General features: G+C 57.3%; 56 protein-coding genes and 2 other RNA genes (1 of these 58 running past the window's edge). 44 read left to right on the top strand and 14 right to left on the bottom strand.

The annotated features are described in order from the left end of the window. Positions 1-442: 442 nt before the first annotated feature. From BR83_RS15465 to uvrB, 3 genes are all read left to right on the top strand, one after another. Positions 443-1855 (top strand): sugar ABC transporter substrate-binding protein, encoded by a 1413-nt coding sequence (locus BR83_RS15465; RefSeq protein ID WP_051618059.1) that lies wholly within the window; start codon positions 443-445, stop codon positions 1853-1855. 158 nt (positions 1856-2013) lie between these two features. Beyond that, positions 2014-2721 carry a YkgJ family cysteine cluster protein gene (locus tag BR83_RS15470; RefSeq protein WP_084327130.1) on the top strand — a complete coding sequence of 236 codons (708 nt, stop codon included), beginning with the start codon at positions 2014-2016 and terminating at the stop codon, positions 2719-2721. A 30-nt stretch (positions 2722-2751) separates the two neighbouring features. Next, complete coding sequence (gene uvrB / locus BR83_RS0108570; RefSeq protein WP_027356737.1) at positions 2752-4794, top strand: excinuclease ABC subunit UvrB; 2043 nt, start codon at positions 2752-2754, stop codon at positions 4792-4794. A gap of 1 nt (position 4795) precedes the next feature. Here uvrB and BR83_RS0108575 read toward each other — a convergent pair whose 3' ends face one another. Next, entirely contained in the window at positions 4796-5359 is a 564-nt protein-coding gene (locus BR83_RS0108575) for a Uma2 family endonuclease (protein ID WP_027356738.1), read from the bottom strand. A 137-nt stretch (positions 5360-5496) separates the two neighbouring features. Between BR83_RS0108575 and uvrA the strand changes: the two genes are divergently transcribed. The 18 genes from uvrA (at position 5497) to BR83_RS0108675 (ending at position 29893) form a co-directional block, all read left to right on the top strand. Continuing rightward, on the top strand, positions 5497-8367 hold the full coding sequence (gene uvrA, locus BR83_RS0108580) for an excinuclease ABC subunit UvrA (protein ID WP_027356739.1): 2871 nt from the start codon (positions 5497-5499) through the stop codon (positions 8365-8367). A gap of 4 nt (positions 8368-8371) precedes the next feature. Continuing rightward, on the top strand, positions 8372-10222 hold the full coding sequence (gene uvrC, locus BR83_RS0108585) for an excinuclease ABC subunit UvrC (RefSeq protein ID WP_034634847.1): 1851 nt from the start codon (positions 8372-8374) through the stop codon (positions 10220-10222). 108 nt (positions 10223-10330) lie between these two features. After that, positions 10331-11161, top strand: coding sequence for a Cof-type HAD-IIB family hydrolase (locus BR83_RS0108595; protein WP_027356741.1), 831 nt, complete (start codon positions 10331-10333; stop codon positions 11159-11161). Beyond that, complete coding sequence (locus tag BR83_RS0108600; RefSeq protein ID WP_027356742.1) at positions 11154-12137, top strand: ROK family protein; 984 nt, start codon at positions 11154-11156, stop codon at positions 12135-12137. Before BR83_RS0108595 ends, BR83_RS0108600 begins: the two co-directional genes overlap by 8 nt. 91 nt (positions 12138-12228) lie before the next feature. Then, complete coding sequence (locus BR83_RS0108605; RefSeq protein ID WP_027356743.1) at positions 12229-14199, top strand: amylo-alpha-1,6-glucosidase; 1971 nt, start codon at positions 12229-12231, stop codon at positions 14197-14199. Positions 14200-14232: 33 nt separating this feature from the next. Next, positions 14233-15294: a bifunctional phosphoglucose/phosphomannose isomerase gene (locus BR83_RS0108610; protein ID WP_027356744.1), complete on the top strand. Its 1062-nt coding sequence runs from the start codon at positions 14233-14235 to the stop codon at positions 15292-15294. 32 nt (positions 15295-15326) lie between these two features. Beyond that, positions 15327-16178, top strand: coding sequence for an RNase adapter RapZ (gene rapZ / locus BR83_RS0108615; protein ID WP_034634944.1), 852 nt, complete (start codon positions 15327-15329; stop codon positions 16176-16178). 14 nt (positions 16179-16192) lie between these two features. Beyond that, on the top strand, positions 16193-17524 hold the full coding sequence (locus BR83_RS15475) for a gluconeogenesis factor YvcK family protein (protein ID WP_034634850.1): 1332 nt from the start codon (positions 16193-16195) through the stop codon (positions 17522-17524). 160 nt (positions 17525-17684) lie between these two features. Then, positions 17685-18569 (top strand): polysaccharide deacetylase family protein, encoded by an 885-nt coding sequence (locus tag BR83_RS15480; RefSeq protein ID WP_051618063.1) that lies wholly within the window; start codon positions 17685-17687, stop codon positions 18567-18569. Between the two features lie 56 nt (positions 18570-18625). Beyond that, the gene (gene whiA, locus BR83_RS0108630) at positions 18626-19570 is read left to right on the top strand and encodes a DNA-binding protein WhiA (RefSeq protein WP_027356746.1); all 945 of its coding nucleotides are present in this window, start codon (positions 18626-18628) and stop codon (positions 19568-19570) included. 140 nt (positions 19571-19710) lie between these two features. Then, on the top strand, positions 19711-21120 hold the full coding sequence (rpoN, locus tag BR83_RS0108635; protein ID WP_027356747.1) for an RNA polymerase factor sigma-54: 1410 nt from the start codon (positions 19711-19713) through the stop codon (positions 21118-21120). Positions 21121-21292: 172 nt separating this feature from the next. Further along, on the top strand, positions 21293-22324 hold the full coding sequence (gene gap, locus BR83_RS0108640) for a type I glyceraldehyde-3-phosphate dehydrogenase (protein ID WP_027356748.1): 1032 nt from the start codon (positions 21293-21295) through the stop codon (positions 22322-22324). Positions 22325-22501: 177 nt separating this feature from the next. Continuing rightward, a complete protein-coding gene (locus BR83_RS0108645; RefSeq protein WP_034634852.1) occupies positions 22502-23686 on the top strand; it encodes a phosphoglycerate kinase in 1185 nt (394 codons plus the stop codon). 13 nt (positions 23687-23699) lie between these two features. Further along, on the top strand, positions 23700-24458 hold the full coding sequence (gene tpiA / locus BR83_RS0108650) for a triose-phosphate isomerase (RefSeq protein ID WP_027356750.1): 759 nt from the start codon (positions 23700-23702) through the stop codon (positions 24456-24458). Between the two features lie 36 nt (positions 24459-24494). Next, positions 24495-26045, top strand: a complete 1551-nt coding sequence (gene gpmI / locus BR83_RS0108655) for a 2,3-bisphosphoglycerate-independent phosphoglycerate mutase (RefSeq protein WP_027356751.1) — start codon at positions 24495-24497, stop codon at positions 26043-26045. A 79-nt stretch (positions 26046-26124) separates the two neighbouring features. Continuing rightward, positions 26125-27426: a phosphopyruvate hydratase gene (gene eno, locus BR83_RS0108660; RefSeq protein ID WP_027356752.1), complete on the top strand. Its 1302-nt coding sequence runs from the start codon at positions 26125-26127 to the stop codon at positions 27424-27426. A 60-nt stretch (positions 27427-27486) separates the two neighbouring features. After that, on the top strand, positions 27487-27714 hold the full coding sequence (gene secG, locus BR83_RS0108665) for a preprotein translocase subunit SecG (protein WP_027356753.1): 228 nt from the start codon (positions 27487-27489) through the stop codon (positions 27712-27714). A 160-nt stretch (positions 27715-27874) separates the two neighbouring features. Then, complete coding sequence (locus BR83_RS0108675) at positions 27875-29893, top strand: sodium-translocating pyrophosphatase (protein WP_027356754.1); 2019 nt, start codon at positions 27875-27877, stop codon at positions 29891-29893. Between the two features lie 55 nt (positions 29894-29948). Here BR83_RS0108675 and BR83_RS0108680 read toward each other — a convergent pair whose 3' ends face one another. Together BR83_RS0108680 and BR83_RS0108690 are read right to left on the bottom strand one after the other, a co-directional pair. Continuing rightward, positions 29949-30233: a CC/Se motif family (seleno)protein gene (locus BR83_RS0108680; protein WP_264175322.1), complete on the bottom strand. Its 285-nt coding sequence runs from the start codon at positions 30231-30233 to the stop codon at positions 29949-29951. 56 nt (positions 30234-30289) lie between these two features. Then, complete coding sequence (locus BR83_RS0108690) at positions 30290-30574, bottom strand: metal-sensitive transcriptional regulator (protein ID WP_027356756.1); 285 nt, start codon at positions 30572-30574, stop codon at positions 30290-30292. 234 nt (positions 30575-30808) lie between these two features. On the opposite strand from BR83_RS0108690, the gene BR83_RS0108695 reads away from it, so the two are divergent. Next, on the top strand, positions 30809-31492 hold the full coding sequence (locus BR83_RS0108695) for a 4Fe-4S binding protein (protein ID WP_027356757.1): 684 nt from the start codon (positions 30809-30811) through the stop codon (positions 31490-31492). Between the two features lie 345 nt (positions 31493-31837). On the opposite strand, the gene BR83_RS0108700 is transcribed toward BR83_RS0108695, so the two are convergent. Both BR83_RS0108700 and BR83_RS0108705 read right to left on the bottom strand, forming a co-directional pair. Beyond that, the gene (locus BR83_RS0108700; RefSeq protein ID WP_027356758.1) at positions 31838-33220 is read right to left on the bottom strand and encodes a radical SAM protein; all 1383 of its coding nucleotides are present in this window, start codon (positions 33218-33220) and stop codon (positions 31838-31840) included. 224 nt (positions 33221-33444) lie between these two features. Continuing rightward, positions 33445-34137, bottom strand: coding sequence for a LexA family protein (locus BR83_RS0108705; RefSeq protein WP_027356759.1), 693 nt, complete (start codon positions 34135-34137; stop codon positions 33445-33447). A 274-nt stretch (positions 34138-34411) separates the two neighbouring features. On the opposite strand from BR83_RS0108705, the gene BR83_RS0108710 reads away from it, so the two are divergent. From BR83_RS0108710 to BR83_RS0108815, 21 genes are all read left to right on the top strand, one after another. Next, positions 34412-34828 carry a PaaI family thioesterase gene (locus tag BR83_RS0108710; protein WP_034634854.1) on the top strand — a complete coding sequence of 139 codons (417 nt, stop codon included), beginning with the start codon at positions 34412-34414 and terminating at the stop codon, positions 34826-34828. 3 nt (positions 34829-34831) lie between these two features. Then, on the top strand, positions 34832-35383 hold the full coding sequence (locus tag BR83_RS17190; RefSeq protein ID WP_027356761.1) for an HDIG domain-containing metalloprotein: 552 nt from the start codon (positions 34832-34834) through the stop codon (positions 35381-35383). After that, positions 35366-35642, top strand: a transfer-messenger RNA (tmRNA) gene (gene ssrA, locus BR83_RS16715). The genes BR83_RS17190 and ssrA (BR83_RS16715) overlap by 18 nt, the downstream gene beginning before the upstream one ends. A 128-nt stretch (positions 35643-35770) precedes the next feature. After that, on the top strand, positions 35771-36799 hold the full coding sequence (locus tag BR83_RS0108720; RefSeq protein WP_027356762.1) for a radical SAM/SPASM domain-containing protein: 1029 nt from the start codon (positions 35771-35773) through the stop codon (positions 36797-36799). Between the two features lie 449 nt (positions 36800-37248). Continuing rightward, complete coding sequence (locus tag BR83_RS15485) at positions 37249-37860, top strand: dCTP deaminase domain-containing protein (protein ID WP_051618064.1); 612 nt, start codon at positions 37249-37251, stop codon at positions 37858-37860. Beyond that, positions 37860-38624 carry a DUF2284 domain-containing protein gene (locus BR83_RS16720; RefSeq protein ID WP_084327136.1) on the top strand — a complete coding sequence of 255 codons (765 nt, stop codon included), beginning with the start codon at positions 37860-37862 and terminating at the stop codon, positions 38622-38624. The genes BR83_RS15485 and BR83_RS16720 overlap by 1 nt, the downstream gene beginning before the upstream one ends. 93 nt (positions 38625-38717) lie before the next feature. Next, positions 38718-39122, top strand: coding sequence for an HD domain-containing protein (locus BR83_RS0108735; RefSeq protein ID WP_034634858.1), 405 nt, complete (start codon positions 38718-38720; stop codon positions 39120-39122). A gap of 10 nt (positions 39123-39132) precedes the next feature. Next, positions 39133-39588: an SsrA-binding protein SmpB gene (smpB, locus tag BR83_RS0108740; protein ID WP_013824272.1), complete on the top strand. Its 456-nt coding sequence runs from the start codon at positions 39133-39135 to the stop codon at positions 39586-39588. Between the two features lie 14 nt (positions 39589-39602). Then, positions 39603-39956: a transfer-messenger RNA gene (gene ssrA / locus BR83_RS16725) on the top strand. Between the two features lie 197 nt (positions 39957-40153). Next, a complete protein-coding gene (paaI, locus tag BR83_RS0108750) occupies positions 40154-40579 on the top strand; it encodes a hydroxyphenylacetyl-CoA thioesterase PaaI (protein WP_027356766.1) in 426 nt (141 codons plus the stop codon). Between the two features lie 398 nt (positions 40580-40977). Further along, positions 40978-41544, top strand: a complete 567-nt coding sequence (locus BR83_RS0108755) for a DUF1638 domain-containing protein (protein WP_027356767.1) — start codon at positions 40978-40980, stop codon at positions 41542-41544. Next, entirely contained in the window at positions 41541-42224 is a 684-nt protein-coding gene (locus tag BR83_RS0108760; protein ID WP_027356768.1) for a Crp/Fnr family transcriptional regulator, read from the top strand. Before BR83_RS0108755 ends, BR83_RS0108760 begins: the two co-directional genes overlap by 4 nt. Before the next feature lie 16 nt (positions 42225-42240). After that, a complete protein-coding gene (locus tag BR83_RS0108765; protein ID WP_027356769.1) occupies positions 42241-42573 on the top strand; it encodes a hypothetical protein in 333 nt (110 codons plus the stop codon). Positions 42574-42682: 109 nt separating this feature from the next. Further along, positions 42683-42922 (top strand): MTH865 family protein, encoded by a 240-nt coding sequence (locus BR83_RS0108770; RefSeq protein WP_027356770.1) that lies wholly within the window; start codon positions 42683-42685, stop codon positions 42920-42922. 465 nt (positions 42923-43387) lie between these two features. Beyond that, a complete protein-coding gene (locus BR83_RS17390; RefSeq protein ID WP_207640184.1) occupies positions 43388-43648 on the top strand; it encodes a ribbon-helix-helix domain-containing protein in 261 nt (86 codons plus the stop codon). After that, on the top strand, positions 43648-43980 hold the full coding sequence (locus BR83_RS0108790; RefSeq protein WP_013821392.1) for a type II toxin-antitoxin system PemK/MazF family toxin: 333 nt from the start codon (positions 43648-43650) through the stop codon (positions 43978-43980). The genes BR83_RS17390 and BR83_RS0108790 overlap by 1 nt, the downstream gene beginning before the upstream one ends. A gap of 152 nt (positions 43981-44132) precedes the next feature. Further along, entirely contained in the window at positions 44133-44366 is a 234-nt protein-coding gene (locus tag BR83_RS0108795; protein ID WP_027356772.1) for a hypothetical protein, read from the top strand. 13 nt (positions 44367-44379) lie between these two features. Continuing rightward, positions 44380-44871, top strand: coding sequence for a 2-thiouracil desulfurase family protein (locus tag BR83_RS0108800; protein WP_034634954.1), 492 nt, complete (start codon positions 44380-44382; stop codon positions 44869-44871). Between the two features lie 24 nt (positions 44872-44895). Beyond that, complete coding sequence (rlmD, locus tag BR83_RS0108805) at positions 44896-46269, top strand: 23S rRNA (uracil(1939)-C(5))-methyltransferase RlmD (RefSeq protein WP_027356774.1); 1374 nt, start codon at positions 44896-44898, stop codon at positions 46267-46269. A gap of 165 nt (positions 46270-46434) precedes the next feature. Then, on the top strand, positions 46435-47214 hold the full coding sequence (locus tag BR83_RS16410; RefSeq protein ID WP_084327138.1) for a thermonuclease family protein: 780 nt from the start codon (positions 46435-46437) through the stop codon (positions 47212-47214). A 93-nt stretch (positions 47215-47307) separates the two neighbouring features. Continuing rightward, positions 47308-47934: a flavodoxin family protein gene (locus BR83_RS0108815; protein WP_027356775.1), complete on the top strand. Its 627-nt coding sequence runs from the start codon at positions 47308-47310 to the stop codon at positions 47932-47934. A 180-nt stretch (positions 47935-48114) separates the two neighbouring features. On the opposite strand, the gene BR83_RS0108825 is transcribed toward BR83_RS0108815, so the two are convergent. From BR83_RS0108825 to BR83_RS0108865, 9 genes are all read right to left on the bottom strand, one after another. Then, positions 48115-48492, bottom strand: coding sequence for a hypothetical protein (locus tag BR83_RS0108825; RefSeq protein WP_027356777.1), 378 nt, complete (start codon positions 48490-48492; stop codon positions 48115-48117). Positions 48493-48607: 115 nt separating this feature from the next. Then, positions 48608-48871 (bottom strand): hypothetical protein, encoded by a 264-nt coding sequence (locus BR83_RS15500; protein ID WP_027356778.1) that lies wholly within the window; start codon positions 48869-48871, stop codon positions 48608-48610. 156 nt (positions 48872-49027) lie between these two features. After that, positions 49028-49699, bottom strand: a complete 672-nt coding sequence (locus tag BR83_RS0108835; protein ID WP_051618068.1) for an SdpI family protein — start codon at positions 49697-49699, stop codon at positions 49028-49030. Next, positions 49689-50003: an autorepressor SdpR family transcription factor gene (locus BR83_RS15505; protein ID WP_114679211.1), complete on the bottom strand. Its 315-nt coding sequence runs from the start codon at positions 50001-50003 to the stop codon at positions 49689-49691. The genes BR83_RS0108835 and BR83_RS15505 overlap by 11 nt, the downstream gene beginning before the upstream one ends. Positions 50004-50250: 247 nt before the next feature. Further along, positions 50251-50628, bottom strand: coding sequence for a MaoC family dehydratase (locus BR83_RS0108845; protein WP_027356780.1), 378 nt, complete (start codon positions 50626-50628; stop codon positions 50251-50253). A gap of 84 nt (positions 50629-50712) precedes the next feature. After that, positions 50713-51315: a TetR/AcrR family transcriptional regulator gene (locus BR83_RS0108850; RefSeq protein ID WP_027356781.1), complete on the bottom strand. Its 603-nt coding sequence runs from the start codon at positions 51313-51315 to the stop codon at positions 50713-50715. A 30-nt stretch (positions 51316-51345) separates the two neighbouring features. Beyond that, the gene (locus tag BR83_RS0108855) at positions 51346-53100 is read right to left on the bottom strand and encodes an acyl-CoA dehydrogenase family protein (RefSeq protein WP_027356782.1); all 1755 of its coding nucleotides are present in this window, start codon (positions 53098-53100) and stop codon (positions 51346-51348) included. A 29-nt stretch (positions 53101-53129) separates the two neighbouring features. Next, positions 53130-54305, bottom strand: a complete 1176-nt coding sequence (locus tag BR83_RS0108860) for an acetyl-CoA C-acyltransferase (RefSeq protein ID WP_027356783.1) — start codon at positions 54303-54305, stop codon at positions 53130-53132. Between the two features lie 56 nt (positions 54306-54361). Further along, the gene (locus BR83_RS0108865; RefSeq protein WP_027356784.1) at positions 54362-56785 is read right to left on the bottom strand and encodes a 3-hydroxyacyl-CoA dehydrogenase/enoyl-CoA hydratase family protein; all 2424 of its coding nucleotides are present in this window, start codon (positions 56783-56785) and stop codon (positions 54362-54364) included. 164 nt (positions 56786-56949) lie between these two features. Here BR83_RS0108865 and BR83_RS0108875 point away from each other — a divergent pair, with 164 nt between their 5' ends. Next, a protein-coding gene (locus BR83_RS0108875) for a LysE family transporter (RefSeq protein WP_084327140.1) crosses the window boundary here: on the top strand, positions 56950-57671 show its 5' portion. Its footprint extends 109 nt past the window's final position; the window shows 722 of its 831 coding nt (coding positions 1-722); its start codon is at positions 56950-56952; its stop codon lies beyond the right edge, outside the window.

The following is a 57671-nucleotide window of genomic DNA, read 5'->3' on the forward strand; positions in this document are numbered from 1 at the left end:
CCGTGTTTTTGAGGGGGTGCCTTGACCAGACAACCGGGGTTGGGGCATGAGAGTGGTTGGGGAAAGGGAAAATCTTTGCCCAGGCGGGCGTATTCTTCCGGCGGTACAGGCGTGTAAAATATCTGCTGCATGGCGGTCACTTCCAGCAAATATTCTACCTGTTCCACAGCCGGAAGAAAAGGGGTCAGTCACTGGTTGTCATATTCTGGTGAATAGACGGACTGACTGACCTGAAATACCAGCACAATTTGCGAAGCAGTTGCAGATTATTCTGGTATCGGAAATAGTTGCAGATTGTTCAATCTGCGAAAATGGGCAGGGGTTGGGCTAAATCAAAGTGAGAATTGACACATTAAGGTATCTTTTTTAGAAGCGCCGGGGATCAGGTTGGTCCTTTTACAGGTACCGTATCTATCGGATTTTCACTGCAGGGGGCTTGAGAATGATGAACCGGTACGCCGGGTGGAAAAGGGCCGGTCTATTTGTTTTCCTGGCTGCTGTGCTGACGTTAACCGGGTGTCCCGGGAAAAGTGAAGAGCAAAAGATTACCCCCCCGCTGAAGATTGCCGTCAGTCTGGCTGATATGGAGCGGGACGGCAACCGGATGATCAAAGAAGTGATGAACCGGCGTAAACGCGAGGAAAAAGTGGATATTACCTGGCTGGATGCGAAAGGTGATCCCGCACAGCAGGAAAAGCAGCTGCAGCAGCTGGCCAGGCAGCGGGTTAAGGCCGTGGTCTTCCAGGCGGTGGATCCGTCAAGCGCCCCCCGCCTTGTGCAGCAGCTGGTGCAGAAAAATATTAAGGTGGTGGCCCTGGAAACGCTGCCTGCTGATACGCCGGTGGATGCTTATGTGGCTTCGGATCATACCAGGGCGGGAGAGTTGCTGGCCCGTTTTGTTGACAGGGCTCTTAAAGAAGCCGCCGGCCAGCCTGCCGGGGAGGGAGGGTCATCCGGGGGTCAGGGGCAGGGCGCTGCTCAAATGGTTACACCCGGCAGTCAGCTTCCTTCCAGGCGGCCCCTGAATGTGATGATCCTGGCCGGTGACCCCCGGGATAACGCTGCCCGGGAAATTGTGGCTGCAGCCCGGAATGCTCTGCAGGCCAACCCCCAGGTGCGGGTGGTGGAGGAGGCCCGGCAGGTGGAAAACCAGCCGGCCATGGCCGCCCAGGCCGTGCAGCAGGCCCTGGCCAGGTGGAATAACAATATTGATGTTATTCTGGCCGTTGACAGCCGGCTGGCTGCAGCCGCGGTGAAGGTACTGAAAGCGGCAGGACTGGATAAGCGCGTGCTCACGGCGGGAGTGGGGGCCGATAAGGAAGCTTCCCGTGCCCTGCTGGCCGGGGAACACGATGCAGAAGTGGATAACAGGCCGGATTTGCTGGGACAGTACGCCCTGGATGCAGCGGCGGGCCTGGCCAGAACCGGACACTGGCAGTACGATACCCGGGTGGCCAGCGGGGATTACAGCGTTCCGGCCCGTATTGTACCCGTGCGCTTGATCCAATCCGCCAACGCCTACCTGCTGCAGGAGCGCTGGAGAAAGGAACTGGCCGGACAAAAGGGCGGCGGCCAGGAACAGGGAAGCAGCCAGAGCAGCGGCTCCCAGATGCAGGGCAGCCAGGGCGGCCAGGCCGGCGAGGGCGGGCAGAAGCCCCGCACCACCCTGCGCATTACCACCCGGGAAGGGAAAACGGTGGAAGTGCAAATCCAGGGTGAAGTGGAACGCATTGAAAGTGTGGAAGGCGGCGGGGCCGGCCTGCCGCAGGCCCGGCCCATGGGCGGCGGAGGCGGGGCCGGTGGCGGTGCTGCTCCTGGCAGCCCCGGCGGCGGGGGTGGAGGCGGCGGGACATAAGCAGGACGGGGCAGGTGAAAAGGCCATTTCCCGGTCATCCGGGAATGGCCTTTTTCTTACGGGCAGCAAGACAAATAATACTTTACAGGAATGGATTTTCCCGTTATAAAGTATAAGATAATTTACTATCCGGTTACCTGACGGGAGGGGAATGCCCTTTGAAGATACAAATCAAAGACTGTTTTTTAAACGGAGAACCGGCCTGCGATGTGCGGATCACCCACCCCGGCGCCACGGTACAGGATTACCTGGATGCCCTGAACAATTTTATCAGGGGAAATTGCCCTCCCTGCAACGGCTGCACCGCCTGCTGCTGGGAAAGGGTGCCCCTCACTTATCCCGACGTGGCCGTCTTCCTAAAGGACAGGCGGTTCGGGCGGCAGTTTAAAGGGGTGCCTTCAGCCCTGCTGTCCTTCCTGCAGCAGTACGGCTACGTTTACGTCGATGGTCCGGTGGTGGATATCGGCCTGGGATTTAAAGCCGATGGCTCCTGTATATTCCTGGATACCCGGCAGAACCGGTGCTCCGTTTATCCCCTGCGTCCCCTGGTCTGCCAGACTTATATCTGCCGCCGGTTCACCCGCCGGGCCCGGGAGCTTAGAAGCCTGGTGGTAAATGCGGGCATGGACGAGCTGGTCCGGCGCTGGCTCCTGGAGAGCAGCCGGTGCGGCCGGCCGCCGTTGATCCACGAGGGACGGCATCCCCGCCCCCGCCTGCAGGATTACCCTCCCGGTGCTTTCAACGGCCGGGAACGTTTTGCGGAGGTCCGGCTGAAGGAAATCTGCCCGCCCCGCCTGTGGCGGGAAATGTATGCGGTGCCTGTAAATGGTAGGGACCGCATTGACAGCCAGTTAAAAGGGGAATAGAATCAATTAAGAAGCGGGGGTGGTTTTGAGTTGCCTTACCAGGAGCGACCCTTTAAACTCAAATCGGATTTCGAGCCCCGCGGTGACCAGCCCGTGGCCATTGCCCGGCTGGTGGAGGGGCTGCAGAAAGGTTATCCCATGCAAACCCTTCTGGGCGTCACCGGTTCCGGGAAGACCTATACCATGGCCCGGGTAATCCAGGCGGTGCAGCGCCCCACCCTGGTGCTGGCTCCCAACAAGACCCTGGCCGCCCAGCTCTGCAGCGAGTTCCGGGAGTTTTTCCCCGAGAACGCTGTAGAATATTTTATCAGTTATTACGACTACTACCAGCCCGAAGCCTATATACCGCAGACGGATACCTATATAGAAAAGGACTCTTCCATCAACGACGAGATAGATAAATTGCGCCACTCGGCTACCTGCGCTCTTTTTGAGCGGCGGGACGTGATCATTGTGGCCAGCGTATCCTGTATCTACGGCCTTGGCGATCCCGAGGAGTACCGCACCCTGGTGCTCTCCCTGCGCAAGGGGGGCACCTATGACCGGGATGCGGTGCTGCGCAAGCTGGTGGAGATCCAGTACGAGCGTAATGATGTGAACTTCACCCGGGGTAAATTCCGGGTGCTGGGGGATGTGGTGGAGGTCTTCCCCGCCTCCTATACCGAAAGGGCCATCCGCATCGATTTCTTCGGGGACGAAATTGAACGGTTGCTGGAGTTTGATGTGCTTACCGGGGAGATCATCGGGGAACGCCAGCATGTCTCCATTTTCCCGGCCAGCCACTACACCGTTTCCCGGCCCCGTCTGGAAAGGGCCATCGAGGCCATTGAAGAGGAGCTGGAGGAAAGGCTGGCCGAACTCAGGAAGCAGGGCAAATTGCTGGAGGCCCAGCGGCTGGAACAGAGGACCCGTTACGATATCGAGATGATGCGGGAGATGGGCTACTGCAAGGGCATTGAAAACTATTCCCGCCATCTTACGGGAAGGGCTCCCGGGGAGCCGCCCTATACCCTGCTGGATTACTTCCCCCGCGATTTCCTGCTCTTTATCGACGAATCTCATGTGGCTGTACCCCAGCTGCGGGGGATGTACGAGGGCGACCGCTCCCGCAAGGCAACCCTGGTGGAATACGGCTTCCGTCTGCCCTCGGCCTTTGACAACCGGCCCCTGAAGTTTGAGGAGTTCGAGCGCAAGATCAACCAGGTCATCTTTGTTTCCGCCACCCCCGGCCCCTACGAACTGGAGCACAGCAGCCAGGTGGTGGAGCAGATCATCAGGCCCACGGGGCTGGTGGATCCCGAGCTTTCAGTAAGGCCCACCCGGGGCCAGATCGATGATCTGGTGGCGGAAATCCGGCAGCGGGTGGTCAAAAACCAGCGGGTGCTGGTAACCACCCTGACCAAAAAAATGGCCGAGGATCTCACCGACTACCTGCGGGAGCTGGGCATCAGGGTGCGCTACATGCACTCGGAGATCAACGCCATCGAGCGCATGGAAATTATCCGGGACCTGCGCCTGGGGGTTTTTGACGTGCTGGTGGGGATTAACCTCCTGCGGGAGGGTCTGGACCTGCCCGAGGTGAGCCTGGTGGCCATCCTGGATGCCGATAAGGAAGGTTACCTGCGCTCGGAACGCTCCCTGATCCAGACCATCGGCCGGGCCGCCCGTAATGCGGAGGGCAAGGTGATCCTTTATGCCGACCGCATTACCGAGTCCATGGACCGGGCAATTAAAGAGACGGAGCGGCGGCGCCGCATCCAGATGGAATACAACCAAAAGCACGGCATTATCCCCCGCACGGTGGTCAAGGGAGTGCGGGATGTGATTGAGGCTACGCGGGCGGCAGAACCAAAGGCTGCGTACCGGGCCGGGGAAAAGCCGCGGCCGAAGAAGCGGACCAGGAAAGAGCTCAAGCAGTTAATCGCCCGTCTGGAAAAGGAAATGCGGGAAGCCGCCCGCCACCTGGAGTTCGAAAAAGCGGCGGAACTGCGGGACGCTATCATCGAGCTGCGGCTGGAGCTGCAGGGCCTCGACAGGCGCCTGGTGCCCGTAGGGGAAGTGGTGGGGGAGTAATTCAGGCCCACACTTTCGAAAGGTCTACGATCAGTCCCGGAAAAATTTCCGGTTTAAAGGATTCGTTGCCGGTTACCCGGCTGATCAGGTTGTAGGCCCCTTCTTCCAGGCGGTACTCTTCCACCGTGGTAGCGTCCGGGTCAACCAGCCAGTAGTATTCAACCCCGTAAAGGGCGTATACGTGGGCTTTGGTGATCCTGTCCCTGCGGGAAGTATTGGGGGAAAGGATTTCCACCACCAGGTCGGGGGCACCGGCAATGTTTTTCTCGGTTATAATTTCCGACCTGGCGTGGGAAACAAAAATGAGGTCCGGCTGGGCTATGCTGATATTGGAAAAGATCACGTCCAGGGGAGCATCGAAAACCTCCCCCAGGTTGTGTTCGAGGACGTAAGCATCGATAATCCGCTGCAGGTTGCGGGAAACCCGCTGGTGGCGGGTGGTGGGGGAGGGCGTCACGTGCAGCACCCCTTCCAGGATTTCATAACGGTTACCGTCATCGGGCAGGTCAAGATAATCCTCATAGGTGAGGACGATCTTCCCTGCCGGGGGAGTGGGGGTACCCATGGGCAGGCCTCCTTATGCGCTCAAAATGCCTGAGCGGCTTTTGCTTTGTTACCATCAATTGTATAATATATCCCCGGGACAGTCAAAGGGGCGCTTCCTTTGTTTTTCCCGTGGGGCTTCAGTCCGGAGGAGACATTATGCTGGATAAGATTGTTATCAGGGGTGCGCGGGTGCACAACCTTAAAAATATTGATGTGGAAATTCCCCGGGGAAAGCTGGTGGTGCTGACCGGCCTTTCCGGCTCCGGGAAGTCTTCCCTGGCCTTCGACACCATATACGCCGAGGGCCAGCGCCGCTATGTGGAATCCCTGTCGGCCTATGCCCGGCAGTTCCTGGGGCAGATGGACAAGCCGGACGTGGACTATATCGAAGGTCTTTCCCCGGCCATTTCCATCGATCAGAAAACCACCAGCCATAACCCCCGTTCCACCGTCGGAACGGTGACCGAAATTTACGATTACCTGCGCCTACTTTTTGCCCGGGTGGGCCGGGCCCACTGCCCGTCCTGCGGCAGGCCCATTTCCCGGCAGGCGGTGGAGCAGATGGTGGACCAGCTCATGGACCTGCCGGAGGGCACCCGCCTGCAGATCCTGGCTCCGGTAGTCCGGGGCAAGAAGGGTGAGCACCAGAAGGTGCTGGAGGAAATCCGCAGGAACGGCTTTCCCCGGGTGCGGGTGGACGGCGAGGTCAGGGACCTGGCCGAAGGGGTCCAGCTGGACAAAAATAAAAAGCATACCATAGAAGTGGTGGTGGACCGGGTGATCGTCCGCCCCGGTGTTGCCCGGCGTCTGGCCGACTCCCTGGAGACGGCCCTGGGCATGGCCGGCGGCGTGGCCCTGGCGGCCGTGGTGGACGGCCCCGAAATGCTGTTTAACGAGAACTTTGCCTGCCCGGTGTGCGGCATCAGCCTGCCGGAGATAGCTCCCCGGCTTTTCTCCTTTAACAACCCCTACGGGGCCTGCCCGACCTGCACCGGCCTGGGGGTAAAAAGGGAGATTGACCCCGACCTGGTTATTCCCGACAGGCGCAAGTCCATTGCCGAAGGGGCCATTGCAGGCTGGTTCCGGGGTACCAATGCTTATGCCTGCCTGGAAGCCCTGGCCGAAAAGTACGGTTTTTCTCTTTCCACCCCGGTGGCCGAGTTGACTGAAGAGCAGCTGAACAAAATCCTTTACGGCACCGGTACGGATAAAATCCTGGTCAACTACCGGGATGCCTCCGGGCGGCGGCAGCAGTACCTGGCCACCTTCGAGGGGGTAATTAACAACCTTTCCCGCCGCTACCGGGAGACCGCTTCCCCTTACATCCGGGAGGAAATTGAACGGTACATGAGCGATCGCCCCTGCCCGGCCTGCGGTGGAGCCCGCCTGCGGCCCGAGGCCCTGGCAGTTAAGCTGGGGGGTCTTTCCATTGTCGATGTCACCCGCTTATCGATCAAGGAAGCGCGGGAATTTTTCCAGCGCCTGGAGCTGACGGAAAGGGAGCGGCTTATTGCCCGGCAGGTGCTGAAAGAAATCAACGCCCGGCTCGGCTTTCTGATTAACGTGGGCCTGGACTACCTGACCCTGGACCGGGCAGCGGGTACCCTGTCCGGCGGGGAGGCCCAGCGCATCCGCCTGGCCACCCAGATCGGCAGCGGGCTGACCGGTGTTCTTTATATTCTTGACGAGCCCAGCATCGGCCTGCACCAGCGGGATAACCGGCGTCTCCTGGATACCCTGCTGCATTTAAGGGACCTGGGCAACACGGTAATTGTGGTGGAGCACGACGAGGATACCATCCGCACGGCGGATCACATCATCGACATCGGTCCGGGGGCCGGGGAATACGGGGGCAGGGTGGTGGCCCAGGGCACCCTGCAGGACATTCTCAACAGCCCGGAATCAATTACCGGGCAGTACCTGAGCGGCCGCCGCTTCATTCCCGTTCCCGCTGCGCGCCGGAAGCCCGGCGGCAAGGCGCTCCAGGTGCTCGGGGCCGCGGAACACAATCTCAAGCAAATTGACGTGACCTTCCCCCTGGGGGTATTTATCTGCGTTACCGGGGTTTCCGGTTCCGGCAAAAGCACCCTGGTCAATGAAATTCTTTACAAGTACCTGGCCCGGGAACTTCACGGCAGCCGCGTTCAGCCGGGTGCCTGCCGGGAAGTGAGGGGAATTGAGCACCTGGACAAGGTGATCAACGTAGATCAATCTCCCATCGGCCGCACCCCCCGCTCCAACCCGGCCACCTATACCGGCGTTTTCAACGATATCCGGGATCTTTTTGCCAGCCTCCCCGAGGCCCGGATGAGGGGTTATAAACCGGGGCGGTTCAGTTTCAACGTTAAAGGAGGGCGCTGTGAGGCCTGTGCCGGGGACGGTATCATCAAAATTGAAATGCACTTCCTGCCTGATGTCTATGTTCCCTGCGAGGTATGCAAGGGCCGGCGTTACAACCGGGAGACGCTGGAAGTAAAATATAAGGGTAAGAATATAGCCGATGTGCTGGACATGACGGTGGATCAGGCGGCAGAATTTTTCCGTCACATTCCCAAAATTTACCGGCGGCTCAAGACCCTGCAGGATGTGGGCCTGGGTTACATCCGCCTGGGGCAGCCGGCACCGGAACTTTCCGGGGGGGAGGCCCAGCGGGTGAAGCTGGCCACCGAGCTTTCCCGGCGCTCCAACGGCCGCACCCTCTACATCCTGGACGAGCCCACCACCGGCCTGCATATGGCCGATGTACACCGCCTGCTTCAGGTCCTGCACCGGCTGGTGGAGGCCGGGGATACGGTGGTGGTCATCGAACACAACCTGGATGTTATTAAAACCGCCGACTACATTATCGACCTGGGTCCCGAGGGTGGGGACGGTGGCGGTTGGGTGGTGGCCTGCGGCACGCCGGAAGAAGTGGCCCGGGTAAAAGAATCCTACACCGGCCAGTTCCTGGCCCGGATTCTGGCTCAAGCGCCCGGGGGAGATCTCCAGGGCCTTCCGGTAGAGGATGTGCGCGCGGCAGGAGGTTGAGAGGATGGATAAGCTGCAGCATCTTCCGGATAAACCCGGCGTGTATCTGTTCCGCGATACGGCCGGGGAAATTATTTATGTGGGTAAGGCCGTCTCTTTAAAAAACCGTGTCCGTTCCTATTACCAGCCTGCTTCCCGGCTGAGCCCCAAGGTGCGGGCGATGATGAACCGGGCGGTGGATTTCGAGTACATTGTGACGGATAACGAAGTGGAAGCCCTGATCCTGGAGTCGAACCTGATCAAGGAGCATCGCCCCCGTTACAACATCTACCTGAAAGACGATAAAAGTTACCCCTACCTGAAGGTAACCCTGGGGGAGGACTTCCCCAGGGTGCACGTTACCCGCCGGGTGGTCAGGGACGGCTCCCGTTATTTCGGCCCGTACACTTCTGCGGGAGCAGTACACGAAACCCTGGATCTCCTGCGCCGCCTCTTTCCTTTCCGCACCTGCAAGCAGAAGCTGGCTGAAGGCAAGCTGCCGGCCGGGCGCCGCCCCTGCCTAAATTATTACATTGGGCGCTGCCTGGCTCCCTGCTCGGGACAGGTGGGCAGGGAGGAATACCGGTCGATAATCAACCGGGTATGCCTGTTTCTGGAAGGGCGTCAGGACGACCTGGTAAAAGAACTCACCAGGCGGATGAACGAAGCGGCGGAAAAACTGGAATTTGAGCGGGCTGCCCGCTTCCGGGACCAGCTGATGGCCGTGCGCCAGGTTCTGGAAAACCAGAAGGTGCTTTCAACCGGCAGGGAGGACCGGGATGTGGTGGCCCTGGCCCAGACGGAAGATCTCTCCCTGGTGATGATCTTCTTCGTGCGGGGCGGGAAACTCATCGGGCGGGACCAATTCCTGGTACCCGGTGCGGGGAATGCCCCGGAAGAGGTGCTGACGGCCTTTGTCAAGCAGTATTACAGCCGGGCCGACTTTATTCCCGGGGAGGTGCTCCTGGCCGGCATCGAACCGCAGGAGCGGCCGGCCATTGAAGAGTGGCTTTCCTCTCTCCGGGGTTCCCGGGTGCGCCTGGTGGTGCCCCGCCGGGGAGAAAAGAAGCAACTGGTGGATCTGGTGGCCAAAAATGCCCTCCTGGCCCTGCAGGAAGTTGAACAGGAGCGGGAGTCCCGGGGGCAGGGGGAGGATGCCTGCGCCGAGCTGGCCCGGGAACTGGGCCTGGAAAAGGTACCCTGCCGCATTGAATGTTATGACATCTCCAACACCCAGGGTGAGGAAAGCGTGGCTTCCATGGTGGTCTTTGAAGAAGGAAGACCGGTGCCTGACCAGTACCGCCGGTTTAAAATACGTACCGTAACGGGGCCGAACGACTATGCCTCCCTGAAGGAGGTGCTTGCGCGCCGCTTTAACCGCGCCAGGGAGGAGCGGGAATTGATCCGGACCGGGCAGCTGTCCACCAGGCAGGCCAGGTTCCACCGCCTGCCCGACCTGCTCATTGTGGATGGGGGTAAGGGCCAGCTATCGGCAGCCCGAGAGGTTATGAAGGAGCTGGGTTTTGGCTGGATACCGGCCTTCGGGCTGGCCAAGGAGGAAGAGCTGCTTTTTGCCGAGGGCCGCACCGAGCCCATCCGCCTGCCCCGGGACTCCCGGGCCCTGCACCTGCTGCAGCACCTGCGGGATGAAGCCCACCGTTTTGCCCTTAACTATCACCGGCAGCTGCGCAACCGGCGCAGCCTCAAGTCCCTTCTGGATGAGATCGAGGGCATCGGCCCCGTACGCCGCCGGGCTCTTCTCAGGGCTTTTCCTTCCCTGGAGGACATGGCCCGGGCCACGGTGGAGGAGCTGGCCGCCGTGCCGGGGATGAACCGGTCTGCGGCCCGGGCCGTGTACCGGTTCTTCCATGGCTAGTACTGCCTTTTTCTGAAAACCATGGTATAATAGGTAAAGAAATTGAAGTGTTGTATGATTAAAATTTGGAGTGAATTAATATATTTTAGCATCTGGAGGTTGCGAGCCTTGTACCGGTTGCTGGCCATGGACCTGGACGATACCCTGCTGGATAAAAGTTTACGTATCGGCGAAGATAACCTGCGGGCCCTGGCCCTGGCCAGGCAGGCGGGGGTGGTGATAACCCTGGCTACGGGGCGTATGTACCGTTCTGCCCTGCCCTATGCCCGGCAGCTGGAGATTGACGCTCCCCTGATCACCTACGAGGGAGCCCTGGTCAAGCATGCTGTCAGCGGGGAAGTGCTGCTGCACCGGCCCGTACCCCTTCCCTGGGCCCTGGATATTGTGGCCCGGGTTCAGGCCCGCGGTTACCACATCAACATCTACCTGGATGATTGCCTTTATGTGGAGCGGCATACGGAAGAAAGCAGGCTATACCAGTCCATTTCCCGGGTTCAGGCCCGGGCGGTGGGGCCGCTCATTCCTTTTATGAAGGAAGCCGGGAAGGATCCTACCAAAGTGCTGGTGATTGCCGGGGAAGAAAAATTGGACGAGCTGGCTGCAGAGTTAAAACCCCTTTATGGTTCCGACCTGCATATCACCAAGTCCAAACCTTATTTCCTGGAGTTTTCCCACCCGCAGGCCACCAAGGGGCATGCCCTGGCGGTGGTGGCCGCCTATTATGGTTTTGAGCCCGCGGAGGTTATTGCCGTGGGGGACAGCTACAACGACCTGGAAATGATTGAATGGGCCGGTCTGGGAGTGGCGGTGGCCAATGCCCCGCCCCAGATACGGGCCCGGGCGGATTTTGTTACCGCTTCCCATGATAACGGCGGCGTGGCCCGGGTGGTGGAAAAATTTATTCTGGGCGGGGCGGGGGAGGATGGTGCGCATGGATAAAGCGGTGGTTGCCGTTGACCTGGGCGGCACGAAAATCTATACCGCCCTGGCTGGCGCGGACGGCCGGGTGCTGGCTGAAGTGCTGGTTCCCACCCGGCCCTGGGAGGGGGTTGACGCGGTAATCGGGCGCATCGTGGGGACGGTGGAACAGGTGCTGGAACGGGCGGGGAAAGAGGGGCGGCTGGCGGCGCTGGGGATTGGCTGCCCGGGGCCTCTGGACGCCGCCAGCGGGCTGGTTCACCATGCCCCCAACCTGGACTGGCACGATGTTCCCCTGAAAGACCTGCTGGAAAAGAGGCTCGGTGTACCCGTGGCGGTGGACAATGACGCCAACCTGGCCGCCCTGGGGGAATATGTTTACGGGGCCGGGCGCGGCGAGAAGGATATGGTTTACATCACCGTCAGCACCGGTATCGGGGGCGGCCTGATCCTCGATGGGCGCCTCTATCACGGCGCCGGGTTCGGGGCCGGTGAGATCGGTCATATGACCATAGACCCCGGCGGCCCCCGGTGTAATTGCGGCAATTCTGGCTGCCTGGAGGCCATGGCCTCCGGGACGGCCATGGCCCGGGAGGCCCGTCTCCTGATAGAATCGGGCAGGGGCAGGGCCATCCTGGAGGCAGCGGGAGGAGATGTATGTGCCGTTACCGCGCGGGAAGTGGCCCGGGCTGCTGCGGGTGGAGATGATGAGGCCCGGCAGATCATCATTAATGCCGGCCGGGCCCTGGGTACCGGCGTGGCCAACGTGATTAACCTTTTAAACCCGGCCCTGGTGGTGCTGGGGGGCGGGGCCATGCAGGTGGGCCACCTCCTGTGGGAGACCATGGAGGAAGAAATCTCCCGCCGGGCGCTGGCTGCCGCCCGCAGGCGGGTGCGGCTGGTACCGGCGGAACTGGGTCCGCGTTCGGGTTTAATGGGGGCGGTAGCCCTGGCCCTGCAGAAAAGTGGGGGGATTTTCCGGTCCGGGGTGGTATAAAGGGTGCTACCGGGGGATTATTCTATTATCGTATTGCCGGAATATTTATCTTCCGGAAGGAAGTACTGGCTGCGGGAAGGAGAGGGGAGCGTTGCGCTTCGGCAAAGGAGAATGGCGCAGCTTCGAGCGGGGCATTGAGAAAGAATGGCTGGTGACCAACGGCCTCGGTGGTTATGCTTCCTCCACCCTGATCGGGGTTAACACGCGCAAGTACCACGGCCTCCTCGTGGCTTCCCTTACCCCTCCGGTAAGGCGTTACCTTTTTCTGGCCAAGCTGGATGAGCGGCTGGAAACCCCCCGGCGGACATACAACCTGGCTACGAACCATACCGGGGGAGGGGTAACGGAATTTGGATTTATCCACCTGCAGCAGGTGTTGTTCAACCCGTTTCCCACCTTTGTTTATTCTTTTGGTGACATAACCCTCCAGAAACAGGTCTTTATGATTTATGGAGAGAACAGCACCGTTATCCTGTACCGGCTGATCAATGGAGCCGAGCCGGCTATCCTGAGGCTGGTCCCCCTGGTCAACTGCCGGGATTTCCACTGGACCGTCCGGCGGGGCCAGATTGATTTCCGCAAGGAAGAAATACCTTACGGGGTGGCGGTAAAATCCATTCCCCAGTGCCCCGTCCTGCGCCTGGTGTGCAGTGAGGGCCAGTTCAACAGCCGCGACGACTGGTTTTACGATATGTTTTACCTGGTGGAGCAAAAGCGGGGGCTGGATGCCAGGGAGGATCATTTCATACCCGGTGATTTCACCATTTCTTTAAAACCGGGAGAGATCAGGGACATTACCTTTCTGGCCACCCTGGAAGATATTTTTACCCTGGACGGGCGGGCCCTCCTGGGTGCGGAAATAAAGCGCCTGCAGGAACTGGTGAAGAGGAGCGGGTGCCGTGGTATCCTGGCCCGCCATCTGGTCCGGGCTGCGGACAGCTTTATTGTCCACCGCCAGTCCACAGGCGGGAAGAGCATTATTGCCGGCTACCACTGGTTTAACGATTGGGGAAGGGACGCCATGATTGCCCTTCCCGGTTTGACGCTGGTCACCCGGCGTTACGACGACGCCCGGGATATCCTGCTCACCTACTCCCGCTACTGCAAGGACGGGCTCCTGCCCAATGTGTTCGCCGATAACGGCAGGGAAGCGCTTTACAATACGGTGGACGCCTCCCTGTGGTTTTTCTGGGCGGCCTGGAAATATCTTCAGTATACCCGGGACCATACCTTTGGCAGGAAGGTGCTCTACCCCGTTCTCAGGGATATTGCCCACCATTACATCAAGGGGACGCACTTCAACATCGGGGTGGATGCGGACGGGCTGCTGGCGGCGGGTTCCCCGGACCTGCAGCTGACCTGGATGGATGCCAAGGTGGACCAGTGGGTGGTTACCCCCCGCCACGGGAAGGCCGTGGAAATTAACGCCCTCTGGTACAATGCCCTGTGCGTTTTGCGGAAGCTGGCCGCCCTCTACGGGGATACTTTTCCTTATCAGGAACTGTTGGAAAAGCATGAGCGAAATTTTGTGCGGGAATTCTGGTATGAAGACGGCGGTTATTTCTATGATGTGATCGGTGAGGACGGAAAGGATGCCTCCCTGCGTCCCAACCAGGTTATTGCTTTAAGCCTCCCCTTTACCGCGGTTGATGCGGAAAGGGGGCGCAGGGCGATGACCCGTGTCTGGCAGGAACTGTACGCCACCTACGGCCTGCGCACTTTATCCCCCGGCGACCCCAGGTACCGGGGAGTTTATGGGGGTGACCGGTGGCAGCGGGATGGGGCCTATCACCAGGGTACGGTCTGGAGCTGGCTGATCGGACCCTTTGTTACCGCCTGGCGGCGGGTTCATCACTATTCCCCGGCCAGCAGGCTGCAGGCGGCGCGTTTTCTTGCCCCCTTCCGGGATCAGCTGCGGGACCACGGGGTAGGTTACATTTCGGAAATCTTTGACGGTAATGAGCCCATTATTCCCCGGGGGTGTATAGCCCAGGCCTGGGGAGTGGCGGAAGTGCTGCGGGCTTACGTGGAAGACGTGCTGGAAATCAGGCCGCAGATTTGAGGGTTAATAATTCCGCATGAGGAGGGGTTTGTCTTGTCCGTTCTGGATGATGTTCAGGCCATGTATGCTGCCGACACGAAGGGAATGCTCAAAGCTCTGTGGGAACTGCCCGAGCAGTGTGCCCGGGCCTGGGAACTGGGTATGGCTGCCCAGCTTCCCCCTGCAGGCCAGTTCAAGCATATAGTGGTTACCGGCCTCGGCGGTTCGGCCATCGGGGGCGATTTCCTGCGGGTGTATGCCGCCCGGCGTCTGGGCGTCCCGGTGGTGGTTAACCGGGACTATGTGCTGCCTGAATTTGTGGGGCCGCATACCCTGGTTTTTGCCGTCAGCTATTCCGGCAATACCGAGGAAACCCTGAGCGCCTATGCCCGGGCCCGGGAGAAGGGGGCGGCGCTGGTAGTTCTGACCACCGGCGGCAGGCTGGGCGAGATGGCTAGGCAGGACGGTGTGCCGGTAATTACCGTCCCCGGCGGCATAGCCCCCCGTTCGGCCACGGGGTACCTTTTCCTTCCCACCCTGGCCGTGCTTTACCGGATGGGTCTGCTTCCGGACCCGGGCCAGGAAGTGCATGAGTGCGTGTCCCTTCTGCAGTCCATGCGGGAAGAGCTCAAGCCGGAAGTTCCCCGGGACTCCAACCCGGCCAAGATGCTGGCGGCCGGTTTTTACAACCGCATTCCCGTAATCTGGGGTTCCAGCGGGACCACGGAAGTGGTGGCCCAGCGCTGGAAGGGGCAGATTAATGAAAATGCCAAAGCACCGGCCTACTGGAATGTATTTCCGGAGCTGAACCATAACGAGCTGGTCGGGTTTGAGTTTCCCGGTGAGCTCCTGCGCCGGCTTTATGTGGTTATCCTGCGGGATCCCCACGATCACCCGCGGGTGCAGAAGCGTTTTGCCATTACCCGTGAGATTATGGAAGGTGCGGTGGCCGGTGTTGTCGAAATAATGGCCCGGGGGAGCGGTGCCCTGGCCCGCCTGTACTCCCTGGTGTATATTGGGGATTACGCCAGTGTATACCTGGCCATGCTTTACGGCGTGGATCCCGGCCCGGTCAGGGTGATCGATACCCTCAAGGCCCGCCTGGCGGAGGAGTGAGGGGTAACGCCGGGCAATGAGTGGTGATCATTATGCGGCTGGTAATTGTGACCGGCCTTTCCGGGGCCGGAAAAACCCAGGCCTTAAGGATTCTGGAGGATTTAGGTTTTTTTTGTGTGGACAATCTGCCTCCCCGGCTTATCCCCAAATTTCTGGAACTTTGTTCACAGTCTTCCCGGGGAATTAATAAAATAGCTGTAGTAGTGGATATCCGGGGTGGAGAATTTTTTGATGCCCTTTTTGAAGTTCTAAATGATCTGGAACAGGAGGGCCTGCGTTACGAAATCCTGTTCCTGGAAACCTCTGACGCCACCCTGGTTCGCCGGTATAAGGAATCCCGCCGCAGCCATCCCCTGAGCGTGGACGGGGAAGTGCTGCAGAGTATACGCCAGGAAAGGGAGCGGCTGCGGGAATTACGGGGGCGGGCTCACAAGATAATTGACACTTCGGATATGACTCCCCAGCAGCTAAAAGAGGAACTGGTCAGTCTATTTGGAGACAACACCGGGGCTCCCCTGCGCATTACAATTATTTCCTTCGGGTATAAATACGGCATACCCCTGGACAGCGACCTGGTTTTTGACGTGAGGTTTTTACCCAATCCCCATTACGACCCGGCTCTGCGCCCGCTGACCGGAAACGACCCGGCTGTAAGGGATTATATCCTGTGCGCCCCGGTAAGCCAGGATTTCCTGAACCGGTTCTATCAATTCATTGATTTTCTCCTTCCCCATTATATCCGGGAAGGGAAAACTACCCTCACCATTGCTATTGGCTGCACCGGTGGCCAGCACCGCAGCGTAACCCTGGCCAACAGCCTGGGGGCTCACCTGGCGGAGCAGGGTTACCGGGTTGCCGTGCGGCACCGGGATCTTCCCCGTTAAGGCAGGGAGTTGAAATGATAAATTTGTTCAAGTGGCTTTACCCGGGAATGCATGTTAAGCGCTGGCTGGTTCTGGCCTTTGCCGGCCTGCTGCTGGCTGTGTCCGGCACCGGCCTTCTGGTCCAGTCTGTTCCAGTGGAACGCCGGGCGGTACTGTTAATCCGGGTGGAGGAACTTTTCGCCCCGGAGCATCTCTGGATGGTGGGGTCCCTTCTCCTCCTGCTGGGGCTGGCAGCTCTTTATTACGGCAGTTACCGGGCCTTCAAGTCGGTGGTGGATGTCCTGACACCCGAAGAATGCACGCGCCTGGCGGAGATAATCCATACCCGCCAGAACCTGCGCCGGGGTCCCCGCATTGTGGTGATAGGCGGCGGTACGGGTTTGTCCGTACTGCTGAAGGGCCTGAAAGAATATACCAGCAATATTACCGCCATTGTCACCGTGGCTGATGACGGAGGAAGCTCGGGGCGGCTGCGGGGAGAGCTGGGTATGCTTCCTCCCGGGGACATCCGTAACTGCCTGGTGGCCCTGGCCGATAAAGAATCGCTGATGGAAGACCTGCTGCAGTACCGCTTTAAAAGTGGCGACCTGGCCGGCCACAATCTGGGCAACCTCCTCCTGGCCGCGTTGAATCATATGGCCGGTGGGTTTCAGGAAGCCGTGCAGGCCCTGAGCAAGGTCCTGGCCGTCAGGGGGCAGGTCCTGCCCGTTACCCTGCAGAACGTGGTCCTGGGGGCGGAATTGTCCGACGGTACGCTGGTTTACGGGGAATCCTCCATTCCCCGGTGCAGGAAACCCATCAAGCGGGTTTTCCTGGTACCGGGTGATTGCTACCCCCTGCCCGAAGCCCTGCAGGCCATTGCCCGGGCGGACGCGGTGGTGCTGGGCCCGGGAAGCCTTTATACCAGCATCCTGCCCAACCTGCTGGTGCGGGGGATTTCCGAAGCCATTGCCCGCACCAGGGCGGTACGGGTCTACGTTTGTAACGTGATGACCCAGCCGGGGGAAACCGATGGTTACACTGCCAGCGACCATCTCAAGGCCATCTTTTCCCACGCCGGTCCCATTGTGGATTACGTGGTGGTTAACCGCGGCAGCATACCGGCGCGGTTGAAGGTGCGTTACCGCCGGGAGGGTGCCGTGCCGGTGGTGGCGGATACGGAAAAACTGCGGCAGATGGGAGTGGAGGTTATAGAGGGCGATCTGGTTCAGGAAAGCAGCGTGGTTCGCCATCATCCCGGCAAGCTGGCCCGGCTGATCCTGGAGCTGGCCCTGCGGGAGCGTAAAGCAGGGGAACCTTTCCGGCTATCTTCCACGAGCAGTAACTTCCGTTCAGGGTACCTGTAGGCGAGGCCGGCCCTATTCCGCTGAAAGCGGGTTTTTTTGTCGAAATAACAGTTGCCGGGGCAGGAACGCGGTGTTAAGATCTTATTAAACCCTGAGCTGTACAGGCTGGAAGGGCCTGCCGGGGCTATTTCTTACAGCGAAGCTTAACCAGGAGGATTGGATGAAGATCAGAATTTTAATTGCCATTTTTTCGCTTCCCCTGCTTTTTCTAATGGTTCTGGGCGGCACCCGTTATGCTGCCGATTGCCTGGCTCAGGCCCAGAGCGTGAACCCTCCTTTTCCATCACCTGAATTCCAGCAACGAGGGATACCCATTTTAATGTATCACAAGATAAACCCCGATCCCCGGGCAGGAGGGCTGGGGCTGCGGGTACCTCCGTATAAGTTTGCCCGGCAGATGGAATACCTGGCGGCTCATGGTTTTCATACTGTTTCCCTTGTTGACGTGGTGGATCACTTCCAGAAGGGAAAACCCCTACCGTCCCGGCCGGTAGTTATAACTTTTGATGATGGCTACCTGGATAATTACACCTATGCTTTTCCAATTTTAAAAAGGCACGGCTTCACGGCCACCATTTTTGTAGTGGCCGGCACCGTGGGTAAAACCAATGTCTTTGATGCCAGGGTTCAGCCGGTAAACAGGATGGCCGGCTGGCGGGAGCTGAGGGAAATGGCCGCTTACGGCATCACCATCGGTGCCCATACCCTGGATCACCCCCGGCTGACGGACCTCCCCCTGGAGGAAGCCCGCCGCCAGATCAGGGAAAGCAAGGCCATCCTGGAAGCGGGGCTGGGTCGACCGGTGGAAGTTTTCAGCTATCCTTACGGCAGGTACAACCTGAAACTGGCCAGGCTGGTGAAAGAAAGCGGCTACCGGGCGGCTGTGACTACAGTCCAGGGGCTGGCCCGCCCCGGTGATGATCCCTATACCCTGAAAAGGGTGCGTGTGATGGGGAGCTACAATATGCAGAAGTTTATCACGGAACTGCTGAAATATTATTATTATCCACCCGGTCCGGTTGCCGCAGGCGGTAGGCGCTATTGAGAACGGGCGCTAAAATTCCTGCCCGGTGTGGTATAATATTCGTAAGGTGATTATTAATGTCCTTTTCTGCCCTTACCAAAGAGGAGCTGGCAAGGGTGGTGGGGAAGGAGAAATGCTGCCGGCTGGCCGAGCTGGCTGCCCTGGTTAAAATGGACGGCAGCCTGTTCCTGGGGCCGGGTTCGGAAGCCACCCTGACCGTTGGCACCGGAAGTGCGGCGGTAGCCCGTAAAATTTTTTCCCTTTTCAAGGAGCTCTTTGGTGTACAGACTAAAGTCCTGATCAAGCGGAAAAACCGGCTGCGGAAGAAAAACCTTTACCAGGTGCGGATTTCTCCACCGGATGGGATGGCCCGGATTTTACGCCAGCTGGGCATGATCGATGAGCGGGGCCGCCTGACTGCCGGGGTACCCGGGGAGCTGGTGCGGCGGGAGTGCTGCCGCCGGGCGTACCTGCGGGGGGCTTTCCTGGGGGGCGGTTCCGTGAACAGTCCCGAGGGAACTTACCACCTGGAAATCATCACGGGCAGTGCCGAACATGCCCGGGGTCTGGGCCGGCTGATGGAGGAATTCGGCCTGGAGGCAAAAGTGAGCACGCGTAAAAACTGGCATGTGGTGTATTTAAAGGATAGCGAGCAGATTGTATCCCTGTTGAATATTATGGGAGCCCATACGGCTCTTTTAGATTTTGAAAACGTCCGCATATATAAAGATATGCGCAACCAGGTTAACCGGCTGGTAAACTGTGAAACAGCCAATCTGAACAAGGTAGTGGATGCAGCCCTGCGTCAGGTGGAAAATATCCGTTACATAGCTGCCACCATGGGGCTGGAGAAACTCCCGCCATCCCTGCGGCAGGTAGCTGAGGCCCGCCTGCGCTATCCCGACGCGAGCCTGAGGGAGCTGGGGGAAGTTCTCGAGCCCCGGCTGGGAAAATCGGGGGTAAATCACCGCCTGCGCAGGCTGGATGAAATTGCCAACAGGCTCCGGCGTGGTGAAGAATAAAGCTGGGGCCGCTTAACCCCGGCAGCAGGAGAAAACTGCGCCGCTATAGAATTAGACAATATTTATTCTTTAGAGAATTAGCTATTCTTTCGTTTATAATTAACGTTACTTATGGCGGAGCTTTGGAGGAGTGAGGCCCTATGCGCCTGGGTTACGGGCTCAACCTGGAACAAACGCAAAAGTTAATCATGACTCCCGAGCTGCGTCAGGCCATAACCGTGTTGCAGCTATCCTCCCTGGAGCTTTCCCTGTATATAGAGCAGCAACTGCAGGAGAACCCTCTTTTGGAACTGCAGGAGGAAAGCGGTGCCGGGGAGGATGAAGGTGAATTTGAGTGGGAGCACGAGCAGGGGGAACCGGACAGGGAATACGACCTGGATTGGGAGGAATATTTTCAGGATTCCAGCGATTTAGGTTTTCCGCGGGCGGAACGGGATCCCGAGCCACCCGCCCACAATTATGAAAGTTTCCTTTCCCAGGCGCCCACCCTGATGGAACACCTGATGTTCCAGCTGTACTTGAGCAAGTGCAGCCCTGACACCAGGGCTATCGGTGAATATTTGATTGGTAATCTGGACGAGCACGGGTACCTGCGGGTAAGTGTGGAGGAGGCTGCCAGGCAGCTGGCCGTATCTCCCCAGGCCGTGGAAGAAGCGCTGAAATTAATCCAGACCTTTGACCCGCCAGGGGTAGGGGCCCGGACTCTCCAGGAATGTCTGCTCATCCAGCTTAACCAGCTAGGTATTAAAGATGGGTTGTTGGAAAAGATTATCCGCTACCACCTGGTGGACCTGGCCAGGGGTAAGTTTAACCGCCTGGCCCAGCAGTTCAATGTTCATGTGCGGGAAATCCAGCGGGTGGCCGATATTTTAAAAACCCTGGACCCGAAGCCAGGTCGTAATTTTTCCACCCCCTACGAAGTGCGTTATGTGGTACCGGATATAGTAGTGGAAAAGGTGGGGGATGATTATATCATCCTGATCAATGATGTATCCGTGCCCCGCCTGACCATTAATCCCACCTACCGTGCGGTGCTTCAGCAGGAAAACCAGGATTCCCGCACCCGCCGCTTTGTGGAGAGCAAGCTTAATGCTGCGGCCTGGCTGATCCGCAGCATAGAGCAGCGGCGCCTGACCCTTTATAAGGTGACCAGTTGTCTGGTCCAGTTGCAGCGGGATTTTCTGGACCACGGGGTGAAATATTTAAAACCCCTTAATTTAAAACAGGTGGCTGACATGGTTGGCCTGCACGAATCTACAGTAAGCCGGGCTACTTCCAACAAATATATCCAGACCCCGCAGGGAGTATTTGAGATGAAGTATTTCTTCCCCTCGGGGGTAAATAACGGTGGGGGAAACGGGACTTCTGCCGAGAGCATTAAAAAAATGCTTCAGGAAATTGTGGCGGCTGAAGATCCCAGGGAGCCGTTAAATGACCAGAAGATTGCGGAAATTTTATCAAAAGAAGGCATTCACATTTCCCGGCGGACCGTGGCCAAGTACCGGAGCGAACTGGGCATTCCGTCGGTGCAGCAGAGAAAGCGTTATTAAACCCGGGGCGGGGGATTAATCAGGGTACCGGTAGTTCCAACCGGTACCCAATTTTTTTATCTTATTTATCCCCAAAAAGAGGAACTATTTAACTGGATGACGAATAAGAATGTCATAATTCAAATAAATTTTATTAAGTAATGTATACTAATGAAAGGAGCGAGAGGGAATAATGACGGTAAGGGTAGGGATTAATGGTTTCGGCCGTATAGGGAGAAATGTGCTGCGGGCAGCGCTCCGCTATCCCGATATCCAGGTGGTGGCCGTAAACCACAAGTCCCGGCGGCTCCAGGTAAATGAGAACTACGCTCGTACTCTTGCCCACGCTTTAAAATACGATTCAGTTCACGGCCGTCTGGATGCGGATGTGCAGGCTGGTGAACGTTCTCTGATCATAAACGGTTCCGAGATTGCGGTCCTGGCCGAGGCGGATCCCGCCCGCATTCCCTGGGGAGAACTGGGAGTGGACGTGGTGGTGGAATCCACCGGCAAGTTTAAAACAGCGGAAGACGCTGCAGTGCATCTATCCAGCGGAGCCCGGAAAGTGGTCATCAGCGCTCCGGCCAAAGGAAACGTCCTGACAGTAGTTATGGGGGTTAACGAGGAACTTTATGATCCTGCAGTGCATCACGTAATTTCCAACGCTTCCTGTACCACCAACTGCCTGGCGCCGGTGGCCAAAGTGCTGGACGAACAATTTGGTATAGTCAAGGGCCTCATGACCACCGTCCATGCCTATACCAACGACCAGCAGATCCTGGACATGCCTCACCGGGACCTGCGCCGGGGCCGGGCCGCGAACATGAGCATTATTCCCACCACCACCGGGGCGGCCCGGGCAGTGGAACTGGTGCTCCCGCAATTAAAAGGCAAGTTGAACGGTATGGCCATGCGGGTGCCCACTCCCAATGTCAGCGTGGTGGATTTCGTGGCCCAGTTGAGCCGGCCGGTTACGGTTCAGGAGGTCAACGAAGCCCTGAAGGACGCTTCCGAGGGTAAGCTGAGGGGCATCCTGGCCTACAGCGACCTGCCCCTGGTGTCGGTGGATTACTGTGGAGATCCCCACTCGGCTATTATAGACGGTCCTTCCACCATGGTCATTGGCGAGGATATGGTTAAAGTGGTGGCCTGGTACGATAATGAATGGGGCTATTCCAACCGTATCCTGGACCTGATTTTGTACATGGCCCGGAAAGGATTTTAAAAAAACATGTCAAAGAATATCCTGTAAAGGCAGGTGTTTCCGGCGGGCCCTGGCGGGGTGCCCGCCGGAACAGGTCATGGGCAGGTTAGCCTTGGGGCGGCGGTCCTGAGGACTTTGTCAAAAAGAAAGGGACCCGGTTTATATGATGTAATATTTCATTATCAGGGAGGTATATGTGTGCTCAAAACCATCCGGGATCTGGAGGTAACCGGTAAGCGGGTACTGGTGAGGGTGGATTTTAATGTCCCTCTGGACGGGGAAGGTAATGTTGCCGATGATACCCGGATCCGGGCGGCACTGCCAACCATCCAGTACCTGCTGGAAAAACAGGCCAGGGTAATCCTGGTCTCCCATCTGGGACGGCCCAAGGGGAAGGTAGATGAACGCTACCGCCTGGACCCGGTGGCCCGGCGCCTTTCCGAATTGCTGGGCAGGCCGGTGGTTAAGGTGGATGATTGCATAGGGGATGAGCCCAGGCGGGCCGTGCAGGAGATGCAGCCCGGCGATGTGATACTGCTGGAAAATGTGCGTTTTCATCCCGGGGAGGAAAAAAACGAGGAGAAGTTTGCCCGTCAGCTGGCCGAGCTGGCCGATGTTTATGTGAATGATGCCTTTGGCACTGCCCACCGGGCTCATGCATCCACGGAAGGGGTGGCCCACTTTTTACCCGCTGCCGCCGGCTTTCTGATGGAAAAGGAAATAAACATGCTCGGCCAGGCCCTGTCCAATCCCGGCCGGCCCTTTGTGGCCATTCTGGGAGGAGCCAAGGTTTCTGATAAAATTGGCGTGATTGAAAACCTCCTGGGCAAGGTAAACACCCTGCTCATCGGCGGGGGTATGGCCAATACCTTCCTGGCTGCCCGCGGTCTGGCCCTGGGCAAATCCCTGGTGGAGACGGATAAGGTAGCTCTGGCCGGGGATTTTATAAACCGGGCACAAAAGGCGGGGGTAAAATTGCTTTTACCCGTGGACCTGGTGGTTGCCAGGGCGGCCCAGCCGGATGCGGAACCCAAAGTGGTGCCGGTGGATGCTGTGCCGGAGGACTGGATGGCTCTGGATATCGGGCCGGAAACGGTAAAGAATTACGTTGCCGAGGTGCGCGACGCCGGTACCGTTATCTGGAACGGGCCCATGGGGGTCTTTGAGATGGCTCCCTTTGCGGCAGGCACCTTCGAGCTGGCCAGGGCGCTGGCCGAAAGCAAAGCCACCACCATCGTGGGCGGTGGAGATACGGCAGCAGCGGTGGAGAAGGCGGGTGTAGCCGGCAGGATGTCCCACGTCTCCACCGGTGGCGGGGCTTCCCTGGAGTTTCTGGAAGGAAAGACCCTGCCCGGAGTGGCTGTTCTGATGGATAAGAAGTGAGGGAGAGGTAGCCATGCGGATACCCCTTCTGGCGGGTAACTGGAAAATGTATAAAACGGTCACCGAAGCGGTGGAATTTGTGCGGGGACTCAAGGAAGCCCTGGCCGGTATCCAGGGGGTGGAAGTGGCCGTTTGTCCCCCGTTTACCGCCCTTTATGCCGTGGCCCGGGAGCTGCAGGGAACGGGTATGGCCCTGGGGGCCCAGAATATGTACCAGGCCGAGGAAGGGGCATATACGGGAGAAGTTTCCCCGGTCATGCTGAAGGAAATCGGGTGCCGTTACGTGATCCTGGGCCACTCGGAACGCCGGCAATATTTTGGTGAGAGTGATGAAATGATTAACGCCAAAGTAAAGCTGGCCCTTAAACACGGTTTGACCCCCATCGTTTGTGTGGGAGAACACCTGAAAGATAGGGAAGCGGGAAATACGGAAAAGGTTGTGGGGGAACAGGTCCGCCGCTCGCTGGCCGGTCTTTCCGCAGCTGAACTGGCCGGCCTGGTGGTGGCCTATGAACCGGTGTGGGCCATCGGCACCGGGCGCACGGCTTCCCCTGAAGACGCCCAGCAGGTAAATGCTTTTATCCGCTCCCTGCTGGCTGAGATGGGGGGTCAGGAAGCGGCCCGGCAGGTGCGTATCCAGTACGGCGGAAGCGTTAAGCCCGATAACGCCGCCGAACTTCTGGGGCAGCCCGATATCGACGGCGCCCTGGTAGGTGGTGCCAGCCTGAAGGTGGAAAGTTTTGCTGCCATTGTCCGGGCGGCACTGCAGTAAGAGGCGGAATGATGACCTGTTATCAGGAGGTTTTCCATGGAAATAAAGAATATTCCCATGGTCCTGGTTATCCTGGATGGCTGGGGCCTGAGAGCTGAAGAAGAGGGAAATGCCATTGCCCGGGCCAGAACACCCCATATGGACCACTTTTGGGCCACCTACCCCCATACCACCCTGGGAACTTCGGGTGAGGATGTGGGCCTGCCCGATGGCCAGATGGGTAACTCGGAGGTAGGGCACCTCAACATCGGAGCGGGGCGTATTGTTTATCAGGAGCTGACCCGTATAACCAGGGCCATCAGGGACGGCAGCTTTTTTACCAATAAGGCCCTTGTGGCAGCGGTGGAGCACGTGCAGGCCACCGGCGGGGCGCTGCACCTGATGGGGCTGTTGTCCGACGGCGGTGTGCACAGTCATATCAGCCATCTTTTTGCCCTGCTGGAACTGGCCAGGAGGCATAATTTGTCAAAAGTTTACATACACTGTTTCCTGGACGGCCGGGACGTCCCCCCCGATAATGCCGGGGAATATATCCAGCAGCTGGAAGAAAAATGCCGGGAGCTGGGTACGGGAATCATTGCCACGGTCATGGGACGCTACTACGCCATGGACCGGGACCGCCGCTGGGACCGTACCCGGAGGGCCTATGAAGCCATGGTTCTGGGGAAGGGACTTACAGCTTCTTCCGCCATGGAGGCTCTGGAAGAGTCGTACCGGCGGGGGGAGACCGATGAGTTTGTACAGCCCACGGTAATTACCAGGGCAGGTGCCCCCGTGGCGCTGGTGGAAAGTGGTGATGCGGTGATCTTTTACAATTTCCGCCCCGACCGGGCCAGGCAGATCACCCGGGCTTTTGTGGACGAAGATTTTACCGGCTTTGAGCGTCCGGCGAACCGGCCGCGGGTGCACTTTACCTGCATGACCCTTTACGATAAGACCATTAATGTCCCGGTGGCCTTTGAGCCGCACCATCCGACCAACACCCTGGGAGAAGTTATCAGCCGTCTGGGGCTCAGGCAGCTGCGCCTGGCCGAAACGGAAAAGTACGCCCATGTAACCTTCTTCTTCAACGGGGGGGTGGAAACCCCTTACCCCGGTGAGGACCGTCTGCTGATCCCCTCACCTAAAGTGGCTACCTACGATCAGAAGCCGGAAATGAGCGCTCCGGAGGTTACCGAAGCCTTCCTGGAACAGCTGGCCAGCGGCAAATACCAGGTCATTATTATGAACTACGCCAACGCCGATATGGTGGGCCATACCGGGGATATGGACGCGGCAATTAAGGCCATCGAAACTGTGGACCGGTGTGTGGGAAAGGTGGTGAAAGCTGTTCAGGAAAAAGGGGGGACGGTGATAATTACCGCCGACCACGGCAATGCCGATGAAATGCTGGACCCCCACAGCGGGCATCCCCATACTGCTCACACTACCAGCCGGGCTCCCTTTATTCTTATCGGGGCTGATTCGGGGCGGATAAAACTGCGCCCGGAGGGCATCCTGGCTGATATTGCGCCGACCATGCTGGACCTGATGGGAGTTCCCGTGCCTCCGGAAATGACCGGCACTTCTCTGATTTTGGAACGCTAAAATGGGCAATATACGGCTGTAGGAATCTGTACACTGTACCATGGCCATTTTAAGGAAAAAGTTCTGGGGAGGAAAAAGCATGAGTACCACCATAGTTGATGTCTATGCCAGGGAGATTCTCGATTCCCGGGGTAATCCCACCGTTGAAGTGGACGTGCTGCTGGAAGGCGGCGCCCTGGGCCGGGCGGCCGTTCCCTCCGGAGCTTCCACCGGTGCCCATGAAGCAGTGGAACTGAGGGATGGCGATCCGTCCCGCTACCTGGGTAAGGGCGTGCAAAAGGCGGTACAAAATGTAATTGAAAAAATTGCTCCTGAGATAATCGGTTTTGATGCCCTGGAGCAGGTAATGCTGGATAAAACGCTTATTGAACTGGATGGTACTCCCAATAAGAGCAGGCTGGGCGCCAATGCCATCCTCGGGGTTTCTCTGGCCACGGCCAGGGCGGCGGCCCAGGCGGTGGGACTGCCCCTCTATCAATATCTCGGCGGAGTCAATGCCCGGCGGATGCCGGTGCCGATGATGAATATTTTGAACGGCGGCAAGCACGCCGATAACAATGTGGATATCCAGGAATTCATGATTATGCCTGTAGGAGCTCCCACCTTTGCTGAAGCCCTGCGGATGGGGGCCGAGGTTTTCCATAATCTGAAAAAGGTGCTTAAGAAAAAAGGGTTGAATACCGCTGTGGGTGACGAAGGTGGTTTTGCTCCCAGCCTGGATTCCAACGAGGAGGCCTGCGCGGTAATTATAGAAGCCATCGAGGCTGCGGGTTACCGGCCCGGTGAGGACGTGGCCCTGGCCATTGATGCTGCGGCTACCGAGTTCTTCAAAGACGGCCGCTATGTGCTGGAAGGAAAAGAGTTTACGGCGGAAGGCTTAATCGATTACTATGCCGCGCTGGTGGAGCGCTATCCCATTTTCTCCATTGAGGACGGCCTGGCCGAGGATGACTGGGAAAACTGGGTAAAGCTTACCGCCCGCCTGGGTGACAGGGTACAGCTGGTGGGGGACGACCTTTATGTGACCAATACGGAGCGGCTGAGGAAGGGTATCCAGCTGCGGGCCAGCAATTCCATCCTGATCAAGGTGAACCAGATCGGCACCCTCACCGAAACCCTGGAAGCCATTGAAATGGCCCGCCAGGCCGGCTTCACCGCGGTGGTCAGCCACCGTTCCGGGGAGACGGAAGACACCTTCATTGCCGACCTGGTGGTGGCTGCCGGCACTGGACTGATTAAAACAGGAGCGCCCTCCCGTACCGACCGGGTGGCCAAATACAACCAGTTGCTGCGCATAGAGGAAGAGCTGGGAGATACGGCCATTTACCCCGGTCGTAACGCCCTGAAAGCCTTCTCTTGCGCAAATATCACCCCTGTATAATTGTCAATTATTAATGATGTGTGCTATAATAACAGCGAATGGAAGAGGAGGTGCCAGCAGGTGCTCAAGGGCGTTTTAATAGCCATTCATGTACTCCTGTGCTTCGGTCTTATTGCTACGGTACTCCTGCAGTCGGGAAGAAGTGCCGGGCTCTCCGGTGCCATTGCCGGGGGAGCGGAGGTTTTGTTTGGTAAAAAGAAAGGTCTGGATGAATTTTTGAGTAAGCTGACAACAATAATGGCTGTGCTGTTTGCCATTACGTCACTGGTTTTGGGCTTATGGACATAAGCCCATTGTCTTATTCTGACAGGTTGCCGGCCACCGGCCAGAAAAAGTAGAAAAAGGTGGAGAAGGCACCTGTCACGGGAAGGGGGAGGTGATCCGGGAGAGGGAGGTTGGGTATTTTTTCAGCGGTCATCTAAAAAATTAACCATGGGGGGGAATATTCTTGGAACAGTCGTGGGTGACCTATTCCGGGTTGGTGGCTGCCATTATCGGTATCCTGTTTGCAGGTTATCTGGCCTCATGGGTACTTAGTCGTCCAGCTGGTTCCCAGCGCATGCAGGAAATTTCGGCGGCCATCCAGGAAGGGGCTATGGCTTACCTCAACCGGCAGTACAAGACCATAGCCCTGGTGGGTATTGTCGTGGCCCTGATCATCCTGTTCGGTCTTAACTACTGGACGGCAATTGGCTTTATCATCGGAGCCGTTTTCTCCGGCCTTTGCGGTTATATCGGCATGTACGTGACCACCCGGGGCAATACCCGTGTGGCTGAAGCGGCCAAGTCCGGCATCAACCACGCCCTGCAGGTAGCTTTCAAGGGTGGTGCCGTGACGGGGATGATGTGCGTGAGCCTGGCCCTGCTGGGTGTTTCGGCCATGTACGTCATTTTTAGAGACCCGGTGGCCCTGGTGGGTCTGGGCTTTGGCGGTTCGCTGATCAGTGTGTTCGCCCGTCTGGGCGGCGGTATTTATACCAAGAGTGCCGACGTGGGCGCTGACCTGGTGGGTAAGGTGGAAGCCGGCATTCCCGAAGACGACCCCCGGAACCCGGCGGTTATTGCCGACAACGTGGGTGACAACGTGGGTGACTGCGCCGGTATGGCGGCCGACCTCTTCGAGACCTATGCCGTCACCGCCGTAGGGGCCATGCTTCTGGGATTCCTGCTTTTCGACAACCAGCCCCAGTATGTCATCTATCCCATGGTTTTAGGTGCTGTAGCAATCATTGCCTCCATTATCGGTACTTTCTTTGTACGGATGGGTGACCAGAGCACCAATATTATGGGTGCTCTCTACAAGGGGCTCTGGGCTTCCGCCATCCTGTCCCTGATTGGTTTCTGGTTTGTGACCACGTCCGTTCTGGGCAACTCCACTTACTTCTGGCCGGCCCTTATCGGTATTGTGGTTACCGTGGCCATTGTGTATATTACCGACTACTATACGTCCAAGAATTTCCGCCCGGTAAAATCCATCGCTGAAGCATCCCAGTCCGGCCACGCTACCAACATCATCACCGGTATTTCGGTGGCCATGGAGTCCAGCGTCCTTCCCGCCATAGTAATTGTAGCCGGTATTCTGGTCTCCTACCTGATCGGTGGCGGCGGGGCGGGAGGTCTCTATGCCATTGGTATTGCTTCCATGGCCATGCTCTCCATGACCGGTATTATCGTGGCCATTGACTCTTACGGGCCCATTACCGACAACGCCGGTGGTATTGCCGAAATGGCCGAACTGCCGGATGAGGTCCGGAACATCACCGACCCGCTGGATGCTGTGGGTAACACCACCAAGGCGGTGACCAAGGGTTACGCCATCGGTTCCGCCGGCCTGGCAGCGATTGTTCTGTTTGCCGACTATACCCACCACCTGGCGGACTACGTTCCTGCAGAACTGCTTACCTTCTCCATCAACAACCCGTGGGTGCTGGCCGGCCTGTTCATCGGCGCTGCCCTGCCCTACCTGTTCTCCTCCCTGGCCATTGGTGCTGTGGGCCGGGCGGCCTACGAAGTGGTCAACGAGGTGCGGAGGCAGTTCCGGGAAATTAAGGGCCTCATGGAAGGCAAGGCCAAGCCTGAGTACGGCCGCTGCGTGGATATCGTCACCCGCCGTGCGCTGAAGGAAATGATCCTGCCCGGTCTGATTCCCGTCCTGGCCCCCGTCATTGTGGGCCTGATCCTGGGCCGGGATGCCCTGGGCGGGATGCTGATGGGTACCATCATCAGCGGTCTCTTCCTGGCCATCTTCCAGACCGCCGGCGGCGGTGCCTGGGACAATGCCAAGAAGTACATTGAGGAAGGTATGTACGGCGGTAAGGGCACTCCTGCCCACGCTGCAGCGGTAACGGGTGACACCGTCGGTGACCCGTTGAAAGATACTGCGGGGCCGGCCATCAACCCGATGATCAAGATCGTGAACATCGTGGCCCTGTTGATCATTCCGCTGATTGCCAATATCGCCCGTTAAAAAAGAAACACCCCTGCCTGACGGCAGGGGTTTCTTTTTTTCATTTTTTCCCGGCTCAGCCGAGCAATCCCTGGATGGACAGGCGGCGCCATGCACCCTGCCCGGTGATGTCGATGCTGATCCCTTCCGGAGCAACCCGGGCGTTTTTGGGCAGAAACACCTTCAGGCCGTTGGCTTCGGTCCGGAGGAATCTTTCCACATCAGGAGGCTGGCCTGCATACACGGCAGGCTCCAGGGTCATGCCACCTCACCCGCCGCAGAGTTCCATAACCAGGGTGATGGTATCGGTCTGCTGCAGGATATAATCCCTGGCTTCGTCGGATACATGCACCTGAACCATGAATATCACGCTCCTGTTCTGTATCTGTGCTGGTGGCAGAAAGCAGGGTTATAACATCAGGTAAACTTGCGGAAGATCTGCATGAAATCGGCCATAATATCTTTGAGTTCCTTGCCTTCCGCCAGACCCTCCGTAAGTTCATCGGCCAGGTGGCAGGCCAGGGTGGTCATGGCCACCTGGCTGATGGCTGCCTTAATGGCCGCCAGCTGGATGACCACCTCACCGCAGCTGCGCTGCTCCTGGATCATCCTGGATACTCCCCGTACCTGGCCTTCAATGCGTTTCAGGCGGGCCAGCAGATCTCCCTGCACTTCCTGCCGGTAAATCCGGTCTTTCCCCATCTTGCGTCCCCTTTCATAGCCCTATACCCCGTACGGTATTTTAAGTTTACTATTAAATTTTTATTTTGTCAAGGGCAGGGCAGGAAAAATATCTATTGACATTGCAAAAGAGGGGGAGTAATATTTTACATGGAATACCCCTAGGGGTACGTGTATAGGCAGAGGTTGCTGCTGTCCCGCAGGGACGGCCGCATCCCCGTAATTTAACTTTAAGTTAAGAGAGGAGGAGTTGCAGTGTTAAAAGAAAAGCTGAGAGAACGTAAACTGAGACAGGGTTTAACCTGGGCAGGCCTGCCCCTGGTTGCCGTCCTGGGCTGGTTCTACCCCTGGCTGGGGTTCCTGCTCCTGGGGTGCATGGCCGGGGCAGTGGGGGTGGCTATCTTCCGGGGGCGTGCCTGGTGTGACTGGATGTGCCCCCGTGGTGCTTTTTTCGATCTTTTTATCCGTCCGCTGTCCCGGCGGAAAGCCATACCTGCCTTTTTCCGCAGCCAGAAAGTGCGGGTATTTATGCTGTTCTTAATATTTACCATGATCGGCGTCCAGTGGTACCTTGCCCGGGGTGATCTGGCGGCTATGGGACTGGCCCTGGTACGGCTGCTCACCGTTACGACCCTGGTGGGAATCATTCTGGGGCTGGTTATCCATCCCCGGGTCTGGTGTCACATCTGCCCCATGGGTACGCTGGCTCACTGGCTTTCCGGGGGCAAGACTCCCCTTTTCATCAGCCGGGCCTGCACCGGGTGCCGGGCCTGTGCCCGGGCGTGTCCGATGCAGCTGAAGCCCTATGAGTACCGGCTGAAAGGTCTTGTGGGGGACAATGATTGTCTGAAATGCGGTACCTGTGTGGCCGCCTGTCCCCGCCGTGCCCTGTCCTTCGATTCCGATGAAGGTGAGAGAGAGAGCGGGCTGGTGGCCTGAAAGAAAGCCCGCTCTCCTTTCACCACGACCAGCGGGTTAAAGAAGGCCGGCATTAGCCGGCCCCAAGCTGAGGACAAACTCTTTATGTGCCCTGGTTTTAAAGGAGGAGCGACCTGGAGTGAGCGCCGCCGGGCCAGGCCCGTGCCGCGGACAGGATGTCCGCGGAGGCCACCTGAACACAGGAGGTGTGAATGTGGCCGGTACCCGCCGAAGACCGGAGCCGGGGCCTTTTGGGCCCGGCCAGCGATACGACCGGGAGCGACGACTAAAACCAGGGCACATCCTATAAATACTTTGTCTAGAAGCTGAGAAGGCCGGCATTGGCCGGCCTTTCGAGTTTACCTGCTAAGAGAGCTCCCGGGCTTTTTTCAACTGCTGGCGTTCTGCCCAGATTCTGTCGGCCACCCGGCCCCATTCCCGGGAGCGCTCATCCAGGTGGGCGGCAATTATGCCCTGCAGCACTGTTTCCGCCCCTTCGTGGGTGGGATGGGCGCCCGATTCCTTTACTATCTCCCTGAGGGCCCGGGGTACGTCTATAATTGGACAGGGCCGGAGCAGGTTGTCGTGAAAGGGCTGGCGCTTCTGGTAAGCGGCAAACAGGGGTGAGCGCAGGACTTCCAGCAGGCTTTTTTCGTTAATGTTGTCCACGGCAAAATGAACAAAGGCACAGGGTTCCACTTCCCCGGCGGCATTGATATGGAAATAGCGACGCCCTCCGGCAATGCACCCTTCTACCAGTTCACCATCGTTCCAGAAATCCGCAATCATAATGGGCTTATGGGTGCGGATGTATGGTATGCGCTCGGCCAGATAGGCCCTCTGTTCCGGGGTGACCATCAGGTTTATGTCGGGATTGCGGCCGATGGGGATATAATGGAATGTCCAGCCGTATAAAACCCCTTTTTCAATAAGGAAATCAATAAATTCATCGCCGGTGACTTCCATAACGTTTTCCCTGGTGATGGTGATGGAAACGCCGAATGCCGCACCCCGTTCCCTGAGCAGGTCCATGGCCCGCATAACCCTGTCAAAGGTTCCCGGACCCCGCCGGGCGTCGGTGCGTTCCCGCCACCCTTCCAGGCTGATGGCCGGGGAGAAGTTGCCCACCTCGATGATTTTATCGGCCATCTTTTCATCAATCAGCGTACCGTTGGTATAGGCCATAAAGGCCATATCGCGGTGCTTGGCCATCAGGTCGAACAGGTGCGGGTAAACCAGTGGTTCGCCGCCGGAAAAAACAATCCAGTAAATGCCCAGTTCCTTGGCTTCGTTGAAAAGGCGGTCCAGCCTTTCCGGGCTTAATTTCCTGGGGGAATATTTGCCCGCCCAGCAGCCTTCACAGGTCAGGTTGCAGGCACTGGTGGGGTCCACCAGGATGAAGTTGGGAATGTTCACCCCCAGCTCGGCGGACAGGCTCCTCTGGCGGGGAATGCCGAAGATCATGGCGTTCATAAACCAGTTATACGCCAGGCGGTTACGCACGTTGGGATGGAGATTTCTGGCCAGCCTGTTGACGTACTCCCGGATGGCCGGGTTTTCCCGGTAGGCGGCGGCTACCGTTTCCACCTGACGCTTGTGCCGTTCTTGAATGGCCAGTAACTTCACCAGCTTTAAGAGATGCGGAAAATTCGTTTCCGGGTTTTTACTCACGTAGGCCAGAACGTTTTGAGAAAGGTGCGCGGCAAGGAAATTTTTAGCCCGTCCCAGTTTGGTAGTCCCGGAATGCATAAACAGCAACCTCCTGTAAGTTTTTTATATGACCGCTTGCATTTACTGGCTGGGGGAGAATATCGCAAAACTGCCCGGCGGTGGTCGTCCCCCGTCGCGAAAGACACTACCCAAAGGAAATATCCTGAGGTGCACATCAATATACATAAGATTCCCTCTCTTTCGTCAAAAAATTCCCCAAGAAACCTAACAGGCCAAAAAGACCCAAAAACATTTTAAAAAAACTACCGTGAACGTTGCAGGGCTTCTGTTAAAAAGCTGGCCAGGAGTCTGCGCTCCTGGTTGTCGCATTCGGAAATATGATCTTCAAAGCGGCGGATGCAGGAAAGGATTTTGCTGTTAACCGTATCTTTCATGCTCTTGAGCATGGTTCCGATTGCCGAGCCGGCAAACAGGCTTAAGACCAGCTCGGGCTTGGGGGCCAGTTCGAGGATGTGCTTCAGTGCCGCCATGCCCCGGGAGTTAATTTCGTGTATATGGGTGATTAAAAGGGCGATGGTATAGGCACTGAACACCACCGGCAGCTCGATCCGGGACATTTCCTCTAAGAGTTCTTCCTTGATTTTTTGGGGGTTTAGGTTCTTCATATTATCAACCAGGGATAACAGTTTGCTCCGGGCTGTCGACCAGTCCTCCTGGGTTTTTGATTTTACTTCCTGTGGGGGCAGTAGCTTAAGGGCCTTTTCCGTCGGTCGGAAAACCACCATGGAACGGCCGGGAGCCTTTTTGCTGCGGCTGAGGGTGTACTCCCTGCGCAGAAAGTCTCCTTTTTCCAGCTCCTTGAGAATGTCGTAGGCCGTCCACTTGCTTACGCCCAGTGCCTGGGCAACGGTGGCATAGTGGACGGGAAGACCGGTCTGGCGGAAGAGGTTTACAATTTTATGGAGGAATTCTTTACGCCGTTGGGTAAGGTTCATGGGGTGTCACTCCCAGCGAGAAATGAATCAGCCCTGCTCCCAAAAAACCAAAATTTAATTATTATTATACTTTTCCTTTCCGGGCTGTCAAGGTTCCCTCGAAACGTCACCCTCATAAACCTCACCTCACCTCACCTCTCGCAAATGGTTTGTAGAGGTTTCCCGGCTACTTGCGATATGGCAAAATTTTGGTAAAATATCTGTATACCGTGTTCAAAAAGGCACATTTCCCCCTGAGTGTGACGAGTACCTAAAAGCAAGGTGAATGAAGGTTATGTACAGTGTTAGCCGGAGTGATGGCATGTGTTTTGCGTGCAGCCCCCAAAACCCCATCGGCCTGCACCTGAAGTTTTCCCACGAAGGTGATATCTGCCGGACAACTTTTACGGCCGGGAATGAACACCAGGGGTGGGATGGTGTGCTGCACGGCGGCCTGGTTACCACACTGCTTGATGAGGCCATGGCCCAGTGGCTCTGGCATCGCGGTGTTGCAGCCATGACGGCGGAAATGCTTACCCGCTTCAGCCTCCCGGTGCCCGTGGGCGTGCCGGTAACCGTGGAGGCATGGAAGGAGGGCTGCAGGGGGCGGCTGTGGGAGCTTTCCGCCCGTCTTATCCTCCCCGGGGGGAAGGTGGCTGCCAGGGCTACGGCCAAGTTTCTGACGGTTAAAGAAAAAGGAAAGGAGTCCTGAAAAGTGACGCGGAATGAAGCCTATGCACTTCTCACCAGGTATTTAAAAACGCCCAATCTGATCAAACATTCCCTGGCCGTGGAGGCGGTCATGCGCGGGCTGGCCCGGCATTTCGGCCAGGATGAGGAACTCTGGGGACTGGCCGGGCTGCTCCATGACATCGACTATGAATGGACGAAGGACGAGCCGGTTCGGCACAGCATGGAAGGGGCGGATCTGCTGGCCCGGGAAGGACTGCCGGAAGAGGTTGTTTATGCCGTTCGGGTACACAATGATATTCACGGCCTGCCCCGGCAGAGCCTGATGGACAGGGCCCTTTACGCCAGCGATCCTCTCACCGGGCTCATCGTGGCCGGCGCTCTCATTAAACCGGAAAAGAAACTTTCAGCCATTGACGTCCCCTTCCTTCTCAACCGCTTCCACGAGAAGTCCTTTGCCCGGGGCGCCAGCAGGGAACAGATCAAAAGCTGCTCCGAGATGGGCCTCTCCCTGGAAGAATTTATGAAAATCGGCCTGGAGTCCATGCAGGCCATTGCCGGGGAGATGGGGCTTTAAAGGATGCCGGCCGGCAGGTTCTTTCTGCCGGCTTTTATTTCATGTGCGTCCGGCCTCGTGACGTGGGATAGGGTGTCAGGCTGACAGGCCTGCTGCCGGGATAATTCTCGGAGGCCCGGCGGGACACCCAAACGAGATAGCCCCTGCGGAGGCTGGTTGTGGCCGCCAAAGGGGCAAAAGCCAAAACACAGCCTGCGCTCGGAGAAACTCCTGTGGCTGTTCTTCCGGACGGTGGGTTCGAATCCCCCCGCCTCCACCATTCAAATCCACAGTTATCTGCTTTTAAAAATTGCTACATAATATTGATAGTGGCAGGAATTTCTTAAAATGTGTTGAATGTTACAATCAAGCTGTGTTTTGCCTACAATTGCCTGGGAGGTGAAGCCAATGCAAGCAGGGTATCCTCTAAAGGAACTATCTGTTGAAATAACCAATAGCTGCCTTCTATACTGCAGGCATTGCTCATCCGAAGCGTCAGCAACTAGTAAAGAACACATACCTGCCAGGCAACTTTATAAATTGATAGATGAAGGAATTCCGCTGGGTGTTGAAAGATTGACCGTTTCGGGCGGGGAGCCTTTCCTATATGATGAGTTATTTCAGGTGCTGAGATATGCCAGTTCAAAGGGAATAAAGGTGACTGTTTACAGCTGCGGGGTTATAAAGGATGGGAGGAATTTAAGTCCATTAAGCGAAAAAATAGTAAGGCAATTAAAAGCTTCAGGCACCGGTAAAGTAATTTTTAGCATTCACGGCGAATCTGCTGGCACACATGAATACATTACCCGTGTCGCAGGTAGTTTTGCTTTGACGTTGGAATCTATAAAACGAGTATTATCTGTTGGCCTATCTGTTGAGCTTCATTTTGTTCCAATGAGCGTAAATGTTCACGAGATCCCTGGTGTGTTGGCTCTGGCCAATTCTCTTGGAATAAGCCAGGTGAGCCTGTTAAGATTGGTGTTACAGGGCAGATGCAAAGATAATGCAGAGGATTTGATGCTTACAGGAAAACAGGCGATTGGAATTGTACAGCAGGTAAAGCAATTAAGAAACTGGTTTAGAAACGTAAATATAAGGCTCGGTGCGCCTTTTAACTGTGTAACTGATGGAGAAATAACGCCATGTACCGCTTCACAAAATAAACTTCTTATTTCAGCTTCGGGAGAGGTTTTCCCTTGTGAAGCATTCAAATTTTTAAAAGGATCACGTAAAAAGATTTACGATTATTCTTTAGAAGATTTATGGTATAATGATGATCTGCTACGTTATCTACGTGGTTTACGTTTGAAAGATATAACTATATGTTCCGAATGCATACTACGGGAAAAGTGCCGGGGCGGGTGTCCTGGCGAGAGAATGCTGTTTAACCAGGATGTAGCAACTGGACCCGAGCCGTGGTGCAGGCTAAATATTTAAATAAGGGAGTGGTAAGCCACTCTTTTTTTATAATGGGGGACAGGTATGGGTGATAATAATAAAAAATGGGCAACAGCTAATAAAATTCTAATAGTTTTTTTGATACTTTTGGTTTTTGTTTTAATAGCTTTAATCTTGGCGAAGGGTTTTGTTTATTTTGAAACAAGACATCCCTCATATTTTTCATTGGCGTTATGTTCTATAGCTTTTCTGTGGCTTAATGAAATTTTAATACTTTTAAAGCTTGAGCAAATTTCACTCAGAGATAGAATGATAGATCCGATCTTGGTGAGAAGATTGAGTAATATTATAGTTATTATAGCTATTACAATACTGATAATAATCATTTTGTTGATTGTTAAGGTCTTCTTTATATCATACTAATGCTTAAGGTGAATTTTTAATATTAAAAGCTCCTCTTTCATTTTATATTGCCGGGGGGTGAAATGATGGAGCCAGGAATAATTACAGATGAAAATGAAATAAAAAAATTTATCGAATGTGATGATAAAGAAGATATTTGGGGTGAGTGTTTTGAGGGTTGGAAGCTTAATCTAAGGCTTGGTAGCGAGGTATACCTTAGTAGTGAAGACCTGCCAAAGAAACTTAAGAAAGGTGATTTAATCTCTATCCGTTCCGGAGAATTTGCATTGCTCATCACAGAGGAAAAAATTAAATTGCCATTGGATGTAATGGGATTTATTAGCATGAGATTTAGCTTTAAAAGAAAAGGTTTAATAAATGTTTCCGGCTTCCATGTCGACCCCGGCTATGAAGGTAAACTGATATTTTCAGTCTATAATGCAGGGCCCAACGATATCGTTGTGCGGCGTTGTGACTCATTATTTATGATTTTCTTTGAAAGACTTGACGAGTATATTGATGAAAAGTTTAAACCAAGACGTGGTTATGAGAATATACCAGCAGATATGGTTTCTGATATTAAGGGAAGAAGTGTTACTTTGTCTAATAATGCTGCTAAAATTGAAAAACTGGAGTTTTATTTTAAAGTCTTGCTTGGTGTGGTTATAGCACTAGCTTCTTTGGTGGTAGCTAAGTGATGTCCTTAGAAGGCGTGTTGCAAACTGGAAATGTTCAAACAAATGGAATGTTCTGGTATATCTATCGTTCGCAAAGTAGCGGCAATATTTACCCGCTGGAAATTGGTAATTTACTCTGCCGGGCTCAAGACCTTGTTTATGAGCCTGAAATAGTTTGGGCAGCTTGTGCCAAGGGGTGCAGTAATTTTGGATCTGCTGGAGGTTGTCCGCCCAGATCACCGAAACTAGAAAAAATAGCCTCTCCGGAAGATCCGGTTTGGTTAATTTATTGTCGTTTTTGGTCGAAGTTTAAACATGAAAATGTGCTAAAATCTCGTAACCCAGCTGTTCACTGGAAATTTCAAGATGCGATATTGTCTCGGTTTCTCGCCAATATTGGCTATAAGCTGGCCCCGCTTTTAAAGGGCAGTTTTTTAAGTACAGGGTACTGTATGGGCTGTGGTGGGAAGAAGTGCAATTTTAAACTGGGTCTTGATTCCTGCAGGAACCCACATAGGCGTACTTTTTCTATGGAAGCTACTGGAATAAATGTTGTGGAAACTATAAAAAAACTATTTGGAATAAAACTTTATTGGTATTCTAAGGGTAATACAGATATACCATATATGCTTAAATGCATAGCAGTTTTTCCTGGAAAGGAAAGCCGGGAGGACTTAAGTCTTTCTTTATTAATCAATATAGTTAATGAGTTCCCTAATTGTTGTTGGCGTTATAATACAGATAAATATTGGGAATATTTGCGGGAAAATGATCTAGTGAAGTAGGTATTCTAATAAGCAGGTGGGCTTTACCGGCACCTGCACCCGTTTTACCGGTAATGGCTGCCCGTTGCCCTTTCAACCCAACTGGCCGGGCAGGTGAGAGACTGCTTTAATACACCCCTCACTCGCACCCGCAGCCGGCTGCCGGTGCTCAAACTGGCCTGCCTTTTCCATGACATCGGCAAACTGGAAACCCGGGCAGTGGGTGCTGGCGGGCGGCTTACCTTCTACGGCCACCACACCGCCGGCGCTCCCCTGACGGCCGCCATTGGGCAGCGCCTGCGCCTGTCGGGGCGGAAGGTAGATTTGCTGGGTACCCTGGCAACCATATGGACCATGGTGATATTTTCTCAAACCGCTTACAGGGTGACAATATCACAGTCCGACGACAGAAATTGGCATTTCCCGCTTGACAAATGGCGACGTAACGTTATAATGGTACTGAGGAAAGAAAAAGGTTGCAGCCCGGCCAGTTGCGGTAGGGCTTTCTTTATCGGTTGAGGAGGTGGTCATGGTGGGAAAAGTGGTTACGGTGAACAGGAAGGCCCGCCATGACTATCACATCCTGGAGACCTACGAGGCCGGCATTGCCCTGACCGGCACGGAGGTCAAATCCCTGCGGGCGGGGCGGGCCAACCTGCAGGATAGCTTCGCCCGTGTTGAAAACGCCGAACTTTTTCTGTATAATATGCACATCAGCCCCTATGACCAGGGTAACCGCTTCAACCACGAGCCCAAGCGGACGCGCAAGCTCCTGATGCATAAAAAGGAGATCCTGCGCCTGCTGGGCAAGAGCCGGGAAAAAGGTCTGGCCCTGATCCCGCTGAAGGTATACTTCAACGACCGGGGCAAGGCCAAAGTGGAACTGGCCCTGGCCCGCGGCAAGAAGGTATACGATAAGCGGGAGGACATGGCCGCCCGGGATGCCAAACGGGAAATGGAGCGGGCCCTGCGGGGGAAAATGTGACATCTGGATAATATGGGGGCGAAAGGTTTCGACGGGGGAAGCGGTGGCAGGAGAAGCGAGCCGGGGTTCCACCAGCCCGTTAAACGGTGGGAAAACAATAACTGCCAACGAAGAATACGCTCTGGCTGCTTAATTTAGCGGCCACATCCTGCCCGGGTCCGGCCCGTGACGCGGGACAGGGTGTCGACTTAACGGGCTTGCTGCCGGGACGGTTCTCGGAGGCCCGGCGGGACATCTAAAACGAGATAGCCCCTGCGGAGGCTGGCTGTGGCCGCCAGGGGGGCGAAAATTAAAACACAGCCTGCGCTCGGAGAAACTCCTGTGGCTGTTCTTCCGGACGGTGGGTTCGAATCCCCCCGCCTCCACCACTCAAATCCACAGTTATTTTAAAGACCACTTCAATTTTTTCCTTGGTCACGATTACTTTTTCTACAAATTCCTGGGCGAGACTTTTGAAATCGTCCAGGTTTTCATTTTTTAAAAGGTGCATGATTTCCTTTGGATAACGAAAAGCAGGAATAAAGCCTGTTCCGGGGAAAATGAAATACCGGAGGGGATAGGGAAGATGGGCGATGAGCATATTTTTTTGCCCGAGGATTTAAAAGAATGGCTGTTGAACGACCCATTCCCCAGGATGCTGGGGGTAGAAATAGTGGAGCTCAAGCCCGGTTATTCCCGGGTCAGGTTGAAGGTTACGGAACAGATGACCAACATCCACGGCATTACCCACGGGGGAGTTGTTTTCACTGTGGCCGATGTGGCCTTTGGCACCGCCAGCAATTCCCGGGGTGTGCCCGCCGTGGGTATAAATATGAACATCAGCTACCTGAAGAAGAGCGTTCCCGGGGATGAGCTGGTGGCTACGGCCAGGGAGGAAAATTTAACCCGCCATACGGGGCTGTACCGGATTACCGTGGAAAACCAGCGGGGGGAACTGGTGGCTGTGGCTTCGGGCCTGGTCTACCGGCAGAACCGGCAAAAGGAAACCTGAACCCTGGTCCGCAGGATCTGTTCTTCTTTGTATTTGGACCTGTTATTGGCCGGACTAAGAAACGGGAGCAGTACAGCCGGGATAAACAGGGAAGCCCTGGGCCACTCACCCGGGGCTTTTACTTACTACTTATTCTTCCTCTCCGGGGTCGGGTTGTTTGGCGGCGTCTTATACGGGTTCTTCTCTCACCAGCCTGCTGCCCGTTCGAAGCGGTGGGGCTTAATTTGCTGGCTTTTCGGATGTGGGCTAAATCGTAACTTGCCGCATCCCTGCTCCTGGAATTACCAAATCTCGTAATTTTTCCGCGGAGCAGCCGGGCTTGTTAAACAGTTTACAGACGATTGAGGGACATTAAGTTAAGCTTTGATCATAAAGAACAATCTCCAGGAGGGAATGGTATGCCCCAAAAAATTTTATGCTGCGGCATTCTGGAAAAGGAATTGGAGTACGTCCTGCAAGGAAAAGAAGTTGAAATTCATTACCTGGAACCGGGGCTCCACGTGGACTTCGACAAATTGGGAGAAGCCCTTGTGCAGGCCCTGGACGACATGAACGAAGACAGTGTCGCCGTTGTATTTGGCCTCCAGTGCCACCCGGAAATGGAGCGGATGGTGATCAGGAGGGGCGGGCGGGTCATCCGGGCCAAAAACTGCATTGAGATGCTGCTGGGAGAACGGCTGGCCGAGCTGGATGCCGGGGGCCGCAACTTTTACCTGACCGCCGGCTGGCTGGAGAACTGGCGCAAGATATTCATAGAAGGTTTGAAATGGGACGAGATTGACGCCCGGCAGAATTTCGGTTATTATGACCGTATCCTGCTGCTGGACACCGGGATCATCCCTTTTGACGACGAGAAAATCCTGGAGTTCTTTGATTATACCCAGGTGCCCGTTGAAATACTGCCCATAGATTTGGAACATTTTCGCAGGGAAGTGGAAAAGCTTTTGGAAGAGGGGAAATCATGAAAAAGATACGCTGCATGAAGGAGCTGGAAATATTTTCAGCCCTGGACTTTGCCGAGCGGGAAAGAATCGGCGCGCTGGCCCGCAAGAGGGTTTATCGTAAGAACGAGTTTATCTTCAGGGAAGGGGAGCCCGCCGACACGATCTACCTCATAAAATACGGCCGGGTGAAACTGTTTAAAGTGTCCGGGGAGGGTAAGGAGATCATCCTGGACATCCTCAAAGAGGACGACATGTTCGGAGAAAACACCTTCTTCGAGGATACCGTGCATACCATGAGCGCCCAGGCAATGGAGGACACCTTCGTGTGCTCCTGCAGCAGGGAGGATTTTGCCGTTTTGCTTAAAAACCCTCAGATTTCTTTAAAGATTATTCAATTGCTTGGGAAAAAGCTGAACGAGTACACCGACCAGGTGGCCAACATGGCCTTCAGGGACGTAAGGGGAAGGATTGCCGCTACGCTCCTGAGCCTGGCGGATGAGTACGGAGTTCCCTCTCCGGAAGGTATTACCATCGATATCGAGCTGACCCACCAGGATATAGGCAATCTGGTCAACGCCTCCCGGGTGATGGTTACAAAGATTTTAGGGCTCTTGAAGCAGGAGGGGATCATTGCCGCCAGGGGGCAGCGCATTTGCCTGCTGAACCGGGAAAAGCTGGCTGAAGCCCTGGAAGCCTGTTGAGAAAGTGTGACACTAAATGAATGATAAACAATCTGGTAAAACTCCAGCTGCCGGTGATGAAACATTCGCCCTGAAGATCATTCGAAACTTAGCCGGGCAAATCCAGTTTATGGCCCTCCTGCTGTATGAGATCAAAGCCGGAACACCCCTGGGCAGGGTTCTGGTCGTGTTTTTAAATCTCTACCTGCATTCGGAATACGCTGCGGGTAACAAAAGGGAAATTTTAAAGAATATTCCGATTAAAGTTCTTGCCGAAGCCGCAGGGGTTACTCCGGAAGAACTCTGGGAAACCCTTGAGCAGCTGGAAGCGGCCTTTAAATTTGAGTCCTGCAGGGACGGAATGAAGTGACGTAACATAAAATTTTAGATTTTCTTGTCAACCAGTTAACAGATTCAGTAAGCCGGTGGGCTTTATATTTTCTACAAAAGAAAAAATCAGTAAAAGGAGGAATTCAGCCATGTCCGTACGTGAAGCCATCAAAGCGCAGATTATCGGGGCGTTGAGAGGGGCGACTTTTCCCATCCACACCCCTGAGGAGTTGCTGGCGGCGTTTCCCCAGGGAGCCGAAACCACATGCCAGGCTGGCGGCTTAAAGATGACCGCCGGCGAGGCCGGCAAACTGTTGAAAGCAGGTGATTTTCCCTTCAAGTCCGCTGAAGAAGTGGCTGAAACCATTGTTAACCGAGCCGGGCTTTAACTATCCTGCCGGGAAGTCCCCCCATAAGGGAGGGGATGAAAGGCGGTCCTCTTTTCAAAATTTATTTTTATGGTGGGGAAGCCACCCGCGGCTGGTGCGGCCGGACACTGATTTCCAGGGCCGTCCCGATTTGCGGGTGGCTCTTTTGTTGAGTTGGCTCTGGAGGTGGGCCTGGAGCTGGCGGCGGAAAGGGGCCAGCCGATGGTCAATTCCATTAGCGCGGAAGCGGAGCGATACAACAGCGTTCTGCCCCTGGTGCTTAAAAACCCCCTCCGTGGCATACGCCGGTGGCCCCGGCGCCGGTGTCCACACCCTGGGAAGCGCCCATTTCCTGGGCTTTTTTGATCATTCCCGCCTGGCGCCGCCAGTTGGGGGTGATGTCCTCAATTTTCCGGGCCGTATTGTATCATACTTTATTGTATGCTATAATGTATGCAGCAATGTCTGACATTTGGGGTGATAACTATGGAGCATGTTCGCACGACGATTCGCATGCCCACCAGTCTTCTGAAATCCATTGAGGAGGTACGCAACCCTGAAGAATTTCCGACTTTGAGCGACTTCGTGCGGGGTGCGGTAGAACGGTATGTCAAGGAGCTAAAACGGAAGAAGCTTGCGGAAGAGTGTCGCCGGTTGGCGGAAGAAGAAGATCTCGCGGCCTGGGCGGAAGCAGACTTTTCGGAACATATAGAAAGAATGGCCCGGGCCGAAAGGGGTGAGCTCTGATGCCTGCCGAAATTCCCCGTCCAGGAGATATTTATAGAGTTAGTCTGGAAGGAACGGGCCATATTCTGCGGGGGCCTCACTATGCAGTGGTGGTATCCGATGAACCATTTAACTATCTTTCTACCGTTGTAATCGTTCCCCTTTCTACAGGAGCCAGGCCCGCCTCTTTTCGACCGGAATTAACCTTTCACGGCAAAGTTACCCGCGCACTCCCTGACCAGATACGCGCTGTTGACAAGCGTCGTTTAAAAGACTTTCAAGGCAATGTAGCCAGTACTTCTTTTTTTATGGCCCTGCAGGCCTCCCTTCAGGATCTTCTGGCATTAAATTAAACGTGCAGGATGGTCAGGAGAAGGCTTATGCTCGTTTAACAGGCGCTGGGGCGTGCCGGGGGTCATATATAGCTGCATACTGGCCGTGCGCAGCATTGTGCTTTTAAGGGGAGAGGGAGAAGGGATATGCGGGGGCCGGGCGTACTTTCTGGATGCCCAGGGCCTTTTCCAGAGCGGTCCGGTTACGCCGGGAATGGATAAAAGCCTGCGGGAACAAGGTCAGCCGGAAAAAGTATGCAGGATCCGTGTCCGGGGTGAAATTTTCGCCGGGAAGCGGTGCCAGCCTGGTTGTGGACGGTGGCATGACCCGGAATATCGATGCCGGTATCTGCGCAATGGATTTGTTGTGTTTCTGCATTTTTGCCGGAAATAACAGGGGGGAATGAATGAGTGAAGTATATGGTAAGCGCATGCCTGGCCGGGCATTCCTGTTCCTACGATGGGTTGCCCCGGACCTGTGCGGTGGTGGAAAGGCTGGTCAGGGAAGACCGGGCAGTACCGGTATGCCCGGAGTGCCTGGGCGGGTTGCCCGTACCGCGCCCGGCGTCGGAAATACAGGGCGGTACGGGAGTGGACGTGCTGGAGGGGCGGGCGCGGGTGGTCAATTGCAAGGGGGAGGATGTTACCGGGGCTTTTATCCGGGGAGCCCGGGCTGTACTGGAGATCGCCAGGAACCACGGCATACGGGCTGCCATTCTTAAGGCCCGGAGCCCTTCCTGCGGGTACGGCCGGATTTACGACGGGTCGTTTAGCGGGAAAGTCAAAACAGGTCATGGCGTGACGGCGGCATTGCTGGTGGAATCGGGTTTTCAAATATTTACAGAGGAAGATGTGGAAAAGGAATGGCCGGCGCACGGGGCGGGCTGGCCGGGAGAAAATGTAATCGTATGACTAAATTTTGCCTGGAGGATAACCATGCCTGGTGTACAGCCCGGAGAGCAAGTCGTACTTGAGGTGGAAGACCTCAGCCACAGCGGCGAAGGGGTGGGCCGCTGGCAGGGGCGGGTGGTGTTCGTACCCCTGGCCGTACCCGGCGACAGGGTGCGGGTTACGGTGGTGGAGGTAAAGAAAAATTACCTGCGGGCAAGGCTGGAAGAAGTGATAGACCCTGGCCCTTCGCGCTGCCGCCCGGAATGCCCTTCTTTCGGCAGCTGCGGCGGCTGCCATATTCAGCACCTGCCTTATGAGTGCCAGCTTCAGTACAAAACCGGGCGGGTGCGGAACAGCCTGGAACGCATCGGCAGGCTGGGCGGGATAAGGGTTCTACCCGCCCTGGGTATGAACCACCCCTGGCACTACCGGAACAAGGTGCGGTTCCATGTAATGCTCCGGGAAGGAAGGCCGGCCCTGGGCCTTTATGCTCCCGACTCCCACACGCCCGGGTACTGGGTGGGTGATGGGACCCGGTGCCGTATTCTGGACCGGGAGCTGAACGAACTGGCGCTGATCATTGATCATCTGCTGGGCCAGTACCGGGACGAGCTTCTACAAGGTCCGGCTCCTCTGATTTCTCACGTTACCCTGCGCAGGGCCGTGGCCACGGGGGAAACCATGGTGGTGCTGGCCGCCGGCGGCGGACGCCCGCGTCTCGGGAAGCTGGCTGCGGAGCTGGCCGGCACCGGCCGGGTGACCACGATAATCCGGCAGGAAGCTGCCCGGCCGGGCCGGGAGGGGAGGGCAGACGGGGTGGAGGTCCTGTACGGCCGGGGATATATAACCGATTACCTGGGCGGGCTGGCTTTTCGCCTTTCTGCCGATTCTTTCTACCAGGTCAACCCGGTGCAGACACGGGTCCTGTACGAAAAGGTGGGGGAATATGCCGGCCTTACAGGGCGGGAGCGGGTGGTGGACGCCTACTGCGGCGTGGGCACCATTGCTCTTTTCCTGGCCCGGCAGGCCCGGGAGGTGCTGGGTATGGAGCTGTCTTCCCGGGCCGTGGCCGATGCCCGGCAGAATGCCCGGCTCAACGGCCTGGGCAACGCATCCTTTCTCCAGGGAGCGGTGGAAAAACTCCTTCCCCGCCTTTTCCGCCGGGACGGCGGACCCGATGTGCTGGTGCTGGATCCGCCCCGGCGGGGCTGTCACCGCTCTGTCCTGGAAACCCTGGCCCGCTGCCCGGTGCCGCGGGTGGTTTACGTATCCTGCGACCCGGGGACCCTGGCCCGGGATCTGGGCCTGCTGGCCGGGTATGGCTACCGGGTGGTGGAAGTGCAGCCGGTGGATATGTTCCCCCAGACCTGCCACGTGGAGTGCGTCAGCCTCCTGGAGCGGCCGGCATCCTCCGGGTAATTATCATGAAGGGGCTTTTATTTCCGGCTGGCTGCCGGGTTTTTCCTCACCGGGGAAGCAGGCGGGAAAGCGGCGAATTCTAAACTGTCCCTGTTTTTTCCGGTGGGTACCGGTCCGGTGTGCTCTTTTCCTTATAGCAGGAGTTTATCAGGAGGGGCTCTGGAGATGATATCCATAGCTAAACATGTATTTACTAGAGTAGCTGTATTTTTGCTTGTTGCCCTGATGATGCTGGCGGCCGGCTGTTCCGGTGCCGTCCCGGATACGGGCGGTGAGGTTGCAAAGCCGCCGGCCCGCAGCCAGGAGCCTTCCCCTGCCGGGCAGGGCCGGGGAGGGGAAACTGCCGGCCTTTTGCCTGCCACCGTAAGCCGGGTGGTGGACGGGGATACTGTGGTGGTGCGTCTCGAGAACGGCAGGAGCGAAACGGTGCGCCTGATCGGCGTGAACACTCCCGAGTCAACTAAAGAGGTGGAACCGTACGGTAAGGAGGCGTCGGCCTACACCAGGGGCCGCCTGGAGGGGAAGCGCGTCTGGCTGGAAAAGGATGTGCAGGAAAGGGACCACTACGGGCGCCTTCTGGCCTATGTCTGGCTTGACCCTCCCGGCGGGAGCGGGCCGGAGGAAAGCGAAGCCCGCAGCCGCATGTTCAACGCCGAGCTGCTGCTCAAGGGCTACGCCCAGGTAATGACCGTCCCGCCCAATGTGAAATATGCGGAACTGTTTGCCCGCCTGCAGCGGGAAGCCCGGGAAGAGGAGCGGGGCCTGTGGGGCCTGGAGGTGCAGGACAAAGAGCCCTATTACCTGGGTAACGCCCGCAGCAGGAAATTCCACCGCCCGGACTGCGAGTACGGGCGCCAGATCGCCCCGGACAACCGGGTGAAATTTGCCACCCGGGACGAGGCCCTGGATGCGGGATACGAGCCCTGCAACAGCTGCAAGCCCTGATTGATGGGAGGGAAGACATGATGACGGCAGGAGTCAAGGCCTGCCGGGTCGAAGGTATTAATTACAAAAATATTTGAAAAAGGGGGATTTGGGGTGAAAATTCTGGCCATTAACGGCAGCCACCGCAAAGGCAAGAATACGGCCATCATGCTGCAGGCCGTCCTGGACGAAGCCGCCAGGGCCGGCGCGGAAACGGAGCTGGTGGAGCTGGTTGATTATAACATCAAGCCCTGCCTGGCCTGCAACCGCTGCCTGGGCAAAACGGAATGCTCCATCAAGGATGACGACATAGGCCTGCTGGCCGAAAAAATGCTGGCGGCCGACGGCATTGTACTCGGTTCTCCGGTGTACTGGGCCAATGTTACCGGCCTGATGAAGAATTTTATCGACCGCACCCGCTGGATGCATATGGCCCGGAACCTGCTTCACGGCAAGGTGGGAGGGGCGGTCACCCACGCCGGCCTGCGCAACGGCGGGCAGGAGCACGCCCAGGCCATTATGGAGCGCTTCCTGGTGGCCCAGGGCCTGATCCTGGTGGATACCCGCGACCAGGAAAGCGGCATCTGCAACAGCGGGGCCATGGGAACCATGTTTGACCGCCTGGAGGAAGGCAGGATTTGCTGGAAGCGGGGTGTGCATGAGGACCTGCTGGCCCTGGAGGAATGCCGCCGCCTGGGGCGCAATATGGTGGAGATGATTAAACGGCTCGGCAGAGCCTGATAACCGGGAAGGTCACGTCAGCCCCGGCTGTCGTGAAGAAAAAAGGCGCCTTTAAAGCCCGGTGTGGGCGGCCTGCCTTTGGCCCGGCGGGAGCCGGGTGCAGGCTGCACAAACGGTAGAGCGGGAGGAACAGTTTTATCCCTCCCGCTCCATTTTCTTCTACATCCACGGTCTTCATCCTTAACATTGTTCCTGCTTGGCAAAAACTTTCCCGCAGCGGCAGCCGTAGGTAACCAGGTGGTAATTCCGGCGTTCCTGGACGCTTAATATGCGCACCCTGCTGGTAAGACCGTAAAGCTTTTCACCGCACTGGGGGCAGACCGTGCCCTCGACACAGTTGCGTGCCCGCACCACCGAGTAACCGGGCATGCGGGTGGCTTCCACCACGTAATCAGGAAAGGAAAACCTGGAGATGCGGTAGCGGTCCAGCACCGCCCGGATGGTCTTCAGCATGGTGTCCCGGGCTTTCCCGGTCTGGCTGGTGAGGAAGACGTGGATGGCGGTCTGGATCACCTGCTGATCTTCCGCGCTGGGGAAAGGGTATACTTTTGCCGGCATGTTGCATACACCTGCGCTTTTCTTGCTTTTTTTCAGGTCGGGCCGGGTTTGTCCACTTCCGGCTCAAAAAAGTTGCGCTGCCCTGAAGCCCTCCCTACCGGATATTATTTCCCTTTTACAGTCCGCAGATAACTTTTTCAGCGCCGGGGCCGGCGTGACGGGCTTTTTCCAGCACCTGCCGTACTGCTTCAATGTGCCGGCAGCGGTAGTTCGGGTCCAGCCGGGAGCGAAAGCGAAAGGAGCAGCAGGTACAGCTGTCGGGTGTGGTGGTCAGCTCAATCCGGCAGTCCACTTCCACCACGTGGGCCACCTGCGGGGAAATGAAATAGACCACCATTTCGTTAACCAGGAAGGGAGTTTTAACTATGTCTGCGGCCATGGGCATTTCTCCTTCTGTCGTCAACTGATGTCATGCTGGCGCCAACAGTCTCTAAGTTTTAATATTGGCTGTCCGGGAGGTTATTCCTGCCACAAATTTAAGCGATTTAAATATTATGCTGTAGAAATATGTTTGTAGAAATATGTTGGGCGGATCCTAATCCCGGAACCTGCGGTAAACAATATATGAGTAAATTATACTGGCTGCCGCCGCGCTGATGACGGCCCCCACGGACAGGATGAAGCTGGCGGGGGCGGGCAGGAAGGCTGCCAGCACGGTCAGCAGGCCGGCCAGGACAAAAACCGGCCCCGCGAAACGGTGGGTGCGCCGCCAGACTTCTTCGCTGGCCAGGGTCCAGGGTGTGCGGATGCCGAAAAAGTAATTGAACCGTACCCGGGTTAGATAGTTCCCGGTGATGACCAAAAAAACGCCCAGGGCCAGGGGGGTAAACCGGCTGACCAGATCCGCCGGCCCTCCCAGGGCTACGGCCAGGATCATGGCGTGGAGCGCGGCAAAAAAGAAGACCAGCCCCAGGCGCACCGCCCGGTAAGCTTCCGGGAAACGGAGGTAATTGTTTCGTTTGGGATCAATGTAAGGGGCGAAGAGCATGCCCAGATAAATTCCCCCGGTAAGCAGGGGCAGGGCGAAGGCCCCCCAGAACCGGGAGAAATAGGAGTCTATCTCCCCCCGCAGGTTCCAGTGTGCCGGCACCAGCTCCGGCAGGTGCGGGTAGCTTGCCGCGCCGGCAATAAACATCGCCAGCAGCACGGCCAGGGCCGGCCAATCACCGACCACCATCTTACGGTCGACACGGTAATTATTTTCCATTGTCCAACTCCTCCCTTCCTTTGTAGCGGTTCCGGCCGGTAAGGGAACTTAACATCTCAAATACCCAGCCGGTAACATCCTGGAAAACGGTAGTGTTTAGCGAATAGACGACAAATTGTCCCCTTTTCTCATCTGCTACCAGGCCGGCCTCTTTGAGGATATGCAGGTGGTGGGAGATGGTGGGCCGGGAAAGGGAAAAGGCGCGGGCAATCTCGCCGGCGGTCATGTCTCCCCGGGCCAGGAGGCGGAGGATTTCCCGCCGCGTGTCGTCTCCCAGTGCCTTGAAGACCATGCTCAGTCCCATGGTAATCACGTCCTTCCGGACATTTCGAAGATTATCAAATTAACCTCATTATATTATTTAGCTTGGTTCCTTGTCAAGTTGATAATGGTGTTCTATACTTGTCTAAATAGTTATGATGTAGCAGGCCCGGTAACTACAGGTTTACTTTTGTTGATGCCGGGGCTTCAAGCCAGTTTTTGCCCCACAAAAAAAGGCCTGCGGTATGCAGGCTCGAAAGAATTTGGAACGACCATGTTTTTAAACAAACTTACTCTCGAATAATTCCATGGCTGCGGCCAACCAGCACTTCCCTGCCATCCTGGTTGCGGCAGACCGCTTCCATGGCCACCCCGGTATAACCTTCCCCGGGAGTAACTTCGGTTATCTTTACCTCGCAGCGGACCGTGTCCCCGGTATATACCGGGTGCAGGAATTCCATGGACATTTCCCTGGCGATATAGTTGAGGTCGCCCCCAATCTTGGTCGGCACAGAGGCGGTCAACAGCCCGTGCACCATCAGGCGACCCCGGGCGTCCCGCTGCATGTGGTGCCTTCCGCGGTCACCCGAGAGTCCGGCGAAGGCAAGGACCTCTTCTTCGGTAAATGTCCTTTCCCACGAAAATACGTCCCCCGCTTTCAGGTTCATGCCGGTTCCTCCTCCCATAAGATCAGTTAGGGTGTAACCGGGAAATAAGGGCCTGCCGGCATGAGCAGGCCCTTATTTCGCCTTTTAAGATGATCCGTTATCCTTTGCCGCCAGGGCCCGGAAGAGCAGCCGGTAGACTTCAGGAGCCAGCGCCGCCAGGCTGTAGTGGCGGTGGGACATCACCCAGCAGGTGGCCACCTCGTCCATGGTTCCAAAGATCATCTGCCGGGCCAGGCGCACATCCAGGTCGGGCCGGAACTCTCCGGTTTCCATGCCGCGGGAAACAATCCCTTCGATGAGGCGGGAGTAAGCCCGCAGGGGTTCGGTTATGCCCTGGCGGATGACCGGGTCCGACTGTCGCAGTTGTATTTGCATTACCGTGGCCAGGTGGCGGTTGGCCTCCAGCCTGGTGAAGTGCAGCCGGATCAGGCGGGCCAGCTGCTCTTTCGCCCCGGTGCAGCCTTCCAGCTCCTTCTTTGCCGCCGCGATAAACTCGCCCATCTTCACCCGGAACAGGGAGATGAGCACGTCTTCCTTGTTGCGGAAGTAAAGGTAGATGGTGCCGTCGGCAACCCCTGCCTCCCGGGCAATTTTGGAAACCTGGGCGTTGTGGTAGCCGTTTTCGGCAATTACCTTTACCGCCGCTTCAATAATGGCCCTGTACTTGTCGCCGCTTCTCCTGGCCACGTGCAAACTCCTTTCCCGCAACTGGGAATATTATACCACATATTTTTCCGCTTCCAGCACCCGTCCGGCAATTTCCCGGCGCAGGCCGATCAGGTCGGCCGGCTGGTGCTTGCACATCCGCTTGACGATGGAGAGCTGGGTCTGCCGCATATCTCCCTCGAACAGGAAGCACATGGCTTCCCGGGCCCATTTTTCCAGCAGGGGGAAGGAATCGTAGACATAGACACGGGCCAGGTTGAGCTTCGTTTCCGCGCCTGCGGGGTCGGTTTCCCGGGCTTTCAGGGCCCGCAGGATGGCGCTTTCCATGGCGTAGATCTGGATGGCCAGGTCGGCCAGGATAGCAACGATTTCCTGCTCGTTGGCCAGCTTATCCATGTATTTTTCCACCGCCTGGCCGCCCACCAGCAGGAACAGCTTTTTGGCCATGGCCACCATGGCCCGCTCGGCGGCCAGCGGTTTCCCGTCATCCTCCGGGACAGCGGCCCGCAGGTTGAGTATTTCCCCGGCCAGGGCTCTGGCTGCCGGCAGCAGGGCCAGCCTGCCCTTCACGGCCCGGCGGAGCAGGGTGGCCGGGATGATCAGCCGGTTGATCTCGTTGGTACCCTCGAAGATGCGGTTGATCCGGGAATCCCGGTAGAAGCGCTCGGCGGGGTAATCCTGGATGTAGCCGTAGCCGCCGTAAATCTGCACCATCTCGTCCACCACATAGTCCAGCACTTCCGAGGCCAGCACCTTGGCAATGGAGCATTCAATGGCGTACTCCTCGATGGCGGCGGCCACTTCAGCTCCGCTGGACCTGCCGGCCAGGGATTCTTCGATCATGCCGGTGATGCGGTAGACCACGCTCTCGGCGGCGTATGTTTTAGCGGCCATCTGGGCCAGCTTGTGCCGGATCATGCCGAACCTGGCAATGGGCTGCCCGAACTGCTCCCGCTGCAGGGCGTATTTGGCGGCCAGCTCTATGGCCAGCTTGGCCGAACCGGTGCAGCCCGCGCCCAGCTTCAGGCGGCCGATGTTGAGGATGTTGAAGGCAATCACGTGCCCCCTGCCGATTTCTCCCAGCAGGTTTTCCACCGGCACCCGGGCGTCCTCAAAAATGAGGCTGCGGGTGGAGGAACCCTTGATGCCCATCTTTTTCTCTTCCGCGCCCTGGCTGAAGCCGGGGGTGTCCCGGTCCACGATGAAGGCGGTGAATTTATCCCCGTCCACCTTGGCGTAGGTCACGTAAACGTCGGCAATGCCGCCGTTGGTGATGAACATTTTTTCCCCGTTTAACAGGTAATATTTCCCGTCCGGGGACAGCACCGCCCTGGTGCGGGCGGAAAGGGCGTCGGAGCCGGCGTTGGGCTCGGTGAGGGCGTAGGCGGCAATTTTTTCCCCGGTGGCCAGCTGGGGAAGGTAGCGCTTTTTCTGCTCCTCGTTGCCGAAGAAAACAATGGGCAGGGAACCGATGCCCGTGTGGGCGCCGTGGGCCAGGGCGAAGGAGCCGCCGGCCACAATGTTTTCGGTGATGATGATGGAGGCGATTTTGCCCAGGTCGGAGCCGCCGTATTCCTCGGGTATGTCGGCGGAGAGGAGGCCCAGCTCCCCCGCCTTGAGCAGCAGTTCCCGCATCAGCCCTTCCGGCTGGTGCTCCAGCTCTTCCGCCCGGGGGGCCAGCTCGTTGGCCGCAAAATCGGCCACCGTGTCCCGGATCATGCGGTGCTCGTCGGTCAGGTCCTCCGGGGTGAATACATCCTGCGGGTTGGCATTTTCCAGTAAAAAGGCGCCGCCCTTTTGCAGCATGAGAATACCTCCTTAAAAGAATATTCCGGTTATACCCTTTCAAATACTCCCGCTGCGCCCATACCTCCACCGATGCACATGCTCACCACGCCGTAACGGGCCTGCCGGCGCTGCATCTCGTAGAGGAGGGTGGCGGTCAGCTTGGCCCCGGTGCAGCCCAGGGGGTGGCCCAGGGCGATGGCCCCGCCGTTGACGTTGATCCTGGACGGATCCAGTTCCAGTATTCTGATGCAGGCCAGGGCCTGGGAGGCAAAGGCCTCGTTCAGCTCGAAGAGGTCGATCTGGTCTTTGGTCAGCCCGGCCAGCTTGAGCGCCTTGGGGATGGCCACGGTAGGGCCGATACCCATGATTTCCGGCGGGCAGCCGCCCACGGCGTAGGAGCGGAAGACGGCCAGGGGCTTTAACCCCAGGGAAGCGGCCTTGCGCCCGCTCATCACCACTACACAGGCTGCCCCGTCGCTGGTCTGGGAGGAGTTGCCCGCCGTAACCGTTCCCCCTATCTTGAAAGCGGGCTTCAGGCGGGCCAGGGCTTCCAGGCTGGTGTCGGGCCGGACTCCCTCGTCGGTATCGAAGATAAAGCTGCGCTCCACCAGCTTCCCGTCCTGGCGGATCCTTTCGGTGACCGTCAGGGGGACGATTTCATCTTTGAACCGCCCCTCTTTGATGGCGGCGAGGGCCTTCTGGTGGCTGGCCAGGGCAAAGGCATCCTGGTCTTCCCGGCTGATGTTGAAGCGCTCGGCCACGTTTTCCGCGGTGTAGCCCATGCCCATGTAGGCCTCGGGTATCATCTCCATGAGGCCCGGGTCGGGCATGGTTTTATTGCCGCCCATGGGCACCAGGCTCATGCTCTCCACGCCCCCGGCCACGTAAACTTCGGCGAAGCCGGCCATGATCCGGGTGGCGGCGATGGCGATGGCTTCCAGCCCGGAGGAGCAGTAGCGGTTTACGGTCACCCCCGGGACGCTGTTGGGCAGCCCGGCCTTCAGGATGACATTGCGGGTTATGTTCATGCCCTGCTCGGCTTCGGGAAAGGCGCAGCCGAAAATCACGTCGTCAATTTCCGCGGGGTCCAGCCCGGGCACCCGGGCCAGGGCTTCTTTGAGCACCGCTACGGCCATATCCTCGGGGCGGGTCTTCCTCAGCTTGCCCCGGGGGGCCTTGCCCACCGCCGTGCGCACGGCGCTGACAATTACGGCTTCCTGCATTTCCGAGATCCCTCCATTCTTAATGCGTGTTCTCTACCGGCCTGCAGCCGTCCTGTTTAGTTCCGCAGCGGCTTGTTGGTGGCCAGCATATGGCGGATCCGCTCGATGGTTTTGGGTTCGCCCAGGAGGCTCAGGAAGGCTTCCCTTTCCAGGTCCAGGAGATCCTGTTCGGTGATCGGGGTGCCGGGGGTTACGCCGCCGCCGGTGAGGACGTAGGCAATCTTCCTGGCGATCCTGGCGTCGTGCTCGGTGATCTGATTGGCCCAGCGCATGGTTTCCACGGCCAGCTGCAGGGCGGCGTAGCCGGAGGTGCCCGCAGCCGGGATGGTGGCCGGGCGGGGCGGGCGGAATTCCCGGCGGGCCATTTCCAGCACCAGTTCTTTGGCCTCGCCGATGACCCGGTCCCGGTTGGCGGTGATGCGGTCGGTGGGCCGCATGTAGCCCAGTTTGATGGCCTCCGGCCCGCTGGTGGACACCCGGGCCATGGCGATGGTTTCAAAAGCCCGGTTGATCAGGGGCTGGACCGTGTTGACGCCTCCCACCTTGATCCTGGTCTCGGGGGTCTGCAGTTCCATGGCCCGCAGGACCATTTCCTTGCAGCCGCCGCCGGCCGGCAGGAGGCCCACTCCCACCTCCACCAGGCCCATGTAGGTTTCCGCGTGGGCGTTGACCCGGTGGCTGTGCAGGCAGACTTCGCAGCCGCCGCCCACCGCCATACCGTGGGGCGCGGCCACCACCGGACGGGAGCAGAACTTCAGCTTCATATTGGCCCGCTGGAACTCCCGGATCATCAGGTCCAGCTCGTCCCATTCCTCGTCTTCCGCTTCCATCAGGATGAGCATCAGGTTGGCCCCCACGGAGAAGTGGCGCCCGTAGTTGCCGATGACCAGTCCCTCGTAGTTCTGCTCCACTTCCTTTACGGCATAATCAATCATCTGCACGATATCGGCCCCGATGGCGTTGGCCCGGGAGTGGAACTCCAGGCAGAGCACGCCGTCGCCGATGTCGATCAGGCTGGCCCCGGGGTTGGATTTAATTACCCGGTTCTGCTCCTTCAAGGGGGCGAGGAAGATGACCCCTTCCGGGATCTGCTCCTGCCGGCTTTCCCTGGTCTGCCAGTCGAAGATGTAGCGCTTGCCTTCCCTTTTCTCGTAGAAGGAGGTCCGGCCGGAGGCCAGCAGTTCTTCCACCACGGGCGGCAGGGCTTTCCCCCCGGCGCGCAGCCTTTCCGCCATGCGCGGCACGCCGATGGCGTCCCACAGCTCGAAGGGGCCCAGGTCCCAGTTGAAGCCCCACTTCATGGCCTCGTCCACGGACTGGATGTCGCCGGCAATTTCGGGCAGCTTTTCAGCCGCGTAAACCAGCACCTCGCTGGTAATGCGCCAGGCAAACTGCGCCCCCTTGTCCTTGCCGAAAAGCAGTGCCCGGAACTGCTCACCGGGGCTGCCGGCGGCTTTGGCCATCTCCAGGGAGGGGAACTGCACCTTCTGCCGGGGGCGGTACTCCAGGGTTTTGTAGTCCAGGACCTGAATTTCGGTTCCGGCGGGACCCTTCACCTTCCTGTAAAATCCCTGGCCGGCTTTATCTCCCAGCCAGCCCCTGGCAATCATTTCCTTCAGGAAATCCGGGAGGGCGAAGCATTCCTTTTCTGCCGGGTCGTCCACGGATGCGTACATGTTCTGAGCCACGTGGGCCAGCACGTCCAGCCCCACCATGTCCAGGGTGCGGAAGGAAGCGCTTTTCGGCCGCAGCATGGCCCGGCCGGTGAGGGCGTCCACCTCCTCCACCGTAAGGCCGGTGTCCAGCATGGCCCGGATGGTGGCGCACATGCCGTAGACGCCTATGCGGTTGGCAATGAAGTTGGGGGTATCCTTGCAGATGACCACGCCCTTGCCCAGCACCCGCTCGCCGAAGTCCTTCATGAAAGCTACCACTTCCGGCAGGGTGTCCCGGCCCGGGATGATCTCTAACAGGCGCATGTAGCGGGGGGGGTTGAAGAAGTGGGTGCCCAGGAAATGCTGCCTGAATTCCAGTTCGCGGCCCTCCACCATTTTGTTGATGGAAAGGCCGGAAGTGTTGGAGCTGACGATGGTTCCCGGCCGGCGGTATTTCTCCACCCGGGCCAGGAGGTCCTGCTTGATGTCCAGCCGCTCCACCACCGCCTCGATGATCCAGTCCACCTCTGCCAGCCTGTCCAGGTGGTCCTCCAGGTTGCCCGGGGTGATCAGCTCCGCGTTTTCCGGCAGGTAGAGGGGGGCCGGTCTGGCCTTGAGGAGCTGTTCAATGGCCTTTGTGGCCAGGCGGTTGCGCACCCGGGGGTGCTCCAGGGTCAGGCCCTGTTTGGCCTCCTCGGGGGTGAGTTCCCGGGGTACGATGTCGAGCAGGTAGGTGGGGATGCCCGCGTTGGCCAGGTGCCCGGCTATGGCCGCGCCCATTACGCCGGCACCCAGCACGGCCGCTTTCTTGATCCTGCGCCGCATAACCTTTCCTCCTTTTTAGGAATGAATGAACATTCAGTCAATTAAAGAATATTCCATTTTTTCTTACCGGTCAAGGGGTAAAGTAAAAAATTTTTTGCGGTTAAAATAATTTTTCCACCGGGCAGGACTTCCCGCCGGCGGGGGAGAAGTTCTGCCCGGGAGGGATGGCATTGGAACTGGTGGCCATTTTTTCGACGGCTTTCGTGGTGGGGCTTTCCGGGGCCATGATGCCCGGGCCCCTGCTTACGGTGACCATCGGGGAGAGCGCCCGGCGGGGCTTTGCCGCCGGCCCCCTGGTGGTGCTGGGCCACGCCCTGCTGGAGGGGGTCCTGGTGGTAGCCCTGTCCCTGGGCCTGGCTTCCCTGATCACCGCTCCCCCGGTGGCCAGGGGCATCGCCGTGGTGGGGGGGATATTCCTGATCTACCTGGGGTGGGGCATGGCCCGGGATGCCTGGCTGGGCCGGGTGGAGCTGGGCGTTGAACGGGCGGGCCCGGAGGTGCCGGGATGCGGTTCACGGGCGGGGGGGTCCGGCGCAGGCGGGCGGGTTTCCGGGGCCGGTGCGCCCGGCTCCCCTGCAGGAGGGAGCGCCTGCTCTCCCCGGCCCCCTTTCCACCCGGGCAATTCTGGTGCCCGTTCTCCCGGATCCGGCTCCGCAAAGGCCGGCCCCCTGCCCGCCGGGAGGATGCACCCCGTGCTGGCGGGGGTGCTGGTCAGCCTGTCCAACCCTTACTGGACGCTCTGGTGGGCCACGGTGGGCCTGGGTTACATAGTTCTCTCCTTGAAACAGGGGACTGCCGGGCTGGTGAGCTTTTTCGGCGGCCATATTTTGTCGGATCTGGCCTGGTACAGCCTGGTGGCGGGGGCGGTGGCCGGCGGCCGGCGCTT

This window comes from Desulfofundulus thermocisternus DSM 10259 (genome assembly GCF_000686645.1).
Classification (GTDB): Bacteria; Bacillota; Desulfotomaculia; order Desulfotomaculales; family Desulfovirgulaceae; genus Desulfofundulus; species Desulfofundulus australicus.

What these genes read in the sequence shown, in the direction of transcription:
- BR83_RS15465 (WP_051618059.1), top strand. Translation starts at nt 443, where the DNA reads ATGATGAACCGGTACGCCGGGTGGAAAAGGGCCGGTCTATTTGTTTTC.
- BR83_RS0108575 (WP_027356738.1), bottom strand. Translation starts at nt 5,359, where the DNA reads ATGGGTACCCCCACTCCCCCGGCAGGGAAGATCGTCCTCACCTATGAG.
- uvrA (WP_027356739.1), top strand. Translation starts at nt 5,497, where the DNA reads ATGCTGGATAAGATTGTTATCAGGGGTGCGCGGGTGCACAACCTTAAA.
- uvrC (WP_034634847.1), top strand. Translation starts at nt 8,372, where the DNA reads ATGGATAAGCTGCAGCATCTTCCGGATAAACCCGGCGTGTATCTGTTC.
- BR83_RS0108600 (WP_027356742.1), top strand. Translation starts at nt 11,154, where the DNA reads ATGGATAAAGCGGTGGTTGCCGTTGACCTGGGCGGCACGAAAATCTAT.
- rapZ (WP_034634944.1), top strand. Translation starts at nt 15,327, where the DNA reads ATGCGGCTGGTAATTGTGACCGGCCTTTCCGGGGCCGGAAAAACCCAG.
- BR83_RS15475 (WP_034634850.1), top strand. Translation starts at nt 16,193, where the DNA reads ATGATAAATTTGTTCAAGTGGCTTTACCCGGGAATGCATGTTAAGCGC.
- BR83_RS15480 (WP_051618063.1), top strand. Translation starts at nt 17,685, where the DNA reads ATGAAGATCAGAATTTTAATTGCCATTTTTTCGCTTCCCCTGCTTTTT.
- whiA (WP_027356746.1), top strand. Translation starts at nt 18,626, where the DNA reads ATGTCCTTTTCTGCCCTTACCAAAGAGGAGCTGGCAAGGGTGGTGGGG.
- rpoN (WP_027356747.1), top strand. Translation starts at nt 19,711, where the DNA reads ATGCGCCTGGGTTACGGGCTCAACCTGGAACAAACGCAAAAGTTAATC.
- gap (WP_027356748.1), top strand. Translation starts at nt 21,293, where the DNA reads ATGACGGTAAGGGTAGGGATTAATGGTTTCGGCCGTATAGGGAGAAAT.
- tpiA (WP_027356750.1), top strand. Translation starts at nt 23,700, where the DNA reads ATGCGGATACCCCTTCTGGCGGGTAACTGGAAAATGTATAAAACGGTC.
- gpmI (WP_027356751.1), top strand. Translation starts at nt 24,495, where the DNA reads ATGGAAATAAAGAATATTCCCATGGTCCTGGTTATCCTGGATGGCTGG.
- eno (WP_027356752.1), top strand. Translation starts at nt 26,125, where the DNA reads ATGAGTACCACCATAGTTGATGTCTATGCCAGGGAGATTCTCGATTCC.
- BR83_RS0108690 (WP_027356756.1), bottom strand. Translation starts at nt 30,574, where the DNA reads ATGGGGAAAGACCGGATTTACCGGCAGGAAGTGCAGGGAGATCTGCTG.
- BR83_RS0108700 (WP_027356758.1), bottom strand. Translation starts at nt 33,220, where the DNA reads ATGCATTCCGGGACTACCAAACTGGGACGGGCTAAAAATTTCCTTGCC.
- BR83_RS0108705 (WP_027356759.1), bottom strand. Translation starts at nt 34,137, where the DNA reads ATGAACCTTACCCAACGGCGTAAAGAATTCCTCCATAAAATTGTAAAC.
- BR83_RS0108710 (WP_034634854.1), top strand. Translation starts at nt 34,412, where the DNA reads ATGTACAGTGTTAGCCGGAGTGATGGCATGTGTTTTGCGTGCAGCCCC.
- BR83_RS0108720 (WP_027356762.1), top strand. Translation starts at nt 35,771, where the DNA reads ATGCAAGCAGGGTATCCTCTAAAGGAACTATCTGTTGAAATAACCAAT.
- BR83_RS15485 (WP_051618064.1), top strand. Translation starts at nt 37,249, where the DNA reads ATGGAGCCAGGAATAATTACAGATGAAAATGAAATAAAAAAATTTATC.
- BR83_RS16720 (WP_084327136.1), top strand. Translation starts at nt 37,860, where the DNA reads ATGTCCTTAGAAGGCGTGTTGCAAACTGGAAATGTTCAAACAAATGGA.
- smpB (WP_013824272.1), top strand. Translation starts at nt 39,133, where the DNA reads ATGGTGGGAAAAGTGGTTACGGTGAACAGGAAGGCCCGCCATGACTAT.
- paaI (WP_027356766.1), top strand. Translation starts at nt 40,154, where the DNA reads ATGGGCGATGAGCATATTTTTTTGCCCGAGGATTTAAAAGAATGGCTG.
- BR83_RS0108755 (WP_027356767.1), top strand. Translation starts at nt 40,978, where the DNA reads ATGCCCCAAAAAATTTTATGCTGCGGCATTCTGGAAAAGGAATTGGAG.
- BR83_RS0108760 (WP_027356768.1), top strand. Translation starts at nt 41,541, where the DNA reads ATGAAAAAGATACGCTGCATGAAGGAGCTGGAAATATTTTCAGCCCTG.
- BR83_RS0108765 (WP_027356769.1), top strand. Translation starts at nt 42,241, where the DNA reads ATGAATGATAAACAATCTGGTAAAACTCCAGCTGCCGGTGATGAAACA.
- BR83_RS0108770 (WP_027356770.1), top strand. Translation starts at nt 42,683, where the DNA reads ATGTCCGTACGTGAAGCCATCAAAGCGCAGATTATCGGGGCGTTGAGA.
- BR83_RS17390 (WP_207640184.1), top strand. Translation starts at nt 43,388, where the DNA reads ATGGAGCATGTTCGCACGACGATTCGCATGCCCACCAGTCTTCTGAAA.
- BR83_RS0108790 (WP_013821392.1), top strand. Translation starts at nt 43,648, where the DNA reads ATGCCTGCCGAAATTCCCCGTCCAGGAGATATTTATAGAGTTAGTCTG.
- BR83_RS0108795 (WP_027356772.1), top strand. Translation starts at nt 44,133, where the DNA reads ATGCCCAGGGCCTTTTCCAGAGCGGTCCGGTTACGCCGGGAATGGATA.
- BR83_RS0108800 (WP_034634954.1), top strand. Translation starts at nt 44,380, where the DNA reads ATGGTAAGCGCATGCCTGGCCGGGCATTCCTGTTCCTACGATGGGTTG.
- rlmD (WP_027356774.1), top strand. Translation starts at nt 44,896, where the DNA reads ATGCCTGGTGTACAGCCCGGAGAGCAAGTCGTACTTGAGGTGGAAGAC.
- BR83_RS16410 (WP_084327138.1), top strand. Translation starts at nt 46,435, where the DNA reads ATGATATCCATAGCTAAACATGTATTTACTAGAGTAGCTGTATTTTTG.
- BR83_RS0108825 (WP_027356777.1), bottom strand. Translation starts at nt 48,492, where the DNA reads ATGCCGGCAAAAGTATACCCTTTCCCCAGCGCGGAAGATCAGCAGGTG.
- BR83_RS15500 (WP_027356778.1), bottom strand. Translation starts at nt 48,871, where the DNA reads ATGGCCGCAGACATAGTTAAAACTCCCTTCCTGGTTAACGAAATGGTG.
- BR83_RS0108835 (WP_051618068.1), bottom strand. Translation starts at nt 49,699, where the DNA reads ATGGAAAATAATTACCGTGTCGACCGTAAGATGGTGGTCGGTGATTGG.
- BR83_RS15505 (WP_114679211.1), bottom strand. Translation starts at nt 50,003, where the DNA reads ATGGGACTGAGCATGGTCTTCAAGGCACTGGGAGACGACACGCGGCGG.
- BR83_RS0108845 (WP_027356780.1), bottom strand. Translation starts at nt 50,628, where the DNA reads ATGAACCTGAAAGCGGGGGACGTATTTTCGTGGGAAAGGACATTTACC.
- BR83_RS0108855 (WP_027356782.1), bottom strand. Translation starts at nt 53,100, where the DNA reads ATGCTGCAAAAGGGCGGCGCCTTTTTACTGGAAAATGCCAACCCGCAG.
- BR83_RS0108860 (WP_027356783.1), bottom strand. Translation starts at nt 54,305, where the DNA reads ATGCAGGAAGCCGTAATTGTCAGCGCCGTGCGCACGGCGGTGGGCAAG.
- BR83_RS0108865 (WP_027356784.1), bottom strand. Translation starts at nt 56,785, where the DNA reads ATGCGGCGCAGGATCAAGAAAGCGGCCGTGCTGGGTGCCGGCGTAATG.